Here is a 56615-nt window from a genome sequence, read left to right as displayed (position 1 = left end):
CGATCCATAGGCGGTGAAGCGGCTTCAGTGCGCCGGCGTCTCGCGGCCATGCCGCAGCCGTTCTCTAGCTAGCACCCCCGCGCGCCCTCCGGTATCTGCAGGCGCAGACAGGTTTCGTTGTGCCAGCGAACAATTGCGCACGCTCGCGCCAATCGGTCTGCGCTGCTGATTGTTGCTCGGAATGCGCAAGTATGGGGCGGCGTTGCCGCCGGAGAGATTGTCAATGATCCTGAACTAATCGGATACAAGAAGATGAAGGCTGGCTGGCCGGACACCATTCGTCGTGCCAGGCCTGCGCCATCAACACGTTCCAGAGCCAATAGCCGTGGTTACGCTGGCCGGACAGGTGCGCGGCCCACATCTGCCCCACTCTGGACGGATTGAACAGTCCCTGGGCCCGCAGCCGGTCCGGCGCCAGCAGGTCCGCTGCCCAGGGCTTCAAGGGGCCGCGCAGCCAAGCGTCCAGGGGGATGCTGAATCCGGTCTTCGGCCGGTCGATGAGTTGCGCGGGAACGTGGCGGTAGAGCAGCTGTCGCACCAGCCACTTTCCGCGGCCGGCGCGTACTTTCATCTCCGGCGGCACGCGCGCAGCGAATTCGACGACGTCGTGGTCGAGGAACGGCACCCGCGTCTCGAGGCTCACCGCCATGGCGGCGCGATCGACTTTGTGCAGGATGTCGTCGCTGAGATAGCTGAGGCCATCGGCGAGCGTCATGCGATCGAGCGGATCGAGCGGCCGCTCGATCGAAGCCATTTCTGTCCTCGCCCACGACGGATCCTCGCCGCCGAGCACCACCGCAGTCTCTGGCCTGTCGTCGATCGAGCTGAGCAGTCGGTACATGTCGTCAAAGGACGCGGCGTTCAGGATGCGCGCGATTTTGAGCGCCTGGTCGCCGGCCCGCCGAACGCGCAGCCGTGCCGGCAGCACCGGCTCGAGCGCGCGCGCCAGCGCTCCGATCGGTTCGGGCGCCAGCGCGCCCAGCGACGCCGCGAGCATACGCTTCAGGGGCACGGGAATGCGGCTGAAGCGCGCGTTCAGCTGTTCGCCCCATATGTGGCGATTGTAGCCGCCGAACAGCTCGTCGCCTGCATCGCCCGACAGCGCCACGGTAACGTGCTGCCGCGCCAGCGTGGACACCAGGTGCGTGGGGATTTGCGAAGAATCGGCGAAGGGCTCGTCATATATCCGCGGCAGCCGCGGGATCAGCTGCATCGCAGTCTGCGGATCGACATAGAGTTCGGTGTGATCGGTGCCGAGATGTGCCGCGACGCGGCGGGCGTCGTCGGCCTCGTTGAATGCCCCGTCGGAGAAGCCGATGGTGAAGGTGCGGATCGGCTGGCTGCTCTGGGCCTGCATCAGCGCGACGATGGTCGAGGAATCGACCCCGCCCGACAGGAAGGCGCCGACCGGCACATCGGAGAGGCACTGCCGGCGAATCGCCGTCGCAAGGCGGCGCCCCAGTTCATCGATCGCCTCGCCCTCGTCGGCGATGCGATTGTCCGTCCCCGCCAGCATGCGCTCGCGCAGCGACCAGTAGGCCGAAGGTGCCGGCATCACGCCCGGCGCGGCCCCGTCGGCGAAGCTCACCAGCGCCCCCGGAGGAAGCTTCCGGATTCCCTGCCAGATGGTGGCCGGCGCCGGCACATAGGAGTAGCGCATGAACGCCGTGAGGGCTCGGCGGTCCAGCACCGGCGCCCAACCCGGCGTGGCAGCCAGCGCCTTCAGCTCGGAGCCGAACACCAGATGCGGGCCACTCCAGCCGTAATACAGCGGCTTCTCGCCAAAGCGATCGCGAGCCAGCGTCAGGTTACGGGTCTTCGCATCCCAAAGGCCGAAGGCGAACATGCCGACAAAGCGGCGCAGCGCATCTGCAACGCCCCAATGGCCGATCGCCGCCAGCATCGTTTCGGTGTCGGAATGGCCACGCCACGCCGGCGCAGCACCGGCGCCGTCGAGTTCCTTGCGAATGTCGAGATGGTTGTAGATCTCGCCATTGAAGGTGATGGTGAACCGTCCGCAGGCGCTGTGCATCGGCTGCGCGCCCGCCGCTGACAGATCTAGGATCGACAGCCGCCGGTGACCGAAGCCGACGCCGCCGTCGGGGCTCGTCCAGACGTCGCCGGCATCCGGCCCACGATGAAGGAGCGCGCCGGCCATCCGCGTCAGCGCCTGGCCGATCTGGTCCGCGTTGCCGCCGTTCGGTTGCAGCAGTCCGACGATGCCGCACATCAGGCCGGCCCCCCCGACAATTGCCGCTGCACCGCGGCCCACTGGCTGACAATCGCCGGCGGCACCGGTTTCAACCGCCGTCGCTGTGCGAGCCGCGTCAGCCCGAGCCCGGTCGCAACGCCGTCCACCGCGCCCTTGAGCAGCTGACCGGCAATGCCGCCGAGTGCACCCGCGATGCCGCTCGCGGCGCGCTGGCGCCACAGCGCGCCGGCATAGGCCCGTCGTCCGGTCAGCACCTTGCGCAGGTCGAAATCGTCCTGGCGATAGCCCAGCAGGATGTCCGGCAGGCACGCGAAGCGGCTGAGGGCATAGGTTCGCAGCAGCAGATCCTGATCCTGGGTCTTGCGAAGCGCGGGATCATAGGGATGGGCCCGGAACCAAGAGGCCCGGCCGCACCACGTCGGATGCGGCATCGGAAAGCCGCGCCGCGGCTGGGCGGTGATGTCGGTGTGGCTGAGGCCGACCGGCAGCGTGCCAACGAGACCGGACGCTTCACTGAACACCACCGCGCCGCAACCAAGCAGATCGATCGCCACATTCTCCTGCAGGTGATGCACCTGCCGCGCGAGGCGCTCGGGAAAGCAGATGTCGTCCGCGTCCATCCTGGCGATGAGTTCGCCCCGGCTGAGCCCGACCGCCTGGTTCAGCCGCGCCGCGAGACCGGCTGAGCCCGGCTCTCGCACGAGGCGGATGCGCGGATCGTGGAATCCGGTGACGATCGCGGCGCTGCGGTCAGTGGAGCCGTCATCGATCACGATCAGCTCCCAGTTCGGCCAGGTCTGCAGCTGGACCGAGCGGACGGCCGCCGCCACGGTGGCGGCGCTGTTGCGCATCGACATGATCACCGAGACCAGCGTCACGGACGGCTCGCCTCGTGCGGCAGCATATTCTGGGATCGAGACATCGTCGTGGATAGGGGCATCGTCAGCTCTCGGCGTAGAACAGCCGGCCGGCGAGGCCGCCGGCCCGATAGGTGCGCGCGCCGACGAGGCGCCAGGAGCATTCGAACAGCAGCCGCCGCGCTGCCCTGGGTCCGCGCTGCGGCCCAAACAGCGCCGTCAGCGGTGCGACTAGGCACCAGCGCAGCCAGCCCAGCCCGGAATGTTGCCGATGGCGCCGTACGGCGTCGTCGAGCGCATCCGCCGACAACTGCCAGGACCGGGCTGGACGGCTGTCGTCCGTCGCCGTCAGACGCTGCAGCACCTCGCGGAAGCGGCTGCCATAAGTGTGCTGCGCCACCGTCCGCTGGTGACCCGCTTGCGCAATTGCATCTCGCTGCACCGCCTGCGCGAGATATGATCTGCACTTGGCGACGAGATCCTCAGGCGTGTCGAACACGCCGACTTCCGCGCCCGGCACGTAGTACGCGTCCAGCCCCGGCGCGGTCTCGGTCAGCAGAAAGCCACCCGCCCCCGGCACCTCGAAGACGCGAGCCTTGATCTGGCGCGCCGAGCCACCTGCCCCGCGCTGTCCCGCGCCTGAGAAATTCAGCGCTATGCGCGACGCGCGGTGGATCTTCGGAATCTCGGACGCCGCGACGACACCATGTTCGGAGCCATGGCCGAAACAGGCGACGGTGAGACCGGCCGCGCGCAGCGCCGCGATCCATTCGCCGCGATAGCCGTACTGGCTGCCGACGAAGCTGATATCGTATTGGCAGTCCGATGACAGCAAGGGCTCGGCGAGGATGGTTTCCGACGCGGCCCATTGCGACAGTAGGACGTTGCGCAGGCCGAGCGCCGTCGCCCGTTCGGCAGCTGTGCGGTCGGTGGTGACGTGCAGATCGACATGGCGTGCGAAGAAGCGCGAGGCCTGGCCGAACTTCCAGGAATCGTCGGTGCCCCAGTTGACGACATGGGCCGGAGTCCGGGTCCGGATCAGATCGAGGGTCTCGGACCAGATCTCGTAATGCATCAGCACGCAGAACACGATGTCGGGACGGACCAACACGACGGTCTCGACCAGCGCGCGGTTGAGCGCCGCGAAATCGGAAAAACGCGAACGGTCGCCGCTGTCGAAGACCTCGACCTCGTGCCCCATCCGCTGCCAGGCCGGCACGAAATGGACATAATCGTAGTTGTCCCCGCGCTCCGGCCTGCCATAGGCGTAGCGACTGAGCACGCAAAGTATCTTCATTCCGCTCCCCTGCGGGTCGCGGTGACGTGGTAGCCGACGGTGAAATGCTGGTCGGCGTCGTAGCGATCGAGCCAGCGGGCCGCGAGTGGAACGCCGAGGGCGAGCACCGGGGCGAGCAGCATCCAGAACGGCGCCCAAACGAATCGGACGAGCGCGGGGGCGGCCAGCCTCAGGGGGGTGGTCTGGCTGACGAAGCGAACCGTCTCCTGCGCGACGTGGCGCAGGGTGCCGCCATTGGCCTCGACCACGATGGTGTCGAAGCCGGCCTCGCCGAGAAAGCGCCGGTACCAGAACGGAGTGTAGCCGCCATAGAAGTGATACGGCTCCTGGTGGATGCCCGAGCCGAGCGGTGCGGTGAGGATGAGACGGCCGCCGGGGGCCAGGATCCGCCCAAATTCGCGGATCACTGCGATGGGCTCGGGCACATGCTCTATGACCTCGGTACAGACGATCGCATCGAAGCTGCCATCCGGAACCGGGATGTTGTGCGCCTCGGAGACGATATCGATGGCGGTGTAGCCGCCGTGGCGCAATTGGTCGGGCCGCAGCTGGGCGAAATCCTGGGTCCGGTAGCTGCAATGGCCGAACAGCGCACGATACGGCGCCGAGCCGGCCCCGACATCGAGCACCTTCGCCCCCGCCGGCACGCGGGCAGCTTGGGTGGCGATCCAGCGGTCGCGGTTGCGCAGATTAAAGGCGAAGAGATCGCTGCGCGCGACCCAGGACCTGAGGAAATCCATTACGACAGAACCTGCGTGGGACTGGACGGTGCCGGGCCGGAGCGCGCCACTAGCGACCCCAGCGACCGGAGAAGGACGAAGACGGCGGTGACTGCGAGCGGTCCGGTCACCGCTTGGACGACGCTGCCGCTGAGCTGGAGCACGACTAGTGCCAAATAGAGGCCGCTGACGGCGACCAGCAGGCGGTCGCCCACCAGCCAGCGCCAAGCGCATTCGAAGCCGGAGACCAGCAGCGCGAGAAACGCCATGCCGACGAACGCCAGGAGCAGCGATCCGGAGAAATAGAGGAAGGCGATCGGCCCGGCCAGCGTCGCGAAGTGATAGATCTTCGCGTTTTCCTCGCTGAAGCTCGCACCGCTAATCCGGCGCGTGTAGACGTCGACGGTGCCGTAGGAGCGACGCTTCAGTGCGGCCTCGGCGAACAGCCCCATGCTCTTGGCCGGATAAGCCACCGTCGCCATGGTGCCTTCGAGTCCGGTCCAGCGGTCGATCAGCAGCAGGCGGGCCATCACCTCGAACTGTGATAAAAGAACCCCAGCGGACAGCTCTGTCTCAGTCCGGCGCTCGACCGACCGGCTGTTCGCCAGTTGCGCATCGGTGGTGGGCAACGACTGGCTGCCGAACAGACGCAGGAACGTCGTGGCCGACGGCACCGCGACCCCGGCGGCGATCCAGATGATGAGAAGCAGCGCGAGCTGGCGGCGGCGTGAGGCCCGGAGTGCCGCGCCGCCCTCCGTCACCAGCGCCGGGATGGTGTGGAAGAAGTAGATGCCGCGGCTGAGCGTCGAGACTGAGAAGAGCGCCCCCTCGGCCGCCAGCGCGGCGAAGCCGCGGGCGACGCCACAACCACTCAGGCGATCCCAGACCAGAAAGATCGCCAGAAGCAGAGCGAGACCTATATCCGTCATCCAGGCGAACAGGCCGCCGAGCGGCCAGGGCAGGATCAGCTTCGCGACATAGCCGCGCGTCAGGAGGCCGAATTCCTGGTTGGCCAGCACGACAAGCAATACCAGCGCGCCCGCCGCCAGCCACATCAGGTTGCGACGCGCCGGCCACCAGGACGGGCACCACATGGTCCGGGCCTCCGCGGCGATCTGCAGCCGTCCCGCCGCTGCGCTCCAGACCAACCGGCCCGCCACATAGCCAGAGAAACCGGTGGCAATGACGGTGAAGACGGCGTCCCACGCCGCCGGGCTGTTGTCGAAGGATCCGGAGAGTTCGTAATAGGGCGCGCCGGTGACCAGATGATAGAGATACTTGAACCAGAATCCGGTGAACCAGGCGAGCGCAAGAAACAGGTGCGCATACTGCCGCGGCGTGCGCAACGCGCCCCCCAGCAGCCCGAACATCACCACGCTGAAGCCGGCGAAAACGAACCTGTTGCCGGGATAGAGGACGAGGCCGGCGACGAAGGCCGCGGCGGCGGCCGCGAGGCACACACATTGACCGGCGCGCAACGTGATCACGGCCGGCAGACCTCCTCCCGCGCACCCATGGTGCGGCGGAGCCAGAGATTGGCCAGCAGCGTCGCCACAAGATAGGCGGCGGCGGCGGCCACCGACGCCAGTCCCATGCCGCTGACGCCCCAGGCCGGCACCAGCAGCACGGAGGCCGCCAGCAGGACCACCGAATGCATCAGCTTTGCCGGCATGTAGACCGCCGGCCGGTTCAGCCGCAGGCCCGGCAGCACCAGCTGCTGACCGATCCAGAACAGTCCGGCGGACATGCCGAGATACCAGAGCAGATGCTCGTTGCCGAGGAAGTCGCGGCTGGAAAACAGCGGGATCAGATACGCCCCCAGCGTCGCCACCGTCGCAGTGATGACGACAATGCCGGCGACGCTCACAAGCAAATAGAGCCGGAAGCTGCGCCCGACCTGACGGGTGCCGCCGGGGTCGGACTGGAAGATCAGGGGGAAGTAGAACTGGTTGAGCGCGGAGGTAAACAAGACGTTGGGTGCGCCGACCAGCTGCGCCATCAGCGCGTAGCTGCCGACATCCGACCACGACACCCATCGCGCCAGCAACAAGCGCTCGCCATGGGTGCCCAGGGCCCCCAGCAGTCCGAACACCAGGAAGGGCGCGGCGAAGAACACCATGTCCCAAGTCAGGCTGCGCACCTGCACGGCCGGCGGCTCGCTGTCGCGCGACCAGATTCGCTCGAGCGATGACCAGCCGAGCAGATAGCGGAAGGCGACGATCATGAGGGCGGTGGTGCCCGCCGTGAGCACGTAGCCGGTCATGGCTTCGATGGCTGTCGGCTCCGGGCTCCGGGTGAGCGCGAGGATCAACGAGGGCCGCAGCAAAGCCTCGGCGATCAGCAGGATGGCGACCAGCTGACGTTTGCGCGCAGCATTGAACACCGCGATCATCACGGCCTGGAAACCGCTGATGATAGTGTAGATCGCGAGCAGCGACGCTGGCACCGGAAACCAATGCTTCACTCCGGTGACGGCGGCCACCGCCAGCGCCAGCAGGATGACGATCGCCGCGAGACCCGTGAGCTTGGCGAGGGCGAAGTCGTATTCGCGCAGCTGGCCGTGGCTGCCGGCGAAGGCAAGGAACCGCGTCGCCGTCTGGGAAATGGCGCCGTAGAGGCAGACCTGGAGAACGCCGACGGCGGCGAGGCCGACTGAGAGCTTGCCGTATTCCGACGGACCCAGCACGACGGCGGCGACCTTCACGGTGGCAAGTCCGCCGACGAAGGCCACGCCCTGGGCGATCGCCACCCAGGCGATTTCGCGGATATAGGCCTTCATGCTGACCGCTGGAAGACGAACAGGCCGCAGCCATAATCGAGTGGTGGGAGCCCGGCGGGAGAGATGTCCTCGTGCAAAAGGCCTTCGTCACCGACGTAGGAGAACTGCGCAAGGCGGAGTTCCGGGAAATAGGCCAATATGGTGGCCGGGTCGAAAACCCGGTGGGCGTTGAAGCAGATGCGCTCCCGCCCGATCGGCGTGGACAGATAGAGCCTGCCGCCCGGCGCGACCAGCCGCTGCAGCTCCGCCGCGGCAAGGCGCGCGCCCTCGCCGATGATCGGATCGCCGTAGCGGCCGAGGCCGATATGCTCGATGACATGGAGGCAGGACAGGCTGGCGAGCGAGCGTTCGGCGAAGGGCAGCCTGCTGATGTCGCCAGCGACGCAGTTGAGGCCCGGCATGGGCACCGTCAGCGGCCGATAATCGACGAAGACGATCGGCACATGGGCCGACAGCACGCCCACCATCAGAACGCTGGAGCCGATATCGACATGCTGCGGCGGGTTCGTCGCCGCGAGCCGGCGCGCCAGCCAGTTGCCCTGGTGGAAGTAATGCGGATCGAAGGGCGTGACCGGCAGTCGGTCGGCCAAGCAGGGATAGCTGTCGGCCAGCGTCATCGACCAGCCAGGCGCTTGAGCGCGGAAGGCGGCCCAGTCGGCAACATAGCGCGGCAGGTAGCGCAGCGCGACGAAGCGGCGCCAGTCGAGCACCGCGCCGATCCAGCGCTTGGCGAAGTCCAGCATCACGAACCAATCATCTTCCGTGCGGGCGTCCGGATTGCGGCCGATGGATCAGCGAACCGAGAGATTCGTTGAACCGGATCCATGAGCGCCGGAACAGGGCGACAGGCCAACAGACAAGCCACAGTTGCATCCGGACGTCATCTCTTAACTCGGCTTGTGCACAGGTCGGTCGATTTCGCGCGCAGCATCGGCGTCGTTGGGAGGTATTGCAATCAAGCGTCGTCACAACACCTGCCCCGAGGGCCGTCCGGGTTTCGGCCAGTAGCTGCCGCAGGGGAGCGACGTCACTACCGTGCCGCGCAGATCCGGCCGCTGCCACAGCCGCGGCGCCACCCGCGCGCGCGCACTGAGGACGAGCCGATAGATGATGCGCCGGACCAGGCGCGTCAGTGGCGAAACACGGTCGGTGAGCTCCAGGATGGACTGCAGCCGCCGCCGCTCCAGGTGATAGCCGGCGGCCTTGGACACCGAGATCTGGCCATGGTGGCGCCGGAATGCGCTGAAGGTGACCGGAACATGCCGGGTGCGGCCGGCGATCGACAAGCGCAAGAAGAGATCGAAATCGGCAGCATATTTCAGGTCGACATTGATACCGCCGACGGCCTGGTAGAGTTCGCGGCGCCAGAAGCAGGCATCCTGCATCGGCGACCAGCCGCCATAAAGGGTGGCGAGGCGCAGGTCGGGAACCCAACCCCGGCTCCAGGACAGAATCCGGTTCGCCTCGTCGATGTAGAAATCGTCGCCGAAGATCATGTCGAGGTCGGAGGTGAGCCATTGCCGCGCGGCCTCGAAGGCGCCGGGCAGATAGAGGTCGCCCGCATTGATCCAGCACAGGATGTCGCCAGTGGCGCGGGCAAAGCCCTTGGCCAGCGCATCGCCATAGCCGTCGTCTTTCTCGCTGACCCAGGACGTGATGTGCGATTCGTAGCGGCGGATGATGTCGACGCTGCCGTCGGTCGAGCCGCCATCGATGACGAAATACTCGTCGCCCGGGCGCAGGTTGGCAACCACCGAGCGGATGGTGTCCTCTAGATAGAGGCCGAGGTTGAAGGAGGGAGTGACGACGGAGATGCGCATGACGCTCACGCCTGCCCTCGCGCGATGGTCCGCAAGGCGATCTCCTGGTAGCTGCGGGCGAAGGCGAGGCGTCGCTGCGGAAGATCCTGCTCGGCCTGCCGCTGCGCCGCACGATCCGCCTCCGCATCCCGCGCCCGCCAGATCGTCTCCAGCGCGTCGGCCAGATCCTCCGGCTGGCGCGGATCGAAGTAGCGTCCCCGCGGCGGCGCCTGTTCGCGATGGACGGCGATGTCCGACAAGGCTATCGCCTTGCCTAGCGACTTCGCCTCCTCCACCGTCGTGCTCCAGCCCTCGAACAGCGAGGGATTGATGAGCGCGACGGCGCCACGCATCAGGGCCATCAGCTGGTCATAGCTCACCGTCCCGATCGGCCGGAACACGTCCTCGACGCCGGCCTCGCGCACCCGCTGCATCAGCTGGCCGAAATGGCCGGGCTGGCGGTGATCGGCCATGTTACCGGTGGCGACGACGAGGGACGCGAAGCCGCGCGCCTTCAGCACGGCAAGCGCCTCGACCACGACGATGTGGTTCTTGTGGGCCCAGAACTGGTTCGGAAGCAGGAAGTAAGGCGCGCTGACGCCGTGTTCGGCCAGCACCGGGGTCGGATCGGGCGTACGGTCACGCGGTAGCACGTCGGCGACGAAGCGCAGGATCTCGGCCTTCGCGGCGAAGGCAGAATCGATGCGGCCGAGATCCTGCCGCGCGGAGTCGCTGCTCAGCAGGATGGCCGTGGCGTTGTGGCCGGCTTCCCTTGCGCTGCGCAGCCGCGCCGCCCGGTCTTGCGGCGTGAAAAATTCCGGATAGTGCAGTTCCTGGAAATCCGGAATCCACGGCAGCGTCGCGACCGGCGATCGCGCACCGAGATGCCCCGAATGGGAGAACAGGTCAATCCGCTGCGCCCGGGCGAGATGCTCGAACAGCCAATCCCGCCCCCCATAGCGCTGCAGGATTCGCCGCGCCTTCCAGACCATTCTCGCCGGATCGACGAGGGCGCTGCCGGTCGGTTCGATCCGGCAGATGTCCCGCGCTGCGCCAAGCGCCTCGGGATGGTCGGCGGTGAGGATCACGGGATCGATGGCGCGATCGGGCAGCCCCATCAGTGCGCCGAGCAGATTGCGGTAATAGCTGACGCCGCCGAGCCAACCTTGCCCGGTGAGATTGAGGACGAATCCGACGCGCTTCATGGGGCGCTGCGCCGGAACCAGGCGCAATACTCCGCCAGCGCGGCATCGAAGTCCGATTGCGGTGCCCAACCGAGGCTGCGCGCGCGGCCCGTCTCGGCGCGATAGTGTTCGGGATCGCCGCTGCGGCGCTGGCCGGTGAAGCTGACGTCGCAACCGGGCGCGATCTGCCGCGCGATCAGGCCCAGCACGGCGCCGACGCGGCGCGCCTCGCCGGTGCCGCCATTGAGCACGAGCAGCCCCGGCTCCGGCCGCTCGCCGGCGATGCGCATCAGCGCGGCCGCGTCCTGGACATGGAGCCAGTCGCGCGTCTCCTCCCCCGTGCCCGGAAAACTCCCCTCGCCGCGCGAGAGCTTGGCACAGGCATCCCAGAACAGCTGCTTGCGCAGTCCTGCGCCGTAGATCGAGAACAGCCGCACGATCGAGGCGCGCAAGCCGAAGCGCTCCGCATAGAACTCGATCGCCTGCTCGGCGAGCCGCTTGTGCAGGCCATAGATCGAGACCGGCGCCAGCGGCATGCTCTCGTCCAATGGCTGCCGCGCCGCATTGCCGTAGACCGAGGCGCTGGAGGCATAGACGAGACGCGCATCGGGCCAGCGCCTGACCTGGGTCTGCAGCAGCGCCGCCGTGCTGCCCACGCTGCGCTGGAAATCACCGACGGGGTCCTGCTCCGCGACGCCGACGGCGCTGCCGCCGGCGCAATGGACGATCAGGTCGGGGCTGCAATCGAGCGCGACGAGGACCGCACCATCGACATCCCCGGCGACCCAGGTCGAGACCCCCCAGGCCGCGTGGTCATCGGCTGGCCAAGCGCCGTGCCCGATCCCCCACACGGTGTAGCCGGCGCGCGCCAGATCGAGGGCGACATGCCGGCCGAGAAAACCGTACGCGCCGGTGACGAGGGCACGCTTCATGTAGGACCATCCACCGTGACGACCGGCAGGGTCGAGAGCAGCGCCTGCTCCTGCTCCGGCGAGAGGAAGGCCAGGGCGCCGTCGGGCGTGCGGGCTTCCCGGAACTTTGCCGGCCGATAGGCGTCCCGCACGCCGCGGACCGGCAGCGAGGCCGGCCGGACGTCGCGACGGACGAAGAAGGCATTGTTGCCGGCCGCATTGCAGCCGACCAGATCGTAGCCTTTCCGCGCCGATAGCGCCGTGAGCGCCGCGAGGGAAGCGCCGTAATAGATGTGGGAGTGGTGCGCGGCGGTGCGCTGGAAATCGGCCGCATAGGGCACCGTGACCGCGGCATCGGTGCCGAAGCGGGCATTGTACTCGGTGATCAGGATGCGGGGCCGGACGCTTTCGATCGCTTCCCACACCCAGTAGTCGTTGCCATCGATGTCCACCGACAAAAGGCCGATGTCGCCCCGAAGGCCAGCCGTGGTGATCAGCGTGTCGATGTTGTCGCGGGTGATGAAGGCACATTCGGCCTTGAGGTTGTAGCGCCAGTAGAGATCACTGCGGCGGATGGCTTCGATATTGAGGGCACCGCCATCGATCACGAGACCCGACCAATTGTCGTTGACCAGCAGGAAGCGGGTGTTGGATTCCATGTAGTCCTGGACGCCGAACTCGATGAAGGTCCGGCTGGCGATCGGCACGTGACGAATCAGGTGCTGGATGCAGCCGTCCTCGCCCCACTGGGAGAACACGCGAAACTCGGCCTCGCCCAGGTTGAGCGCGCCGGCCGTCTGCCGCGCCTCGATGCGTCCGATGGCCTCCTGGATCAGATCTAGGCGCTCCTGCACCCGCTCGATCGTGCCGAGCTTGCGCCGGAGCCTCGCGACGACGTTCTTCACCTTTGACCTCATGGAGACGATTGGCCGACCACGACGGCGGGGTTGCCGGCGACGATACAGAACGGCGCGACGTCGCGGGTCACGACCGCCCCGCCCCCGACGACCGCGCCGCGGCCGATCGTGACGCCCTTGCCGATGATGGCGTTGAAGCCGATCCAGGCGTCGTCCTCGATGATGACCGGGGCGACGGCGGCATTCTCCGGCCGCTCCGCTGCACCCTGCAGGACACGCTGGCGGAAATTTGCGTGACGCTCCTGCGCCGACATCGCGTGGGAATTGGTGTCGTGGACATTGACGTTATGAGCCAGAAACACCCGGCTGCCGATCGTCACCGAGGCAGCCGACCAGATCCGCGTGCCCTCGCCGATGTAGCAGAAGTCGCCGATCGAGATGCGCCCGGCATGGCCGAAGACCAGCAGCTGCCCGGCGATCCAGCAATTCTCACCGATCACGATGGCGGAGCGCTCGCGCTGCTGGTTGGCGAGTTGGCTCGACGATTGCAGCACCGTGCCGGCGCCGACGCGGGCCTGCCGGGCGAGGCGCGCATGGTGCCAGCGCGCCGTCAGCGCGCGCAGGGAGCCGAGCATTACCGCAAGCCTCGACGCGTCACTGCGGGCAACAGACCAGCCAGAGGCCCTTGGAGCGGTCGTCTTCCCACACCGACGGCAGCGCGAAGCTGCGCGGATAGGCCTGGGCGCATTTGGCGAGCCACCAGGTCGGGCTGTTGTTGTAGTAGCTCTGGAAGGTCTTGATCCAGCCGTGGTCCTCGCCGCTGCGCGAGATCGGGATCATGTGGAAGGTCGGCCCACTGACGACGCGGGCACATTCCTTGAGGAACTTGACGATGCCGTCCTCGGTGAAGTGCTCCAGCGAGCCGATCGAATAGCCGAGATCGAAGGCGCCGGCCTCGTAATGCATAGCGGTGGCATCGCCGACGGCGAGCCGGTCCTTCGGGATGCCGCGGGCGATTGCCTTATCGATCAGCATGTCCGAGATGTCGCAGCCATGCAGTTCGAGGTCCGGCTGGTTGGCGAACAGCGTCATGGTGCGGCCGGTACCGCAGGCGATGTCGAGCACCCGTCCCTTGCGCCCGGCGAGCAACAGCTGGACCTCGTTCCAGGCATTTCCCTCGCCCCAGGTCTCCAGCATCTCCGCCATGCGGGGATCCCAATAAACATTAAGGTCCTGCTCGCCGGAGGGAACGCTCGGATTGAGGTCGGCAAATTTCCGGCGCATGGCCACCATGGTGCGCCAGGCGATGGGAGGGACGAGGTCCCGCACGATGTCCTTCATGACCAATGCTCTCGATATGCCAAGTTGGCCGGCGCCGTCATGGCGCCGGCGGCTTCAGGATCGATTTGACGGCGACGCGCGCACGCCGCGGCAGGATCGCCCGCGCGGCGCGCTGCAGCACGCCGCGCGCGAACGACGGCCGCTGCGCCCGTAGCAGCGCCCTGACCTCGTCGAAGGCGGCTGGATCGACATCGACCGCAGACGGCCACTGCCAGGCGGCCGCGCCCTGCCCCGACTCGACCGGCCGCTGCAGGCTGGCGACGCCGGCGCCATGGGTGCCGCTCGAATCGACGCCGGTGTTCTCGACCAGGCTGGCAGGCGGATAGAGCACTAGGCCATCGCGGGCGAACAGGCTCATCTGCCAGCGGATGCCCCAGGAGTCGATATGCCCGTCGCGCTGGCTGCGCGCCATCCCCCAGTAATCATAGGCACCATCGAGATTGAAGCGGTGCCGCCGCCCGGCGTCGAAGCGCAGGTCTTCGAACGCCGTCATCTCGGGATCGTAGTGCTTCCAAGCGCGGGCCCAGGTTGCCCAGCCCCAGCAGGAAATGATCGGCAGGAAGCTGGCCCGGTCCTTCGGCGCCATCGGGAAGCCGTAGCCCGAGATCTGCAGCACCCGCTCGTCGTTCTGGTAGCGGTCGAGCGCCACATTCAGGAATTCGAGGAAGCACGGTGCGACCTGCAGGTCGTCCTCGACGGCGATCACCCGGCCGGCGCTGGCGCAGAGTTCGGCGATGCCGCCCGTGATGGAGCGCGACAGCCCGAGATTGGCCGGCTGCTCGACGAGCCGCAGCGAACGGAACCCGCTCGCCGCCCGCACCACGGCGCGCGTCTCCGCCACCGCCGCCACCTGAGTTGCGGACTTCGGCCCGTCGGCGAACACCACCAGATCGGTGGCGGCCGCGAGCGGATTGGCCCCGAGCGCCTGCAGAGTCCGCGCCGTGTGGGCGGGGCGGTTATAGACGAACAGCGCGACGGGGGCGGGATTGCGCATCAGGTGGCGGTTTCGCCATCCTCGTAGATCAAGGTGTTGAGGGTCTTCGCGATCAGCCGATAGCCCGTGGCATCGACGAAGCGATGGATCGGATCCTGCTGCACCGCCTCGACCGTGCGTTCGTGCGCTTCCACCAGCAGCAAGGCGGGACGGAAAAGGCGCCAGTCGTTGGAGCGCAGGACGGCGAGATCCATCCCCTCGACGTCAATCGACAGGAAGTCGATCCTGCGGGCCTCGGGCAAGTGTTCGGACAGGATATCGTCGAGGCGCCGCACCGTCACCGTCTTCGTCCCTAGCTTGCGATAACCCGGGATGTTCGAACGCGCCTCGGCGAGACCGGCATCGAAGGTGTTTAGCGCGGGCTCATTGAAGAAATGGAATACCAGTTCGCCCGGGGCTTCCGCAACGCCGACGCAGAGATTGACATCCGAGGGCCGCGCCCGTCGAAACGCCGCGATGGCGTCCGGGTTCGGATCGATGTTGATGCCCCCCCAGCCGCGCCGATGGAAATAGCAGGTGTTGGAGAATCGATAGGGATGGTGCGCGCCAACGTCGATATAGAAGCCGCCAGACTGCCGTTCGAGCAAGCGGCGCAGCACCATGTCCTCACCGTCCTGGGAATAGGCGAGATGGACAAAAGGGTCGAGGCGTTCGAGCCATCGACGCGACCGTTCGTACACCCAACCGGGCAAGATGTCACGACTCACGGAGACTGATGCTCTGGTGTGCCGAGGGCGCCTGCAGCGAAGTCAGCGAGATGCCGCGCCAGCGTACCTTCGGGGTAGATTGCCGCTTCGGCGCCATACATGGCATCGGCCAAGCGTCCAACCTCACGACGCAGCACCACCGTTTCTTCCTCGACCGAGTCCTTTGGAATATGGGCGAGATCGAGCGTTTCCAGAACGGACCTGTAACCGCCCTCGATGGTCTTGAGCACCTCCGGCGCGTTTCTGAGCGAAGCCGAACGTCGGCGGCAATCGGCACGCTCGCGGAAATCGGGGTCAATACGGCGCTTGATCCGGTCCGCAATTTTTTCAGCGAGAGACCGCTTTGCGTTTTCCTTATGTCGGTAGGAGTCAGAAATATCGATGCGGGAATACTTGTCCTCAAGAGCCAGCCAACGATACATACGCCGGATCCGTTCGGCGCTCCATCCGTCCGACAGCGCACGGTCGATCTGCGCAAAATAGTCGTCATGAGAACGGCCGAGATAATTGAGATCGGCGGGATAAAATACGAGCTCCTCCGAATAGATCACGACCGGAATTCCCAGCGTCGACATTTCCTTTCCAGCCGTCGACCAGCTGTTCAGACAGACATCCATGATGCCGGCGAGATCGTAAAGCGAGACATTATCGCTCGGCCAGTTGACCCGAACGTTAGCCGGCAACGTCGCAAGAACGTTCTCAAGCTCCCGAGCGTGTTCAGACTTCAGTCCGTCACGCTTGTTCGGGAACTCCCGCGGGTGAACCCTGATCAGCAGGAACAGGTCGGGCCTGCCCTCCATGAACGTGATGAGCGCTTTCAGCCAGTCGACCTGCATCGGGAAGATCAGCGGGAAGTCGTCAGGAAACAACCCCGTCACCTGCGCTGCATACAACTCGTCGTAGCTGCTCATGGTCGCGACCAGAACACGCTGTCCGGCACCGATCCCAAACAGGCTCCGCAGATCAACGTGCTCGCTTTGCTTCGGCGCGGAGTAGACGAAGACGTGCCGTCCGCGCAGCAGCTCGATGAAGTGATCAGTAATATATGAGGCCGCACTCGCCGTGCACGGGATCGACTGGAAGGACGGCCAGTAATCCAGCAATCGCCGCTGCAGGGAGTGCCCCCGCGAGATTACCAGCTTCTGCAGCCGGTCGGAGAGATTGCTTCCGGCGTTCATATAGTAGAACGGCACGCCACGCCGCTCGGCGAGCAAACACCAGACGAGATTGACCGAATAGCCTGACGAATACAGGATCACCCGGTCCGGCTGCTCCCGATCGAGCACCTTGCGGCAGGCGAAGAACGACCGGACCGTGCTCTGCAATTCGACGGAGAAATTGCTCCACTCATCCGGCGTGAATCGAAGGTTGATCCGCTTGTTGTTGAGAAGGAATGTACTCAGCGCCGATCGCCCGACCTCGACCCCGTCGATCACGATGTCGAGAAAGTTTTCCGGCGTCGCCCGCGCGACAATCGCATCGGCTTCCTCAAGCGCCGCCTGGTCGAGAACGCTCGATGTGCCGTAGCCGGAAAATCCGAACTCGGATACCAGAATGTCCTTCCGGGCCTCGCAGGTCCGGCAGACGGATCGCCGCGCCTCGGCGGGAGCTCGCGGCGCCACCTTGGCCGCCATCATGCAGATGCAGTGCTCGAAGGCCCGACCGCAGCCAATATACGTGACCTCATGACCGGCCTGCTGCAGCGCTTCGGCAATCAACGCCTCCGGGAACGAGTGAACCCAAATGGCAGAATGCGGCGAGAAGAAAACGATCTTCAACGTTGACAGCCTAAACTAAGCGTTCGTGCAGTGAGATATGCGTTCATTCGGCTCAAACCTGTAAGGCAATCCGCGAGTTGAACCTCGCTCGATCGACCGGCCTGCCAGGTGTCTCGGTCAATGCAATGTCTTCCTGAACCAACACGTTAAGCGGCTGTGGCGAAAGCGCCTTGAAGACCCTGACAAGATTTTCTGCTCGCTGAATATCGGTTCTTGTCAATGGACTGCAATCCCCGTAGCCGGATATCTGATCGATCACGACCAGCCCACCAGGGCGCAGGACTCGAAGAATCTCGTTTGCAAGGCGCCGAACGTCGAAAGACTTGTCGACCGTGTTCTTAATGAATACCAGCTGAAAATGCCGGTCGGGAAACTTCATTGCGTGCATATCGCCCGCAACAACAAGACCATCATCGTCTGAGAAAAGGTCAAGGCCGACATGGCGCTTCAGGCCCAAACGCTCCCGGAAGAAAATGATCTCCGTGACCCACCTCGGCCCAACAGAAAGGGACGGCACATCGGGCTTAAGCAGCCCGATTAACATCCACCACAATATCCGAAGCTCCCAGAAAGATCGGCCGACGAGCCGCTGGAACGGCGTCGCAGGGACACTGGTAACTCCGCGCATATAAGTCTTTAGGTCACCAGGCCAGATCGTATCGTGACGCTTGCTGTCGGCGTTATACTGCCCCATGCCAAGGTCACGCTGAATATCGATGACAGCGTCCTTATTCTCATCGACCGTTGTCATGGACCATTGACCGAACATCTGCGCGTTGGCCTTCATGATATCCTCGTCGGCCAGGGGACGAAACTTCGCCTTATCAACACCGGCGCCCTCGATCAGGCGAGGAAGATCCGAAAGTGGGATCCGCCCGGTCACATCGAGCTGGGACAACAGCCGCACGAGCGCAGGTGCGCGCGATGCATGCCGCACGTCATCAATCCCAAAATTTTCCTTCAGGATGTGCGGCAAATCATCAACGAGACTGGCGTCAAACCTCAGAACGCATCGCGGCAGGTCAATGAGCTCTTTGAGCGTCTCTTCGATAGCGACCGGAGATGCAGGCATTAAAGGTCCTCTTACTTTAGTTCAGCTGGCCTGGCGCTCAGCTGGCACTCTCGCCATCTGACGAAAAATAATGCTGTTCTCGAGTAGCCAATCATAGGAGCCCTCGTCGACCACCCTACCTTTGTCCAGGACATAGATGTTGTCGCAGTGCTGCACGGTAGCCAGCCGGTGAGCGACAATGACGATGGTCTTACGTGAGGACAACTTGCGGATAGCTTCGATGACGGCTTCTTCCGTGAGTCCGTCCAAAGCACTCGTCGCCTCGTCGAAAATCAGGAACGGTGGATCACGATAGAGCGCCCTCGCGATTCCAAGCCGCTGTCGCTGCCCCCCACTGAGACGCGCACCGTTCTCACCGATAGTGGTGTCATATCCGTGCGTGAGTTCGTTGACGATGAAATCGTGAATGTTTGCAATTCTTGCAGCCGCCACCAACTTCGCCTCGTCAACGTCCGCATTGGGTATTCCGAGGGCAATATTTTGCCTCACCGTGTCGTCAGCCAGATAGACCTGCTGCGCCACATAACCAACGCCTGCTCGCCAATGCCGAATGTTGTTCCTATTGAGTTGAACGTCACCAACCCAAATAGACCCGCGGTCAATGGGTAGCAGTCCGGTCAGCACGTCGAGAAACGTTGACTTGCCCGCTCCCGACGAGCCCACAATGCCGATGGTTTTGCGGGCTGGAATGCAGATATCAATACCTGAAAGCGCCGGAGTATCCTTCGACTCATAGCGACAGGACACGTCTCGGAAGACAACCGGCGCATCGAACGTGATTGCCGCCGGCGCTGACGAGACTGGAGACGCCGTACCCAGCGGGTCTTCGTCACGGACAGCTTCAGACAGCAATATCCGAAGCGACGGGCGATTAAACCTCATGACGGTCAGGTTACCGAAGATGGTTTGGAACGCGGGCATCAGCCGGTAGCCTGTAATTGCATATAGGGCCGCGGCGGGAATAATGGCCGCAAGATCGCGCTCGTTGTTCACGCTGTGGAGGATTATGATCAGCATCACCGAGATGCCTATCATTTCAAGCGCATACCTAGGCCCCATCCCTACAATGCTATGGAGTGCGAGATTGCGGCTGTATGCCGCCGAGTACTGGAGAAACAATCCCGAATAGTAGCTCTCCCGCTCTAGTATTCGCAGCTCCTTAATTGCACCAAATGCCTCTCGAGCTTTGCGATATCGGATACGGTTGGCCTCGTGGCTGCGCTCGCCGAAGTAGGCCACAAACCGTCTAGTGAAAAAGAAGATGAGTATATAGGCAAACCCCACGGTACCAAGGACGACCATTGCGAGCCGCGGATTGTAGAGAACGACCAGCGACATCAGCAGTATCGCAATCGTTGACTTTGCCACCACCTGCATCCCGGGAATCAGGATGCCATTGACAAGACCTTCGACTTCTCCTGTAGCGTTGAGCATCAGCGTCGAACTGTTGCGCGCGAGGAAGAAATCGTAAGGCCTCGACATGTATTGCGTGAAGATGCGCGTCGATATGATGCGACCGAGGTCATAAGAATACCAGAAGACCGTCGACTGGGTCAGAAATGCAATGATGTTGCTAGCGATCACGGCGATGAGAGACAACAGTCCCAGCATCCAAATGAAGCCAGTGACGCTCGCCGCCCCGGACACTTGATAAGCGAAATTGAGGGCAGAGCTCCTCCGCACGATCTCAGGATCTGCCGCAACGGTCAGGAACGGCAGGATTGAGGACATACCAATGACGTCGATCAAGCTCATCGCCACCGTGCAGACGAAGAGCAGCAAGAGCCGCTTTTTCTCCGGACGGACCAGAACCCCCAGAAGCTGCAAATAGTCACGCACGCGCCGGCCCCTTCACGCTCACTGCTGTTCCCACGCTCACGGGAGCCAACGCTGGTACGTATGTCGCCGTGCGGACATCCATTCACGAACTTCGCGCGTGTGGAACTCGCGGATCGTCCCGTTCAAGGGCGGAGTGGCTCCGAACATGCTCGAACTGAATTCGAATTCCAGCATCAATCGGTCACCGGCCAAAGCGGGCGTTCCCTTGTGCAGTCCGCGCGTATCCTCGAGGATGATGGTCCCACTCGGCCCGGTGAACGATTTCATGCGATCCTCGCCGAACGCAGCGCGAACTTCGCTGTCGGACAGGCGCACGTACCCCTTCTCCAGGATCGACTTCGGAATCGATCCTGAACGGTGGGAGCCGGACACGAAGCTGTGCGGTCCGTTCTCCCGGTCGACATCGGTAAGGTAGATGAAGACCTTGAGCCAGCGAATACGGTCCATGTCGAAGTGGTAAAGCTGGGCCGCTCCGCTGTCGGCCTTTCCGGCCCCGCTCGTGGTCCACCACATGTTGACCTCGTCGAGCACCGGATTGGACCCGACATAGGCCTGCGCGATCGCGGCAATCGAGGGGTCAGCCATCAGCCGCTGCACATCGGGGTTGTTCACCAGCAGATCTGGCCCGAAGTCGTAAACCACGGCCGACGGCGACGTCCGCGGATAGACCAACGCTCCACCCTGAGACCCGCCGCCCCCGTCCTTCGCGCGCGGCACGCATGGCGCGTTCAGGGCAAACTGCTTCAGACTGGCAACTATCGAGGGATCAAGCTGCGCGGGAAACACCTTGTAGCCGCGCTCCCGGATCTCGGCAGTGATGCGCTCGACATCAGACGCCGACAGCTCCCCGATCACACCCGTGGGCCTTTCAACCTCCTGCTTCGGCCTTATCGCACCCACCAGCCTGGCCATCAGGTCATTCGAGCGGCCGCCGGTGAGAGCAAACAGCGAGATCATGCTCTGGTAGGCGGACGGCGGGGTCCGGCCGGTAGCCTGAAACGCCGCGGCACCAGCCGCAAGTTTGACGAGATCCTTCACAGCCCTGATTGCTGGCATCGCTCGCTACCCCGGGTTCAAGCCTGCTTGATAGGCTCTAAATCTCGACCTTGAGCTCATCGAGCCAGGTTTCGAGATTGAGCAGTTGCCAGATGAACATCATGTGGTTTTCGGCCTGGCACCCGTCACGCACGATCTCGACGTGCTCGTCCAGAATTCGATCAACGACCTGAACATCGTAAATTCCGCGCTCGCGGAAACGCCTCGACCGCACGATATCCCGCACGCCGCCGAGTTCCACACCGGAAAACCAGACATGGGCCGGCGCGTTCCAACCGGTTTTCTTGACGCGCAGCCGGGTGTCGTCCGGAAGAATGCCGGACATCGCTTGGCGCAGCAGCACTTTGGTGACCCCGTGCCTGATCTTCAAGGTTCCGGGTACCCGGAACATGAACTCGACCAGCCGATAGTCGAGAAACGGGTCCATGTTCTCCATGCCGAAATGGTTGGTATGGCGGTCCTCCGCACGAAGACAGCACGGCGTCGTCTCACGTGTCAGATCCTGAAACGTGCGGTTGGCCAGATAGGACCGGAACGGCGCCTCCATCACCGGGCGGAAGGCAGCAAGATCGTAGAAGGCAGGACGCACGGCAGCGCGATAGCGCTCCAGGCGCGCATCATCGACGAGGCAAATGCCAGGCCGGGTTAAATCCACCAGCTGGGGTAACCGCGCGTCAACGATCGCACGCGACTTGCGGTAAATCGGATGATCATGATGTTTGGCCCAGGCGTCGACTTCGCCATCCAGCACTTCGGACGCGCCGGCGGTCATCAGGTCCGCGAAGAACAGCATGAAATATTCGTACTCGCCGGCGTTCAGTTCGTCGCCACCGAGACCGCCAAAAAGCGATTCGACGCCGGCCTTCGACGCCTGCTCACAAAGAAGGAAGTGAGACAACCAGGTCGCCGTCGCGACCGGCTCGTCCTGCGCCCTGACCATCCGTGCAACGAGGCCCGGCACGTCGGGCACACCGATCCGGATTGGGTTCCATTTCTCGACCGTTGCATCCAACATCGAGCGAATTTCGTCGGATTCGTCGTAGGTCGGATCGTCATAGACGGTCGAATATGCCTGCTGCTTGCGTCCCGAACTCTTCACCGCGCAGGCCAGAACCGACGACGAGTCCATGCCGCCCGACAAGGTGAATGCCGAGGCGCCCGCGACGCAGGTGCGTCGGGCCACTGCATCGATCAGCAGATCGCGGTAGGCATCGGCGATCTCCCGCTCAGGCATGGTGAAGGCAGGCTTGGCCTCGAGCTGCCAATAGGAAGCGAGGTCGAGAATCCGCCCCGCACGAATCTTGACGTAATGCGCAGCCGGCAGCTGGGAGACGTCCTCGAACGGGCTTTCACCCGGTGCGTTATCAAACGTCCGATAGTGCAACCCGGCGAAGCGCGCCACGAACCCCCTGTTCGCCCTGCGCGACACGCCGTTCAGCTCGAGCAACGCGGCGATCTGCGAAGAAAACCCCACACCTTCCCGGGTCCCAGCGTAGTAAAGCGGACGGACACCCATACGATCGCGCCCGATCCACAGCGTTCCGTCCCGCAAATCAAGGCAGGCGACGGCGAAATCACCGTTGATCGACCGAAGTGCCTCGACGAAGCCAAGCTTCTCGACGAGCGATGCAAACACGGCGGCATCGTTGGGCGCGTTCACCGAGGCCTTGGCGCCTGCCTCCTCGCGGTTGTAGATCCTGCCCTGCAACGCGACCTGAAACTGATTGCTCACGCCGAGGCAAGCCCGTGGGCCGCCCGTCTGTCCGACCGCAGCCCCCATGCCTCCGTCGAGAGCGACCGCAGCTCCCCTTGGAGACCGAATGCCGGACAACATGGCTTCCACCACGAGCTTTCCGGGGGAGTCGACGGACCGGCTGGAAAATCCTGCAATTCGATTCATCGGTTACCTTGGAAGATTAGTTGACGCATATGCTGGGAGATCCCGGTCAACCCCGTGTCGATCGCGACGTCGCTCCCGCGCGCCTGGTTGAATTCTGTGGTCAGGACTTGGCCCGGCGCGATCAATCGCGGCGTGTCGCCCAAAAGAGCCACCGAACAACGAAGACGCTCCTATCCTTCCGCGTTCAGCCTGGTCGCGAGAAGAAACGTCCAGTAATGCGGATGGTTGATGACGAGCTCGGGAGAGCCGCCTGTACGTCGATCCACGATCGTTTCCACCGCAAACCCATGAGCTGCGATGAAGTTCTTGACGTCGTCGACATCATAGTGGTTCACGTGCACCTTGAGCGTCACGCCATCGTCGAGGAAGCGGTCTTCGACGTAATGATACTCAGCCCCTGACTTGAGCGACTCTCTCAGCAGAACCGTCTTTGTCGCCATGTTGAGCATTCGCTCCAGCGGCCGGTGATAATTGTCGATATTGCTGAGAACGTTGATGCACACGAGGTGATCGAAAGTGCCATCGGCATCCTCGATCCGGACCGCCTGAAGACGTTCCGTTGGCAAACCGAAATCCGGAAGCGTATCGCGGCCGATGTCGATAAGGCCGGACGACGCGTCGATCCCCCAATAATCCACGTCCAGCATTCGCTTCCGCAACGAATGATAGAAGTACCCCGCACCGCAGCCGACGTCGAGAAGCGTGTCTCCGGATCGGACGTGGGGCGTCAAAAGTTCAGCAGCCTGAGCATGCGCCGTCATTTCCTCGACAGTGCCGTCACAACGACCACGGTACAGCTCCCGAACGGTTCGGCTGTGTTCCCAGATATTGTAGCTCTTCCAGCCATCCTTGCGGATCACTGGCGAACTCCGGTCACGATGAAAGCCGACGCCATGAAATGCCCTCGCCAATCCTGCGGATTCTCCATGGCCACACTGAGCTTGCGAAACAGCTCAGGCATCGCCGCTTCAAACATCGGCGGCAGGCAATGATAGTGATAGAACAGCACCCTGACATCGCGGAAGCCGGCTGCCCTGATCTTGTCGCTCAAGACGAAAGGGTTGTGCGTGCGTGACAGCACCTGATCGTAGCCGGGTTCGTCGCACTTGCCGCCACGCACCGGCGGGAGATCCATGCGGAAGCGCTCCTTCATCGCCTCGAGCGCCTGATCGAGCGCAACCTGATCGCCGCCCTGAGGTCTCAAGTCAGCAGCCCGGATCAGGCGGCTGGAGAACAGGTCATAGCTGTAGCGGTTCAAGGTAAACAGGCCAAACAGCTCGTTGCGCGCTTCGATCGCTACGATGCCGTCGGGTCTGACGGCGCCGTGGAGGTTTCGCAGAGCGCTCCATTCGGCCTCCTCCGACAGATGGGGAAAGACCCCCATGCAGATCGCGGCATCAAACCCATCGGGCGTCACGCCAGGCCGTGCAAAGTCGGCCGCTTCCGCGACACTGCCCTCCCAGATCCGGTTGGCTGGAACACCCGCCGAGGCCATCACCTCACGCGCAACGCTTACCATTTCGGGCGTGAGATCAAAGCCATAAAGATCGAGATCGAGGTCCGTCAGACCACGCAACATCGAGGCCGGACCGCAACCGGCGTCAAGCACGGTCTTCGACCTTGCCGCCTGGAGAAGATCGCGAACGATGCCCAGATGGACAGGCGGATAGGCCTTCTCGTTGGCGTAGTAGTCGTCAAAATAGGTATCCGCCCAGGTCGAATAACAGGAACTGACCTGCCGCTCGATCTGGTCGCGCCGTTGCTCGTCACTCATGACCGCCTCCAGCGACACGGCGCGCAGCGATCCACATGTGCGACGACAATCCCTGACTTGAAAGAAATTGCTGGAAGGACCAGCCGAGATGATCCCATTCGTCGATCAACACGCGCTTCAGGAACGCGTCACCCTGCAGATCAAACTCTCCCTTCAGGACCGCTTCACGAACGAATTCAGCATCCAGCCTTCCCGGTGTCGTCGCTTCTAGGACCTCGAAACCGCGGTCCTTCAGCAGGCGCCCAAGTGACTCGGGATTGAACAAGTTGACATGCTCCGCATCGACCGCCAAAGCCTTCTCTTTCAGCATGGCGATGTCGAAACCCAGACCATTCGGACAGGACAGAACCAGCAGTCCGCCGGGCCTGATCAATCGGGCGCACTGACCGAGGAAAATGCTGGGATCGAACAGATGCTCGATCACCTCGAACGCCACCGCGATATCGACATCCGCCAGCTCTTCGCGGACATCCTCGATCCTGCTCTGAATCACCTCGACGCCACGCGCGCGGCATGCATCGGCCATTTCCGGCGTCGGCTCGACCGTCACGACCCGCTGGAAGGCACCGGATTCAGTCGCAACCGATGCGAATGTCCCGAATCCCGGGCCGACTTCCAGCAGAACGCCACGATCGACGTGGTGGCGCTCACAGATATCGACGATACGCGAAAGCCATGGTTTGTGGATCTTCTCCCGGCGGGACGCCTCCGAAGCCGGAAAGATATGCTTGGCCCAATACTCGTAGTTCTCGGAATTCGAATAGTAGTCGCCCATCACAGCCGGCGAGGGTCGCGGGCTCATGAAAATGGTTGCGCATTCCGCACATGACCGGAACGCAAAACCAAATTTCGTGAAGACATCGGTTGCATTGCTCGAGCGACATGCTGGACACCCGACGTTGACGAACTCGGCGCGCCGGGCCTGCAACCTGGCGATGTCACGAGCGAAGGCCGCCTCTTGACCACTCAAAAGATCGTCGGGGCACAGTTCCTTTTCGCTTAGACGCTCCCCGAGGGCAGATCCGTCATGAGTGAGGCCGTCTTTGGCTTTGTTTGTCGATTGCACTACGGTTCATCCTTGGTCCATTGCCCGTCGGACATGCGCCAGACGCGCGGATCGCGAAACGTATCCGCCACGCGATCGAAGTGGTCTTCCGTCTCGCCGGTGTAATCCAGCCAGCGTTTGAGATCGCGGGGCTTTACGTGATCCATCTGCCGAACAAGCGAGAGGCCACGCTCTCTCGTCATCAGGCCGGCGCGAATGTCCTTGCACGCGTGGTCCGTGCAGCGGCCGTAACCAAATTTCACGTATTTCAGATAGTCATGTACGCCGTTCTCGTGCATGTCATCGAGGTTGGACATCGTGCGATAGGTTCGCTCGAACGGCTCGTCGCTGGTTTCGAACCCATACCTATCGACGATCATCTTGGAATGCTCGTTGGCTTCCCAATAGACGTAATTACCGAGGTAGATTCCGCGCAGGTCGATGTCGAAGATCTCCTGATCAGAAGGATACTTCCAGACCGACATATCCTGGCTGGACAGCCCCTCCATGCCGATGAAGAAGTTCCACTCGTATCCTCTCGCGAAATGCTCAAGACGGTCCCGGTAGCTCATTTCCGGAAAGTCATACATGGAGAACTGCCCGGAAAGATCGAGGTAACCGTGCTCTCCCCAGATCACGAGAGGGATCTTCTTCTCGACGGCAACCTGCACCGGAGCCGTGGTGATCCCGACATGCGCATGCCAGTTCATGTCACCCATGATCGTGAACGCAAGCCGATTGAGCTTCTTGAGCGTTCCAACGGACGGCCGCACCACCACATGGTCGCATTCGAATACCTCACGCATGCGAACCATGTTTCGCCAACCGACATCCGTCCAGTTGTTGCCGTCATACGTGACGAGCAAAGGATTCAGTCCGAACTCGTGTTTGATGACGTGCGTCTGATACCAGCTGTCTTTCCCACCGCTGACGGCGATGACGACGTCATGCCGGCTGCCGTCCTTGCAACGATATCGCTCGAAGATGTCCTTCAGAAGCTCCCGACGGCGATCCCATTCCCCGGGAGCGATCCCGGCTTTGACGTCGGACATCCGGCAGCCCATGCACACGCCGGCCTCGTCGAACTCCATCGGCGCGGCGCTGATAGACGGGTAGACGCAACGCGTGCACCACCTGATCTGACTAGGAGAACGCGTTGCACGTGCGGCCAGATGATCTCCGCTCGACGCACGACGAAGGCGATCCGCGATCCGGGCGTTCTCGACCTCCATGCTGTACGTGGGTTCGCGCTGTTGCCACGCACCATCGAGACGGACAGGGCGCATGTCGACGCCAGCCTCGATGCAGGCCTGCTTCGCCCGCGGATATGTATGCTCGAAGAAATGGAAGATGTTCGCTGCGGCCACGGCACTTGCACCGCCACGCTGAATTCCCGGCGCGAAATCGTCATAGCTGCCGACCCCGCCGCAGGTGATGACCGGAATATCGACGGCGTCCACCACCTTGCGTGTGAGCTCCAGATCGTAGCCGCTCGCGGCGCCGTCACGATCGATCGAGTTGAGGAAGATCTCCCCTGCTCCGAGGCGGGCGACTTCGCGGGCCCATGCCGCCGGGTCGAGGCCCGTCTGTGCCCTGCCCGACGAGATGAAAATCTCATCCTGCTGCTTGTCGTTCTTCTTCACATCGATCGAGACGACAATGCATTGAGAGCCAAAGCGCCTGGAGGCGCGCTCCACCAGGCCCGGATCCTGAACGGCAGCCGTGTTGATCGTCACCTTGTCGGCGCCAGCAGCCAGCCGCTGCTCGATATCGTCGAGGGTCCGGATCCGGCCACCAAAGCAGAGTGGCATGAAGCAGACCTTTGCCACTTCACGCAGAACATCGACCGCGCTCGTCCCCTGGTAACGCTGCTGGATGTCGTCCCGGCGAAGATCGTGAAAATCCTCCGAACTGATATCGAGCAGGATCAGCTCATCGACGTTCCAGTTCGAGAAGCGCTGGACCGTACTCATCGGATTGCCGATCACCTGGTGCACTCTGAAGCCCTGGCTTCGCACGAGGACACCGCTCTTCACCAGCAAGACAGGGATCAGTCGTGGACGCGCCATGACGGTCAGCCCTTTCTCATCCGAGGTATGGCGGCAAAGAAATTGGCCAGGACCTCGAGCCCGTCATGCTGGCTCTTTTCCGGATGGAACTGCACGCCGAACAGGTTTCCCTTTTCAATCGCGACCACGCATCGCTGGCCGGCAAATGCGATGGTTCCGGTCACCACGTCGGAGTCCAAGGGCACCATGTGATAGCTGTGAATGTGATAGAAGCAGCGTTGATCGGCGGTCGGAAACAGCACGGAAGAGCCTTCGGAGACGACATCACACCAGCCGATATTTGGGATCCTGTAGTCCCGATCATCCGACTCGAGCCGCTTGACCTGCCCCTCGATCAGCCCGAGCCCGTCATGGTGTCCAAACTCCTCGCTTGAGTCGGCGAGGAGCTGCATTCCCAGGCAAATTCCCAACGTCGGAACACCCGCCCGGACCGCTCGACGTAGCGGCTCGACGAATCCTTTGCTCACCAGGCTCGACATGCCGTCGCCAAAGGCACCGACGCCGGGCAGAATGATTGCCGTCGCCCGCTCGATATTGTCGCTCGTCGCGAATTGCACTGGCGGCGCGCCAATCTGGCGAAAGGCCTGCAGGACCGACGCAAGATTGCTGATCCCCATATCGACGACGGTGATCGTCATGCTCGTCTTCTGCTCGGCGTATGGCGGGCCATGGGAACGAATTCCAGTGTGACAAGTCCCTTGTCGGCAAACTTGCGGATATAGCTGAGTACACGCTCGAACGGCAGATCGTGTTTCTCTGCGATATCGAGAACAGTCATCGACCCGTCGAAGTATCGCAGCAGGCAATCGAGCAAGTAGCCCCATTTCTCCGAGTCTTCGGGAAGGTCCTTCGCGACAGCTGGATCGAGGCGCTCCATGTAGAGATCATAAGTGGGGTTGGACAGGCAGATCAGGCCGTCGAAATTGCGCCAAATGCGGCAGTTGTTCTCGAAAATGTCCACCGCCTTGCGCATCACCAGTAGCATTTCTTCGAGGCGAGCTGCACTCATCAGATCCGGTCCATCCAAATCGGTATGGTATTCGCGGAAGGGCCGCATGAGATCTTCAGAGCGGGTCAATTCGAGAAACGGAACTTCATAGCCCGGAGCTTCCCAGACCGTCTCGTCGTTGCCAGCGCCCTGACGCCAGGGGACATTCACAAACGCCGAGGAATATTGTTTTGCGGCATGAGAAAACGCTCGATCGACCAGTTGGTCTCCGAGGAAGGTCGACGCCAGCTTGACCGGACCTTCTGTCCCCGGCATTTCCTCGAACACACCACAGCAAATCCTATCACGCTCGGATTGCGGCATGTCACGCAGGTAGAACACCGTGCCAATGTGCTCCGGCCCGACGACGAACCGGTAGGTGTAGAACGTCTCGCGCTTGCTGAGCTCCTGCATCAGCCTGATGATCACCGCTGATCCCGCAAAGCCGTCATTCGCCATGTGCGGGTGGCAGGAATGGGATTGGAAGACGACGATCTGATCGCTGCTGCCGGGCTTGTCGGACACGCCAACCAGCATCTCGCCGGGCGCGTATTCGGTCTCGAGATCGACGTCATAACGTCCGGGACCAAGCTGTTGAAATACGCTATCCGGAACGGACATGGCCCAATCCGCCTGCCAGGGTCGGTACTGCCACATGCAATGGAAGACATACGCATCGGGCAACTCGGCGTGGGTCACCAGATGTGGCCTCAGCTCGTCCCAATCGAGCGAGCCGGCAAATGATTTCGAGTAGCGCGCGACCCCAAGCGTGTTGGCGATGCCATCGAAAACCACCTTATCGCCGCGCTTGATCAACGCACGCCGGACACGCCAGTTCTGGGGGACCGACCAACCGTTGAAGGTGTCACCCGAATTGAAGCGGTGAATGGCGAGTGGCAGCTCCTTCGCGATTCGCGCGAACAGCAGTTCGTTCTCATCAGCAACCACGCCCGTCGCGTAGCGACACAAATCCCGCGTTAATTCAATCATGACAGCCGACCAGGAGCCTCCGACACCGCTTACTCGAACTTGCTGTAGCCAGCCAACGGCCATTCACGCCCGGCATCGTAGGCGAGCAACAACCCCGTCGAGGGACCGGGCGTCGGCAGGAAGTAGCCGGCGTCGAACCGGTCCAGGAAACGGAAATTCCAGTGACGTCCGAACTTCCCGCAAAGATCGCGAATGCTCTTGAGGGACGGCAACTTGATGGCACGGCCCTTCACAGTCATGTGCCAGACGTCCTGGTCGCCCGACGTGACCCGCATTGCAAGGATCTTGGGACCAATACCGGGCCGAAGGAGCGCCTCCAGCGAAGCCTCGCACTCATCCTCATACCGAACCGACTGATTCATGTTCACAATCGTCACGGCGCCCTCGTCGTCTACAGGCGACAGGAGATCCGGGCAATATTGAACGTCGACGTCCTCGTCGGCCTGTAGCACCAGGAACTGGTTCGCGAACTTAGCGGGCCCTCTTCCCTCGTAACGCTCAATGCGCCTTGACGCCTGGGACGAGGCATTTCTCTGAAGAACCAGCTTGGCATATTCGGCTGTCAGACCGACGCCTGGAAAATACTCGATGATCGCGTGCCGCGTCGTCTCCAAGGACTCGAGCACATGCGCAACGAGTTCACCCAGGGGCTTGACGGCGGTCCCGTCCATCCAGCGCTTCAGATCATCATCCGTTACGCCGCCCGCCTCCTGGCGGGAACGCAGGCCGCGCAGATAGAACAGATGACTGTAATCCGTCGCATCTTCGATGATGAAGCTTTTGAGCTCCATGAAATGCAGGGGCTTGCTCGCGCCGCGGGCATAGACGAACTTCCCTACGCACCACCTCAGCTCACGAGGCACGCTTCCTGCGTTCCCTTCACTCATCTCCGATCCGGTCACAGCACTAACTCCTCAGCCTCAAATGGCAATTCGCGGAGAGTGGAAAAGACGAGATGATAGCTACCGAGCGTTCGCAACTTGTCTTCACCGATGCCCACATAGCTCCGAAGCTGGCTTGCCTCCGTTTCGAGAACGAACTCCGTGGAAAAGAAGCGCCCTTCGCCCCGATTCTGCAGAACCCTGCGCAGATCGGCCTTGGAAAAGAAATATTGCGGAACGGACGAATGATTGATGGCCCAGAACCCCTCTTCACCTGCTGTCACCCAGAGCGCCAGCACGCAGGCATGCCGCGTCGCCGCGACAAGCTTCTCGAGGGCCTTCATCGGCTCGGCCGTGTGATTGACCACGCCGACGCTGAGCGAAAGATCATACTGGGAGCGCGGAAGCGAGAAACCGGATCCTTCGGCCTGTCTGAGGCTGAAATATTCGGCTGGCACTTGCTGGTGCAGCAATTTTGCGATGCTCAGCAACATCGCGGACTTGTCGATGCCACAATACGACAGCAGCTCCGACGCCGTGGCGTGTTCGTTCGAACCAGCACGGAGCATGATGTCCAGCAGGTCGTAGTGCTCTGCGACGGTACATCCATGATCGAGCAGACTGATCCGGTCGATTCCATGGCGAGTATTCAGCTCAACGATCAACGCATGCAGAAGCAGGTCCAATCTTGGCGACCTTGTCCCGAGAATGGGAAAGGGCGACCCTGCGAACACTTCTGCGCTGACGCTGTTCTTGCGTAGATATTCGATCAGCGCCGGATCCCGGTACTGGATAACCTTGTCGACGTAACCTCCGCAGTTCTGGACGTCCGGCGTGCCCGGCACGAAGTACTCGTGGTACGTCTCGCCATTTTCGTCCACGAAATGATACTTCGACTGAATATCGAGAGCGATGAGCCCGGTATCGGCCGGCGCACCGCTATCGAAATGACCACTCGCGCTGAGCGGCACGGGATCGAACTTGCGAAGTTTGAAAATATTCATCGCTGCGCCTAATGCTTCAGTCACGGACGGGCGAACCCGACGGCCGAACCCATGAGAAGTACAAGGATCCGACCGGTGATCCTCGTACAATAATCGTGCTTCTCACGAGAGCCCCAGCCATCACATCAAGGCCGAGCTTCAAAGGAATGAAGTCATCGGGATGACGGTCGATATCGAGCCGCGTGAACATCCATTGTCCCGCCCCCGGCATCTCCGTCGTCGCCTTCAGAAGACTCTTGAACATCGGGATGAGCGTCGCCACGAAGCTGAACGGCGACGGACGGTCCAGAGAAACCGATCTTTCATCGACCTTTACGCGCTCGGTTACCAACCCTTCATCGTAAGGGCGACGTTCCGGCTGGAACGATGGCTCGACCTGCAAGACCCCGATCACGCCGCTTGCCCCGGCCGTGCGCCAAGCAAGCCTCGCCGACTCGTTCGGCCTTGCCGCTTCCGACTGCGACCGCGCATAAATGAGAACACGGTCGGAATCGATACGCTTCGAGATCGAAAAACTCAGGCGAGCGCCGGAAGGTGCATGGCCACGAACCGCGTCGAACAGCGTGGTGCCATGAAGGTACGGGCGCCGCTCCAGCAAAGGCAGCACCTGCTCGCCATCGGAGTCCCTGCTCACTCGCCTGCCCTCTCATCGATCTGCTTGTCGTAGAACTCCCGAAGCTGCCCCGTCTGACCATCCATCGGGATCTCGCCGGGACGGAAGTTCGGCGGCTGAACAAGCATCATCCAGCGGTCTTCGTCGAACATACCGCACATCCGGTCGACGATCACGCCGGCCCGGGCACACCAGCTCTTCGCCAAACCTATTTTGACGTCCGTGGCTTCGCCCAGCTCGACCATTCGGTTCTTTACGCGCTGTGGCGTATTGACGATTCCGTAGTCGAGATAACGAACCGACATCGTAAACGGCCCTGCAACCTCCGCACCGTCGGAGAACACAGGGTAAGCGAACAGCTTGGTGTACTGGTAAGGCACGCCGTAAAGCTTCTCGACATAGTGGAAGAAGGTCGTTCCGCCTCCGTTGGCGTCCATGCCGAGGGTCATGATCCAGGCATTGGCACGATGAAGCCTTCCCCACGGCGAGGCATATCCAAAACCGTCAAAATGACTGCCGCCACAGATCTCTTCAGCGCGAGCTCCAATGGCTGTAATCGACACAATCGGGTGGATCGATCGCACCGCACCCGGCCGGGTTCGGATATACTCGCTGAAGGCCCCGAGCCTGGATGGCGACTCCTCGCGAACGAAGGGCGTTCCAAACCGCCCGTAGTCCTCGAATGCGGTGCAAGTGGTCAGGGTCCCCTCGGGACCCAGAACCTCGAGAAACGCCCCGAGGTAAAACTCCAGAATAGCTGACCGGCTCGGCGCGCAATCGACCAATCCGAGGGTAAAGAGGTCGCTCTGGACGTGAGCAACATCACCCGCCCGAAGACCGCAGGCGCGCAGTCTGTAGACCAGTTCCTGGTAGGTAAGCTTGCCCACGGCGTTTCGTCACTCAGCCTTCGACGAATTCCAACAGCCGGCCTACCCGATAAAACTCCGGGTTTCCTGCGTCCTCGTCAGACACCTCTTTTCCGATTTTGGCCGAAAGTTCGAGCAGAAACACCATGCTGTCGAGGGAATCGATGATTTCCTCGCCGATCAGATCGGTATTCTCGTCGATCGCGATGGCGTCCTTATCCAAGGTCTTGCACAAGGCAGCCGCTATGAGTTCAAGCGCTTGAGCTCTGGTCATTGTCCTATCCTTAAAACTGAAGAACGGTTGTCGCCCACGAAAGACCGACGCCGAAACCGGAGACGAGCACCTTCTTTCCGGGAAGGCGACCATCAGCCTGCATTTCACTCAGAAGCAGCGGGATCGATGACGATACCGTGTTCCCGTAGCGCTCCAGATTGCACGGCACCTTTTCGCGTTCGATACCGAGGCGGCTCGATAGCTGGTCGAGAAGGAAGCGGCTTGCCTGATGAAAGACGAAGAAATCGATATCCTCGCGCGAGACATCATTCTTTTGCAGCGCGGTTTCGATCGATTTCGGTATCCGCTCCATCATGAAGTTGAAGATGCCGCGACCATTCATGTAGAGGCGGAAATCGCGCTCCGGAACGCCCTCTTCGCCTGGATCGATGCCCGACATTGAATGAGCCGATCCACCTGCTCGAATAATGAGATTTTCCGCGCCGGCACCGTCTGTGCCAAAATCGACCTTGCCAATCGATCCGCCTTGATCGGCCGACATCCAGGTCGCGGTCGCGGCATCGCCAAACAGAGCTACTGTTTCCCGATCGGAGCGACCCATGATTCGCGAGTATGGGTCGCAGGTCACCAGCAGCGCGTCAGACATCCCTTCCGCCATCATCAGGCCCTTGAGGACAGCCAATGCGTAGACATAACCTGAACAACCCAGCCCGATGTCAAACGCCGCTATGTCCGAACGCAACTGCAGGGCGTCCTGCAACAGCGCGGAAGAATGCGGAATCCGGTAATCCGGGTTCTGTGTCACGACGACCACCAGGTCGATCGCCTCGCGCGCCGGACCGTCGGGCGCTGCAAAGAGGCGCTCGCATGCCGATGCTGCGAGATCGACCGGCCGCTCGCCAGCCGGCAGGAAGCGCCGCTCCTGCACACCGATCTTCTGCGAGATGAAGTCTTGCCTCAGGCCAGACCATTCACTCAGGGTCGCGCTGGTTTCGACCCGAGACGGCAAGGAGAAGGCAGTCTTGCGAATCTTCATGGTTGGGCCTTCGGCGCAATGAACGCCCGCAGTGTGAATTTGGTGCTCGGCTCCTGGAGCCGCTCGATTGCGACGGGGCAGTACCCGGCTCGTTCCGCCAGCATCGCAATTGAGAGAAAGCTGAAGACGTGCAGATGCTCGACGAAAAACTCTTCGCGGCCCGAGCCGGCCCGTGCCGCCATCTCGCCGTCCGGCAGCTCGACATAGACGAAGCCGCCGGGGGCGAGCCAGTCGCGGGCGCGCGCGAGCATGGCGACCGGATCGGCGACATGCTCCAGCACTTTGTTGAAGGTGACGATGTCGAAGCGGCGCTCCGGCGCGAGCGCCATGAAATCGCCCTGCAGCACTTCGACGCCGACATGCTCGCGCATGTGCCGGGCCGCGCGCGGATCCGGGTCATTGGCGGTGCAGACCCAGCCGGTCCGCTTGACGACATGCGGGAACACGCCGAGGCCGGCACCGACGTCGAGCAGCCGCGGCGACGTGCCGCCCGGGCGACGGGCCGCAACGAAGGCCGCGATCCGCGCGATGCGTCCCTCGTTGTCCGACCTCTCTCGAGGCAGGCCTATGACGCGCTCGAACGCAGCGCGCAGGCCCTGCGCGTCGCCATAGGTCGCATCGACATAGTCACCCTCATAATCAGTGGCGACCGTCATGGCGTGGCGTGAGACGTAGTGGCCGGAGCCCTCGAACTGCCAAACCTCGCGGCGGTAGGCTTCCCCCGCGGGACGACGGAAGCCGATCTCGCCTTGAGGCGGCGCGTCATAGGCGAAAACGAGGTGGCTGCGCGTGTCGCCGGAGATCGGGCAGCGGTCGGGACGGAGCGCGCTCACCGCTTGCCCTCCAGCGACCGCTCGAGCGACAGCAGCGCCTCCTCACTGTCGAGCCAGGCGACGATGGAGAGCGGCTCCTGCTTCACGTAGCGGTCGAAGGCGTCTTCCCTGCCACGTTCGACCAGCATCACGAAGAAGCGGTTGTGCCGGTTTTTCACCAGCACGCCGCGCAGGCCGAAGCCGGACAGCCGGCCGTTGAGTGAGGGCGTCGCATAGAAACCCCAGTCCTTGCGGGTGACGTCGTATTCCGCGCCCTGCTCGGTCACGAAGGTGATCTGCTCGTCGCCGGCAAGATGCATGGCCCCGCAGTCCGAAATATAGCCCTTGACGTCGTAGCCGACCTCGAAGACGCGCGGCGGGTTCTTGGGATCGAATTTCACGCTGTTGCCCTGGTTGATCGGCGCCAGTCCCAGTCCTCGATGAGGAAGCCCGGGATGGTCCAGAGGTCGCCGTCGCGGTGCCAGACGGCCGTGTTGCGGAAGGTCTCGGCGATCTCGAAGAAGCGCTGCGGGCTGATACCGAGGAAGTTGCACAGCTTGTCGATGTCGCCACGCGGCGTCTCGTCACCGCGCTTGCGGACGACGTCGATGGCCTCGGCGCGGCCGATGCGGCCGTTGCGAATCTCCAGCGAGAGATTGTCGAACAGGCGGGTGAAGCCGAACTTGTACCACTTCAGCCAGTGATGGATCGAGATGAAGTCGTCGTCGATGTCGGCGTAGTCGTACAGTCCCGTGCGCGGCCCGGCTGCATCGGCCACGAAGCCGTGCTCGGCTGCCACGCGGCGCGTCTCGGCCGGATCCCATTCGAGATAATAGCCGAGAAAGACTGCGGTCACGCCGGCCGCGGCGAGTTCCGCCTCGGTCGGTCCGAAATACGGCGTTAGGTCGCGGCGCGAGAACTGCGGCGAGACCCAGTCCTCGGCGCTGGTGCCGTGGGTAACGCCGTGACGTTTCAGCCAGTTGCCGTCGAGCCGGAAGCCGGTCCGCTCCTCCTCGCGGCCGCCATATTCGAAGGCGGAGTTCTCGCCCCAGACGACCAGCGGAATGCCGAAGCGCACCGCGATCTTGGCCGGGATGGCGAAGATCGCCATGTGCATCGGTACCGCGGTCGATCCGAACCGCTCCAGCGCAGCGAGCATGAACCGGCGCTCGACCTTCGGATTGATCTGGTAGTCGATGTGATCGACCCCGAGCGCGACCAAATTGTCGAGGTTGCGTTGGCCGATGGCGGTGCGGCCGGGCGTCTTCCAGGTGACAGCCAGCGGGTTCAGCCCCGCCTCGAGACACTTCACCACCTGCCAGGTGCTGTCCTTGCCGCCGCTGACCGGGATCAGGCAATCGTAGCCGGAGCTTCTCGTCTTCGCGTTGGCGACGACAGCATCGAAAGCCTCGCGGCGCGCCTGCCAGTCAATCTCGCGCTTGGTGCCGTGCGAGGCACAGGCATTGCACACGCCGTCCGGCTCGAGGACCAGGTTCGGGCGCGTGTCCGGGAGAATGCAGCGGCTGCAGTAGCGCATCACGCGGCGAACTCTTCCATGAACATCTTGCAGTTCACGAAATTGAACAGGAACTTGCTCTGGCTGTTGGGCAGGTCGGTGAGCTTCGTCAGGTCCTCGATCATGGCGCGGCGGACGTAGTCGTAGATCGGGCTGTCGTCGAACAGATACTGGCGAACGGCCGGATCCGAAACGTCGAGATAGTCGAGCACCGGGGCGTTGAAGCCGACCTTGCGGCGATTGTCGACGATGGCATCCGGCGCGATACCGCGCACGCTGTCGCGCAGTATGGCCTTGGCCATGCCGTCGCGGAACAGGTGGCGCGTCGGGATGCTGTTGCAGAATTCGAACAGCGGCCGGTCGAGGAACGGCGAGCGGTTCTCGATCGAATAGTACATGGCGTTGAGGTCGTCCTCGTGGAGGATCACCGGCACCGTCTCCCGGAACAGCTCGTTGAGCATCCGGTTGCGCAACAGGTTGCGGCTGTAGCTCTCCTCAGCGAAGGCTTCCTGCCAGGGGAACGTCAGGTAGGCCGCGAAGGTCTCGGCCTCGAAGAAGATGTGGTCGCGGAACGAAGGGTCGTCGATGAACAGCGACGGATTGCCGAGATGCGGATTGCGCACGATCGGCTTGATGTGTTGCATCCAGGCCGCGAGCGAGGTGGCGTGATGCGCCCGATCCGGCTGGACCTCCTGCAGATATGCCAGGTGATGGTCGTAATAGCCGGAGAACAGCTCGTCCGCCGCGGAGCCGCTGATGGAGATGCGATAGCCGGCGTCGGCGATTGCCTTCTGCAGCATCCACTGGGCATAATAGGTGATGGTGTAGATCGGCGCGTCGTGCTGCCGGATCAGGGTGCGCAAGCCGTCGAGAAAGCCCTCGGTCGCGACCGGGATCGGGGTATGGCGGACGCCGAGCTCGCGCACGGCGATCTCGATCATGTCGGACTCCTCGTAGCGGGAGTCCTTGTTCATGATGGTGAAGCCGTGCACGTCGTAGCCGAACACGCGCTTGGCGATGCTGATCAGGGCATTGGAATCGACGCCGCCGCTCATGCAGAAGGCGAGCGGCACGTCGGCCCGCAGCCGTAGCTCGACGGCCCGGATCAGGCGCTCGCGCGCGCCCTTGACCGCCCCCTCATAGGTCATGCCGTCGTCGATCGCGATCGCGGGCGTCCAGTACGGCGCCTCCCCGGCAATCCGGCCGCGACGGCAGGTGAGGTTGGCGCCGGCGGAGACCTCGCGGACCCCCTCGAAGAAGCCGTTGCGGCCATCCTTGTAGAGCGCCTTGTAGCCGTTGACGAGATAGCGCCAGAGGTGATCGACATTCGGCGTCAGCCTGCGGCCCAGCAGTGCCGCGATGAACTTGATCTCCGAGCCGAAATAGACGCCCTCGTTAGTCGAGAGGACGTAGAGCGGCTTCTCGCCGAACCGGTCGCGCGACAGCGTCAGGTCGCCGGTCGTCTCGTCATACAGCGCGAAGGCCCACATGCCCTCGCACTTGTCGAGCACGTCCCAGCCGAATCGCGCGAGCGCGGCGAGGAGCACCTCGGTGTCGGACCGCGTCTGCAGCGCGACGCCGGCCGCCTCGAGATCCTGCCGCCGCTCGACGAAGTTGTAGATCTCGCCGTTCAGCGAGATCCACTTCTCGGCGAACCCCATCGGCTGGTTAGCCCGCGGATCGAGGTCGATGATCGACAGCCGGCTGTGGAGCAGCGCCGTATAGACGCCGTCCTTCTGCCAGACGCGCGCGGCCTGGTGGTCCGGACCACGCAGGTTCATGATGGCGAGACAGGCCTTGATCCGCTCCTCGGGGAGCGGCGCGTGGCCCTGAAATCCTGCAATTCCGCACATGGTGTCTGCGACGCCGGCCCACGGCCTACGCCAAGTCTCCTGCAACGATAACGTGGTGGATGCCGAGCGCCTTGCTGGTCCGCTTGCCGACGACGCGGTCGAGCTCGGTGGGCTGGAAACCCTTCGCGGGACGGACGAAGTCGAGATCCGCCACGGTGATCGTCTCGCCCGCGGCAATGGCGCGCCGGGTGACGATGCCGCGCCGCGCCACGTCGCGCGTCGCCGCGTCGGCGAGCTCGCCATCCCGGCTGCCGTCACCGAGTATGCGCTCATAGGCGCGGCAGATCGTCGCGAGTTGGGCAAATTCCTCTGGCGCGGCCGACAGGGCATGATCACGAAACGCCGAGAGGTTCTTGTCGAGCGTGAAATGCTTTTCGATGGCAGCCGCGCCAAGGCCGGCGGCGACCAGTGCCGCACCGATGCCGAGGGTGTGGTCCGAATAGCCGGTCGGCAGGCCGAACTCCGCCTTGAGGGTCAGCATGCCGCGCAGGTTGGCCTGCTCCAGCGGCGTTGGATAAAGACTCACGCAATGCAGCGGCACCAGCCGCTGCACAAGTTGCAAGCGGTCGGGCTCATGGCGGGCAATGACCTCGATCGCATGCCCGATCTCGGCCAGCGACGACATGCCGGTCGACAGGATGATCGGCTTTCCGGATCGGGCAGCGACCTCGAGGAGGGGATCAAAGCTGAGGTCACCGGACGCGATCTTGATGGCGTCGAGATCTGGTGCCCAGCTCTCGAGGCTGTCGCAATCGAAGACCGAGGCCATGAACAGGCAGCCCTTGGCGTGAAGGCGCTGCTTCATCTCCAGGAAGACTTCGCGCGGCAGTCGGTAGCGCGTCAGCTGGGCGATGCGCTGCTCCTCCGAGCGATTGACCAGCCGCACCGGATCGATGATCTGGACCTTGACGGCGTCAGCCCCGGCCTCCGCCGCGGCGTCGGCGAGGCGCAGCGCCAGATCGGCATCGCCCTCGTGATTGTTGCCGATCTCGGCAATCAGCAGCGGCCGCCGGCCGAGATCCACCTTCCCGATGATCATTCCAGCACCTCACCATTCTTCAGATGCGCGTGAAGCACGAAGGCCGTTTCGCTGACCCGGAAGCCGAGGCCTTCATAAAGCTGCAACGCCCGGATGTTCGCGGCCTGGGTGCCAACCACCAGCCGATCCGCCTGCCCGCTCCAGTCATTGACGAAGCGTGTGCACAGTGCCCGGCCGATGCCTCTGCCCTGGGCCGCCGGATCGACCCCGATCAGGTCGATGATCGCTTCCCTGCCCTGGGGGCCGCTCCGGAGCAACACCGCGAGGAACCCGGCGATACGGTCGGATGCCTTGACCACGTAGGTCACGGCAGCGCGCCCGAGGCAGGCATTGCGCGCCCATTCGCGCTTCACGGCGTCAGCTTCCTCGTTGCCGATCCGCGGGTCGGCGTGGAAGCGAGAAAAAGTGAAGCTGCGCCCAGCGAGCGCGCCGACCTGGTCGGCGTCAGCCGGGCTTGCGGTGGTCACGTCCGTCGCCTCCCTCCCGCCGATCGCTCCGCCGCCATGGACGAAGCCCGTGGCGACGTCCACTGGGCGGAAGCCGGTATGCACCAGCATATCGACCAGCGGGACCTGCGAAGTGGGCACCTTGGCGAAGACCAGGCTGCGCCCCGCGCCGGCGGCCAGCATGGCGGTCCGGGCGTGCGCGGCGCTGCCAGGCGCATCCACATCGGCCCGGAAGCAGGACATGCCCAGCACGTCCGACAGCCATTTGTCGCGATGGAGGTTCACGACGCCGGCAGGAAGGTGCGCGGATCCTTGCGGTACATATCCTTGTACCACTCGATATATTGCACGAAGCCTTTCTCCAGCGGGAACTGCGGCTCATAGCCGAGCAGCCGGCGCGCCTTGTCGATCGACAGTGTGCCGCGTTCCGGCATCAGGCCATCGCGCGGGTGATGCTGGATCTTGACCTGCGGGAAGTGGTCGCGGACGATTTCGCTCATCTGGTTAAGCGTGCGCGCGCCGCCATAGGTCAGATTGAAGGTCTCGTTGCGCGCCTGCGGCAGCGCGATGCAGCGCAGCAGGCCCTGCACAAGGTCACCGATATAGGTGAAGTCGAGCGCGTCGCTACCGTCGCCGTTGATCGTGAGGTCCTTGCCGCGAATCGCGTTCTCGATGAAAGCTTGGCCGACGCGACGGCTGACGCAGCGCTCGCCGTAAAGCGCCGAGGGACGCACAATCGTGTAGGGAATTTTGAAGACCTGATTGTGGGCGATGACCAGCTTTTCGCCGCCATATTTCAAGGCGCCGTAAATGCCGAGTGGCTCGCAGTGGCGATCCTCCTTGACGGCCTCGCCCTCGAAATTGCCGTAGACCATCGACGACGAGAAATAAATGAAGTGTGTTCCCGCATCGCGCGCGTGGTCCAGCGCATTCTCCAGCGTCCGGAAGCTATGATCGAAGGTGCTGTAGGGATCCTTGTTGGAGCGGTTGGCATGGGCAATGGCGGCGAGTTGAACGAAGCAGTCCGCCTTGATCTCTCCGAGGCAGCGCGACAGGGCGTGATAGTCGCGGGCATCCACCACATGGATTGGAATTCCGACCTCGCGCAGCAGCCGAAGCCGCTCGAAGATGAAGGTGACGTAGAGCTCCTTGTTCTGGTCGCTTCCGGTGTTGGTAAATGCGCCCAGGTTGTTTACTTGCAGGCCGTCGATGACGTGCGGTTCGGCGCCATGCGCCTTGAGGGCGAGCGCGAGGTTGTGGCCGATGAAGCCCGCGCCGCCGATCAGCGCGATGCGCCGCCCCTTGAGGTTCTCCGCAATCACGAGAGAGCTCCCACAACCTTGCTGAATTCTGCCAAAATATGATCCATGTCGTCCTCGTCGAGATGAGGCCCCACCGGCAACGCGATCGACTGGTCGCTGATGCGCGCCGCATTCGGGAAGCGTGAAAGATCCTCGTTGTATTTATCGCGATAGTAGGCGAGGCGCGGGATCGGGTGCGGGTAATAGACGCTGGTGCCGATACCGGCCGCATTCAGCCGCGTGATGGCCTCGGCGCGCTTCGCCGCTAGCGCGCCGTCGAGTACGGCGGTCAGGCAATAGTGGCTATTGACCTGCTCGGGGCCCGTCACGTCCAGCACGCTGACACCGGAGAGGCCCGACAAGCCCGCCTTCAGACGCGTGAAGTTGGACCGGCGCTTCTCGAGAATGGCGTCGAGCCGTTTCAGCTGCTCGCGGCCGATCGCCGAGTTGATGTCGCTGAGACGATAGTTGATGCCGAGCGACAGCACGTCATAGATGCCGGGCACCTTTCGCTCGGCGAACGTGCGATCGACGCCGAAGGCCCGCGCCTTGGAAATCTTATGCGCAAGGGCCTCGTGTCGCGTGATCAGCATGCCGCCATCACCCGTGGTGATGTGCTTGACCGGGTAGAACGAATAGGTTCCGGCGTCGCCGAACAGGCCAGCATGGATGCCATTCCAACGCGTACCGAGCGCCAGCGCGCAGTCCTCGACGACCTTGAGGTCGTGCTTCGCCGCTATGGCCATGATCGCCGGCATATCGCAGGGAATACCGACGAAATGAACCACGCCGATTGCCCGTGTCCGGGGCGTGATCGCAGCCTCGATCGCCTGCGGCGCCATATTGCCGGTGGCGAGGTCGCAATCGACAAAGACGGGCCGCGCTCCAAGGATCTCCACAGCATGCACGGTCGCGACATGGGTCTGGGCTGGAACAATTACCTCGTCGCCGGGCCCGATTCCGAGCTGCCAGTAGGCCAGATGCAGCGCCGCCGTCCCATTGCTGAGAGTGAGCGCATGGCCGCCGCCGACCGCGGCCACAAATTCCTTTTCGAACTCGTGGGCTTGTGGCCCATGGGTCAGGACGTCGCCGGAAAGAACGGCCAGCACGGCAGTCCTCTCCGCCTCGGTGATCCAAGGCTTTCCGAACGGAATCTTGCGCATGTCACTCATTGATAGGTGATTTCTACTGGCATGGATCGGGCGACGGAGTCATCGCAAGCGACGGCTACCGTGATGGCCGCAAGAGTGGCTTCGAGGTCGGCGGTCCGCGGCGACGTTCTCCGCGTGATGCCATCGATGAAGGCTGGAATCAGTATCCCCTTGTGGTCGGGCTTGGTTCGAAGCGCGATCGCCTCGACCGGCGACGTCGCCGCGCCGGGCTCGACCGGGTCGCGCGCGGTCATCAGGCGCGCCCCGCATTCGTCGAGAACGAATGTCCTGCGGGTGCCGAAGATCCTGACAACATGCTGGTGCCGATGAACACAGCCGAAATTTGCGGTGATGCGCCCGACCATACCCGAGGCGAAGGTCATGGTAGCGGCGGTGTAGTCGTCGGAGCGGAAACCGGTTCCGCGAGTGCTGATCCGGGTGCCCACCGCGTGCACCGAAATCGGACGTTGGCGCGTCAGCCAGAGCATGAGGTCGATCATGTGGATGCCGCCGCCGAGCATCACCGAATAGTTCTCGCTCTGGCCGCGCCAGCCGTCGGTAATCTTGTGCAAGCGGCCGTAGAGATAGTCGCCGTCGAAAGCGAATATCTCGCCGAAGGCGCCGCTGGCAATCTCATCGCGCAGCCAGCGGTACAAGTCGGCGCCACGCAGCAACAGGTTGCTAGCGAGATGCAATTCCGGCCGCGCCTCCAGGATGCCCCGGATCCGGGCCAGCTCATCGGCCGTCCGGCACAGCGGCTTCTCGACAAAGACATGCTTGCCGGCCGCCAGCGCGCCCACGACCTGGCCGAAATGCGCCTCATCGAACGATGCGATCGAGATGACGTCGATGTCGTTCCGCTCGAGCGCCGCGTGGAAATCCGTCGTGACGCCGGCGTCGGGGAACTCGCGCGCAAGCCTGCTCGCGCGCCCGGCGTCGAGATCGACGAGAAGCTTTATGTGGCAAGACGGCAAGGAGGCATACATGCGCGCGTGGTGCTCGCCGATCCCTAGCCCCACCACCGCAATGCCAAGAGGCCCGGTCATGCGGCCTCGGCGACCGCAAGTGCGCCGAAGGACGGCGGCAGCTCGGCACCGTCCTCGAGGCGCCGCAGGTCCTCCAGAGTGTCAACCACCATGCGCTCCCCCATCCAGCGGGCGTCGCTGCAGACTACGCTTCGCATGCGCCAGTCGGCGGGCCGGTCGTAGAAGACTTTTGTGACGTGCTCCCGCTGGTCCGCGGTCAGCGTTTCCGGGTCGAGCGTGCAGAACACGCTGCTGCGAACGCATTCGACGCTCTGCCCCGCCGGGAACGTGCGCTGCACGACATTGGAGATCACGTCGTGGCCACCGTCGCGCCAGCTTGCCACGGCCTCGACGAGCGAGGGATCGATGTACGGGCTATCACCCGAGATCCGCACGAACCACTCGCAGGGATGCGCGACGATCGCCGCTTGGAAGCGTGCGACGACGTTGTCCAGTTCGCCTCGGACGACGGCGACGCCGCAGCGGGCCGCGACGTAGTCGGCGAGAGGATCGTCAGTCGGATCGACGCTGGTCAGCAGCACGAGGCGCGACAGCAGCCCGCTCTCTCGGAAACGGCCGAGCACCTGCGCGACGAGCGGCCGCCCTCGGAACGGGGCCAGCATTTTGCCCGGCAGGCGGTTCGAGCTCATCCGCGCCTGGATGAAGATGCGGTAGGTCACGAGACGAGACGGCCCTGTAGGGTTCGATGGAGTTGCCAAACAGCCATGCTACCGCATTCCGGGTGACTCGACCGTCACACGGGCGCCCACAACGGGCAGAGGCAGAACGCGCCCGCCACCGGGCGCGCGGATAAATACCGCCGTTCAGGCGGCGGCTATTAGGTCTGCGTCGAGCAGCACGCGAACCTTGCGGCCGAGCAGATCGAGCAGGATCGAGACCCGGTCGTGATCCGCCAGACCATTGAACAGACCGGCGCTGTCCATGAAGGCGCCGGCCAGCACCCGGACCTTGTCGCCGGCCGCAAAAGTCGGCCGGGCATCGAAGCGGATGAACCCCTTGTCGTCCTCGCGCGCCTTCAGGGCCTCCACGACCCCCCGCGGAACGGCCGCCGGCGCGTCGCCATGGCTCACGAGCTGCGTGACCCCGAAGGTCGACTGGATCGACCGCCAGCGCTGCACCGTCGTATCGATCGCCACGAACATGTAGCGCGGAAACAGCGGCCGCGCGGTGAGCTCGGACTTTCGGGCGTGACGCCGGCACTTCAAATAGCGCGGCAGATAGACCTCGAACCCCTGGCGCACGAGGTTCGTGGCGGCCCTGGCCTCGCCATTAACCTGAGTATGAACAACGTACCACCGGCCATCGCTCATGCCATGCCCTCCGTTTTGGTCGAGGAACGCAGGCCCAACAGCGCGGGCGACAACACGCGCGCTTCCCCGCACGCCACCACGGCAGCGTTGTAGGATGCCCGCGCCCGGATGACGTCGGTCACGATCACCGCATCGAAAGCGACTGTGATCTCGTGGAACGACCTGAAGACCTCGACGCCGAGGAAGCGCACCCCCTCGGCGCGCGGATCGACCACCGCAACCACGGTTATGGCCGCCTCAACGGCACAAAGAATCGCGATTTCCGCTAGGTCCGACTTACCGGCCAGCACCAACCGGTTGAAGCCACGCGCCTTTGCTGTCTCAAAGGCCCGGGCACAGTCGCTCTTGGCCATACGAAAGAAGGAGAAGGAGTCGGAGAGATACTGGACGGTCAGCCGGGATTTCTCGGCGAAGCCCTGCGGCGTGAGGTAATAGGCGTAACGGCGCGCTGGCGCGTCGTGAACCTTAACCAACCCTTTCTTAACGCAACGCTTCAGGTAGGCATTAACCAGCCCTAGCGCGATCCCGAGCTCCGCAGCAATGTGGCGCTGTGACCGTCTTCCGTCGTGCTCGACCGAGTTCAGGAGGCCAAGAACGATGTGCTCATTATCATGATCTGAGTGGAGGAGCTGGTTCATCGGGACTCTATACGGACCGCCGTCAGCTCATATCGCGTTCACAGCATGAACGTCAATCCTTCCGTTCGCCCATGAACAGCTTAAGCTTAGAATTGACACCTCGCCCCTCGACCAGCAGAGTAGACCTTCATTTCGATGGATTTGCATCATCGCCCGGCAAACGGCCAGCCCGCACGTCCAATTGGGGCCACGATGACCGACTTTTGAAAAGGGGTCGGTTTCCATCCGTTCACGTGGAATGGGCGACGCGCGGACCAGCACTGAATACCGTATAATCTAATTTTCGCAGCCAGAATCAATTTACGCTAACAGGCCGGCGACCGCGCGGCCGAGCGCTGCGGCGACTAGCAGCGTACCGTGACGACCGCGCTGTGTGTACTCCCGGGCGTAGGAAGGCCGTCTTACTGTCGGCTCCCTGCCATCGCTCAAGACGTAGGCCGGGCCGGGCCGCATAGGCGACAACCGGGGCGATCGAGCTCATTTGTTCGCCGTCTTCTTTGCTTGACGCGGATGGCAGGCACTAAGGTTCCAGCCCGCGTCCAGTTGGTGCCGTCGCCCACCTTCCAGCCAGCCTTCTCGAGGCGGCCGGCGAGGTTCGCCCCCGAGCGACGAGATATGTGGACCAAACAGGTTGCGGACGGCGATCAGATGCCGACGTCCCACTCGATCGGGACGGCGTTGCGCCGGACGCTGCCGAAGCTGTAGTAGCCGCCTGGCGCTAGATCGCGGGTTACGAAGAAGAAGCGAGTGAGGTCGGTGCCGAACTCGCGCTCGAGAGCCGGGCCGATTCGGCCCAGGAGGTAGCGCTTTTCGAGGCGGCGCGTCGGCAGCGCTCCGAGGTGGATGCAATGCTGCCGGGCTAATCGGGTGACCGCGTCGGGAGTCCTGCCCTCGAGCACTGCCCATTACAGCGTTGTCTCGCAGGATCCTACGTTGCTCGTCGCTCCAGCGAGCCTTCACATGGATCATGGCTTAGGCAGTCCCATTTCGTTCTCAAGATGGTCCTCGTGAGCAAGCGCAGCGGCAGCGTCGACATGCCGTAAGGTCCGACAGCCCAAGCCTGGATGCGCTCCGGAACCCTGATCGGCAGCTTGTCTCGCCGAAATAGCTCAATGGGCCGCGGCAAACCAAGCTATGAAGAGTTTCGCCACGTTTCAGCGAACAGGTCATAGTCGTCGGCGATGCGACCCTGGCGTTGCCGCTCATCCGAAAGCCGGCCGACATGCGCTCTGGTCGATGACGACCCTGTCGTCTCGGTCCGCCCAACAGAGCGCCATCCGCAGACAGGCGATCATGCTCATGTCAGATGCTCATCGACTGGGCGAGATCCGGATCGACTTCGATCGTCAGCGTCGGGGCGAAGTCCGGATTCTCGCGGCCTGATGGCGCCTTCGGGTCCGGGTATCCGCGCGGGTTGCAGATGACGCGCGTAGCGCCGATCTCGTAGTCGCGGCTCTTGTGGACGTGCCCGTGGATCCAGAATTCCGGCGCCGTCTGGTAGTCCTTCATCAAGGACTCGATGTCGGTACAGCCATAGAGCCAGCTGTGCATGCCGGGCTCTACGGACGATGCCGGCCCCACGTGCGAGATGCAGACGGTCGGCCCGTCGAACGGCGTCGAGAGCGCGCGCTTGAAGAACGCGAAGGACTCGCGATGCAGCGCTAGCATCTGCGACGGCGTGAACCTGTTCCGGTGGCCGGGGCCGCCGTAGCTGATTTGCCGGAAATCGTTGTGGTAGTCCCTGGACATCGACCCATAGAGATCGTGGTCCGGCAGGTAGCCGCGTTGCGAGTAGAACATCGCCTCCTGGACGGTCCATCCGCGAGGCAGCACGCTGAGGTCCGACCACAGCGTGCCGCCCAGGTAGCGGACGCCGTCGATCTCTATGGCGTCGTTCTGGAGCAGGTCAATGCCAAGGCTGCGAGCGACCTCGCGCCCCCGAACCATCTGGTCCTGGTAGTAGGTGCGGTCCTCTCCGTCGGAGGCGCGACCACGGTAGAAGCAGTGGTTCCCGGGGACGTAGACCACCCTTTGGACGCCGGCGCAGAGGTTGTCGACCACCCACCGCATCCCGACGACGAGCGGCGCAGCGACGTCGCCAGAGACGACCAGCACGTCGGCATCGATGCGCGGCGGATTGTCCCACGCGTTACGCTCGATGTCGACGTGCGGGTCGGAGATAATGGCGACGCGCTGCATCACGCGAGTCCTTGTTCTGTCAGGCCTTGGAGTCGGTCGTGAAAGCGTCGTCGGGGATTGAAAGGTCGATGTAGTGGTCGGTCTCGACTACGATCCGAACGCCGCGTCCTCGACCTTGGCTTCGGGCTCCTTGAAGTGGATCTCGAGATACTGGACCGCCGACTTGATGGCGGAGACGGCATTGGTGAGGTGGATCGATGCTCCGGCCGTCTGGATGTCGAGCAGCAGCGCCCTCGCCTTCTTGATCGCGCCGATCGTCACCACGCTGAGGTCCACCTGCGCGTGGGCGCTGGCTGCGATCGAATTCGAGTCTGCCTGGTCGGTCATCTGCACTCTCCCGTCATCTGTGAAAAAAACCGTCGAATCCGGGCAATTCGAGCGATCCTATTAATTTAGTATGACATTCTCGTGCGATATACACAAGCCCAAGATGACAAAAAACGTCACCCCCGAGTCCTTGTTCTGAAAAACGGAGTCAAATCATGACGATCTACGGTGGCAGTCATACCAACTTCGATGCCGGTTCATTCGGCGCCGGCGCGATTGCGGGCACGGCAACGATCGCCGGCTCTCTCGTCGCCGGCGTCTGCAATGCCATCGCGCAGCGCGAAGCCGAATGGGCCGCCTGGGAGCGCGAGCAGCTGGTCGAGGGCCTGACCTGCGAGCACCTGCTGCGCGTCCACTACCAGCGCCGCGCGGCCGAAGCTGAGGCGGAGCTCTCACGCATGCGCGACTCGTTCCGTGCAGTGACGTCGACGCGGGCCCGGTAGGATCGGCCTCGGCTCCGTCGCCGGCGACATCGGCCGGAGCATCATCGGCGGCCACACCGCCGGCGTCAGCCTCTGCACGGGGCGGACGCCGGCGATGCGCGTTTTCCCTGCAATATGCGAGGAAATCGCGCTCTTCTCGGCGCCGACCAGCAGCACGACTTCATCCCGCGACAGGCCCGGTAACCAGTCCGCCACGGCCCTGCTTACCTGCGGCGGGCGTGGCGCCGGCGCCGGCGCGTCGGCGACGACGGAGTCCATCGCCCACATGGAGACGATGCGCGCCATCGCCTCGGCGGCCTCTGCGATCTCTCCGGTGCGGTCGACCTGGCGGACGTGATGCTTGAGCTCGGCGACCTCCGGCGAGTCCCCCAGGGGCGCCGGACCGGCCCGGCCGAGCAGGCCCCCGAGCGCCTGGAACGGCGCGGCGACGATAGTTCTGAACGCGGTCAGCAGGCGCGAGAGCGCGGAGAAGATGGCCTTCAGCATGGTGTGGACCTCCCGTTGAACGCGGCGAGTGTCGTCCCGCCGCTTGCAAGAGGGAAGCCCCAAGGATTGACATTGGCCGCGAGAATGACAATAAATGTCATCGTGACATGTACGCACAATCTCATACTGAGATCGGAGAACGCCCCCGGTGAAGCCCCTTCCGCAAGGCCCCGCACTGCTCTCTCACGTCGGCCGCAGCTTGTACGGCGACGTCGGCTGGCGTCAGCGCCTGGCGGCCGGTCTCGGGGTCTCCCGGAACACGCTCTACAACTACTTGTCGGGCCGGTGGGCTTTCGAGCACATCGTTCCGGATATCGTCGATCTGATCGACAGGGAGCGTGGTGTGCTGATCTCCAACGGCGCGAAGTTGCGCCGGCTGGGGCGCATGTTGCAGGTGAAGGTGAAGCGTTGACCTAGAACAGGGATACGAAAGATGCAGATGCAGATGGAGTTGGACTTCGAAGCCCTCGTCCCCGTCGCCGCAGAATACGTCGTGCTGGGGCCATGGAGCCACGAGCACAATCAGATCCTGGTCATGGAGTACGACAGCCAGCCGGATAAGCTGAAGGCCCTGGCCCGCAAGCTCGGCCGCACCGTCAGCGCGGTGATGACCCAGGCGAGCAGGATCGGAGCAGGCCGCCGCAACGGCGCCAAGGTGCGCGCCTGCATGTGCTGCCGGAATCCCTTCCTCTCAGAGCACATCCACAACAGGCTCTGCGTCACGTGCAAGTCGGCTCCGGACGCGTGGTGCGCGTGATGAGCGAGACCCTGCAGTTCATCCGGAAGCACGCGGCGCGCGCCTTCGGCCGCCGCGGCTGGCGCCGCAAGTTTGAGCACGTCGCCCTGATCCAGGACGGCGACATCGAGCGCCACGTCCGCGAGGCCGACGCGTCCGAGGTCACCTTCATGGAGCAGGACATCGTGCGCGAGGCGCGCAACCGCAGAGGGCGGGCCATTACCGCGCTGCGCGTCGCACAGGACGCGCTCCTGCGGGCAGAGCGTGACCTCGCCGAGCTCGAGGCCGCCGTCGAGCAGCGCCTCGAGCAGCGCGACGAGGCCAAGGTTTTCTACGACCTCATCGATGTCGGCACCGTCGGCATGATGCCGGCCGACCGCGCGGCGATCCTAGCCCACTTCAAGCCGGAGTACATGTGATGGTCGGACCGCTTCCCCGCCTCAGGCCAGTCATCAAGCCGGCGATCCAGGCCTCGCCGGCGACGACGCCGGAGCCCACCCCCGCCACCATCGAGGCCGAGTACGACGAGGACGGCCGCCGGATCCTGACGGCGCCGATCCAGCCGCTGCCGCGCGCGCCGGCGCGCCAGATCAGCCGGCCCCTCAAGCCACCTCCCGCCGATATCCCGCGGGTTCCCAAGCCCACGCCGGAGATGATCGCACGCCTGCGGCTGCCGCCGCGGCCGGTGGCGCCTCCGGACGCCGCCGCTGCCGCGAGGCAGGCGACATGGCGCAACCCGGTGCCGACGCGCAGGGCCGACCCGCCCGCCGCTCTGGCGCCGGCGCCGAACTTTGTGAAGGCGTACAGGGACAGCGACGGCTGCTGGCGGACGCGGCCGGCAAAGCCCGGCGAGAAGCCGGATCGAGACCTACCGCCGGATTCGATTCCGTTCCTGAGGTGACGCCATGCGTCTCGATCTGGACGACAAGCAACGGGCGCGCCTGGAACAGCACGGCGACAACGTGATGCTTCAACTGCTCCTCGGCGATGGCTGGCAGCCACTGTCGGACTACCGATACGACCGGAGGTACGTCTACGTCGCGGCGGTCAACGGCGTCTTCAACTACAGCTGCTACGTCGCCCGTGGCGGAAGATACTCCAGCAGCGATTGGTGGATCCCGAGCGAGAAGGAGATCCCGGTCCTCGGTGCGGCGGGCCTGACCATCACGCACTGGCAGCCGCTGCCCGACGGCGTCGACGCATACCGGCCACTGGCATTCTGGAAGGAGATCACCGGACACGATCTCCCCGGCGCGCCCCTGCGCAAGCCCGAGCCCGTCTACCAGCCGGCGCCGCCGACGCACCGTCTGACGCCAGGTCCTCGGCGCCTACTGGCCGCCATTGGCCGACGGCGCGGTGCTGCATGAGAGCGGCCGCGACTGGTCGAGGTTCACGCTGACGCAGCACCCCGGCGCCGAGGCGACCAGGCTGACGGCTAGGCCGATCGATCCGCTGCGAGAGGCCTGCTTCATCGAGCGCGTAGGAACACTGCCAGAGCGGGCCGACCGGTGGTTCGAGGCTGACTGGCGGGTGACCGAGCACGGTCTTGCGTGGCTTGCCGCCAACGAAAGCGCGTCACGCGTGACGGCGCACGTGTGACGCGCGATTTCGGAGTAACCCGTCACACTTCCGGAGAAGTAACGGGGGGTGTCGCCGAAAATCCGCCTACGATGTCGTGTCGCGCTGCGGGGCCGATTTCAGGATCAAGCGGCATGTTACCGTGCGATAGAGGGAAGCTAACTGACTTTAGCTACCCATAAGATGCATCTCCGCGCAGCGCGATCGACGACCTTCCGCTGGGCGCGAGCAGGCATCCGGCGGCCGGAGGCGCCCGGGCGTCTGATACAAAAATAGGGCGTCGGCACCCCCGACACCCTATCTTCGTATCAATGATGGCAGATTGGCTGTGTCGCTGGCGATACGCTCATATGACAGAACGCCTATCCTGTCATATACCTGTACCATACAATGATGGCATCTTGGCACGGTCACTCGGTGCCGCCGGCGCCGCCGCGGCTGGACGAAGCGATCCAGCGCCTTGGCATCGTTAGCAGTCGCCGTGGTTGACCATCCCCTTTTCATGGATGACGGCCCGGTGCGCAGCGCGAAGGTCGAGATCAGGTCGTGGCGCCCCTTGCCGGCCGCGCGCCGGGACGACGCAGACTGCCAGCGGTTCGCCGGCTAGCGCTTCGCCCCTCGGCGACAATGCGGGCGGCTAGTTCGAGGGCTCACCTGTCGGTTGCGTCGTTGACGGCGAGCTTTAGGCCGTGGAACGCCATCCCATCCGCAGACAGCAAGCCTTTAGAACTCTCGATACATGCGGTTTCACGTCGCCGCGCCGGTCAGTATGCGCGCTCGCGCTCACGCCGACGGTAGCGCCGGTGCAAACTGCGGACGTAGTCCAGGAGCGCGGCGGAGTTGCCAATGCGCTGGACTAGGCCGACGTCGTCGCAGAGCGGATGGCCGTTGGCGATGACGACACCTCTATCGAAGCTGTAGACGGTTTTTTCGCCATTGCTCATCACGATGACGTCGCCATCGGTTGCCGTCCTAATGCTAGTCCTCATTCCACGTTCCTCGCTTTGATTGAATACCTGACGTGATCTTAGACAAGGCGGCTGGCGTTAGGCTTCATCCAATACCGACCGCCGCTATTCGGGCTCTCTGCCGCGTCAAGAATCGGAGCAGTCGCGGACCGTTCAGATCGTCTAAGTGGCGACCGTCGCGAAATGCGATGTCCCGGATGTAGTTGGCAGTGTCAGAGTTCGCCAAGGGCCGCATGATTGGCCGCTTGGCACCTCATTTTCCGGCTCGTTGTGGGGCGGCTGCTAGGCCAAGCTGGCCAAGAACGCATCGTCCGCAGGCGAAAGCGTCTTAGGGGTGGGCTCGGCACGCGGCGTCACGAACAGGAGCGTCGCCTCCGGTCGCCAGACGTTGGTGCCGCCATTGGCCAGTCCGGCCGCAATATAGGCTTCGTGCGCACGTGCCCGACGCCCCCATGTTGAGCGGGCCCACCGCTTGCGCGGTTCTTCTGCCGCGCCGTCGTTCACCACCCAGTCAGTGACATCCGACCAGCAGTTGTGCCTGCCGTCGCGGCAGGGGCGCACGCCGCGGCCTTGCATCTGACGGCAAATGTAGTCGAAAGCCGGCTCGAAGCTCTTTATTCCAAGCGACGTCGAATGGGCTCTGAGCGTAGCGAGCCTACCGCGGCCTGCCGTGATCTCGGCGATTGCGTAAGCCCGCCAGACCAGTGCGCCGCCGGCGTCGGTTATGGCAAAGCGATAAGTCCCGTCTCTCTCAGCCGGAGAGACCTCGCAGAGGATCGCAAGCCAGCTCGGCATCTCCTCGCGCCTGATTGCGCCGGTCAGGCGGCCAAAAAGTCGGGGATCGTCGTGATGAAAGCGCAGCGCGGCGACGATGCTGTCGCGCACAGACTTGTCCATTGAAAAGGTGATCACTCTGGACCTCCATGTTTCGGTTTGAAAATAGGTGACCTAGCCGCCGCGAAACAATCACGGCAACGTCTGCTCTCGGGCGAAATCCCAAGAAACCGCGCGAACGCGGAATGAAACTGACAGACCCGCGCGAACGCGGAACAGGCACCCCGAAAGTGGAGGGTCCACTCGCCGACAAGAGCATCGGAGAGACTGCAACTACATAGTATGAAACGTGCAGGCCATCAATGGATAGCGATTGCTGACTATGGAAACAGTTAACGCCCGTTAACCTGCCCAGGTTAGACTTCCCGAATGTCCTCCCGATCGCGTCTCCACTAGAATAACTCTGCTGACATCGCCGTTCGAGCTATCCTGCAGTGCCGTTGCCGATGCCGCGCTATATTTAGCCGAGGCCCCTGCTCACGCGCGCACCGTCACCCCGGTGCTGTTGAACTTCGAGTGGGTCAAGGTGGCGACGTCCAGCTTCCTGCGCGAAAGCGTGTTGGCCTTTCGGGACATGGTCAGGAGCAGGCGATCTAACTTCTATCCGGTGGCCGCCAACGTGAACGCCGACGTCCGCGAAGAACTCGAAGACCTGCTCACCCGGCGGGGCGGAGTGCTGATGTCCTGCGTGGTCCGGGACGACGAGGTCGTCGAAGCCGCCCCCATCGGAGAACTCGACCTGAAGCAACGTTTGACGTTCGACCTGGTGCAGGAGCGTCGCGAGACCGACGCCGGCGAACTGATGCGGGATTTCGCCGCCACTGACCCCGTCAAAAGTCCGACGGCCTGGAACAATCGCTTGTCGAGCTTAGCTATGCTCGGTTTGATTGCGGAGATCAGCCAAGGCAGATCGAAGCGATACAAGCCTATTTTCGAAGGAGTTTGAATTCATGGGCGCGGACTTCCTCCAGAAAGCGGCTCCGCAATTCGAAAAGTGTTGGGACAGAGGGCGACTAGCCCTCGTCACCCAAGATCTCTTCACGCGGTTACCTACGACCCGGTCGAGAGCCTTCGAAGCGGTTCTGCTTGGCCGGGCCCCGGTGAAGAAGGGCGACAAGTTCACGATCGAAAAGGTGAAGCGCGGCCTCCTTGTGTCGCATGGGCATACCGAGATCGCCCTTAGCGAGGATGCGCCGCCTTCTTTAGTGGATGCGATCGAGGCGAACTGCGGCGTCGCCCAAGGCATCGTGGACGAGGTCCATGAGGTCGCTGGCGTCGTGGAGATCTCCGTATGCCTCGCCAAGCTTCAGTAGCCGGAAAGCCCGATCGTTTCGAAATCGCCGAGCGCAAGCTACGGCACGACCGCACCATCCACCAGATGTCGATGGGCTGCGCCGGGTGCGCCGAAAGGACGATCTGCGGCGGGCTCTCCATCGAGGCAGCGGTCTGGAGCTGCCTGAGCTTGTGTTGTGACAACCCCGACGCATGCGACCGTGTTTGCCGGAACAATCCCGAATATGCCTCCCGCATCCACGAAGTCGGAGGCCTCAAGCTGGATCTGGCGCAGGCTCCCCTGCTGCCTGCCCCGACGCTCCCTCTTGTTGTCCCCGAGATCTTTCATGGATCGAAACGGAAGCGACACTTCGCCCCCGCGCTCGCCAGCATCTCGCTGTATGGGATGTTCGACCGGAAGGAGGGACTGCCCAAATACCGGGCGCGCGCCGAACTCAGCGCGAACTACAAGATCTCGACCGACACGCCGCTCGTACTCACCGGAATCCAGCGCGATCGTCCTCTCGAAAGATGGTGGGAGCTCGGAAAGGCGCGCCGAAGGGCAATCATTCAATCCGCCGTAGATTGCGGGGTGGTGCTGGCGACGACGCCGAACTACAGCCTTTTCGTCGACCGTCCGCGCTGGGACGACCTGCACGCGATGAAACGTATCGCGATCGCACACGGAGAGTTTCTTGAGGCCGGACTGCCGGCCGCGCTTCACGTCAACGGCCGGACCGACCGGGATTTCGAACGATGGGCAGAGTTCATCGGCCATCATCCGGAGGTGACGCACATCAGCTTCGAGTTCACCACGGGCACGGGCCGACCGACCCGCCGCAGGCAACATGCGGCCTGGCTGTGCGAATTAGCAAAGACGGTCGGGAGGCCTCTGCATCTGATCGTCCGCGGCGGCAGCAACCTCCTGCCGGACCTGTGCGCCGCGTTCGCCGGCGTCACGTTCCTTGAAACCACATTGTTTCTCAAGACCATGAAGAGATATCACGCGGTGAAGGGCGAGACGGTCGGATGGTGGACCTACTCGACCCGGGCCAAGGATCTGCTGGACGACTTGTTCGAGACCAATTGGGAGATCTCCCGCGACGTCATCGAGAGGGCGATGCGTGGCGATCGACCCCCGACACCGGCGATCGCAGTTGTGTGAACCCGAAAAGCTGACATTCGCCGCGCTGGACGGCATCGCTTTCGCCGCCGCCCGAGGACGCCTTGGCCAGGTGAGAGAGCACTCGGAGCGTGATCTTGGTCCGCTGATCGAGATGATCCAATTGGCGCGGACGGGTCTTTTGCCTTCGCCAGTCTCGGCGCCGTGGCTGCGGCTGAACGGAAGCGCTCCGATCCTTCGTGCAGCGACCGGACAGTCCGAGGGATGGACGTCTTCGTACGGCAGCACCTCCGGGTTCATGAGATGCGACACGCGACAGACGGATCCCAAGAGGTGGACGGCGTTCCAGCTGGACGCTCACAAGGCGGCGCTCGCGCTGAAATTTCCCAGAGATACCGTCAACCGCCTGATTAGCGCCATGGGGGAGATCGTCGACAACGTTCTAGAGCACTCCCAAGCATCGACGGCCGGCTTCGTCGTGTTCGATTCTCGCGATGGTGTATTCGAGTTCGTCGTAGCGGACGACGGTGTCGGAGCGTTGGCAAGTCTTCAGTCAAACCCAGAGTATGCTCACTTGGCCGATGAAGGCGACGCCCTGCAATGCGCGCTGACTGATGGCGAGTCGCGCTTCGGGAAAGCCGCGCAGCGCGGTACCGGGTGACCTTGCCCCTCGGGCTTAATCCAGTTTGAAGTTCGTTCTGGCCCCAACGAGGACCAGAGCATGAAGCGCAGCC

60 protein-coding genes are annotated in these 56615 nt (G+C 63.3%); 10 read left to right on the top strand and 50 right to left on the bottom strand.

The window, feature by feature from the left end:
* Positions 1 to 220: 220 nt before the first annotated feature.
* From asnB (ACQR1I_RS35785) to ACQR1I_RS35555, 47 genes are all read right to left on the bottom strand, one after another.
* Positions 221 to 2230 (bottom strand): asparagine synthase (glutamine-hydrolyzing), encoded by a 2010-nt coding sequence (gene asnB, locus ACQR1I_RS35785; RefSeq protein WP_434870959.1) that lies wholly within the window; start codon positions 2228 to 2230, stop codon positions 221 to 223.
* Positions 2230 to 3090: a glycosyltransferase family 2 protein gene (locus ACQR1I_RS35780; protein ID WP_434870958.1), complete on the bottom strand. Its 861-nt coding sequence runs from the start codon at positions 3088 to 3090 to the stop codon at positions 2230 to 2232. Before ACQR1I_RS35780 ends, asnB (ACQR1I_RS35785) begins: the two co-directional genes overlap by 1 nt.
* A gap of 64 nt (positions 3091 to 3154) precedes the next feature.
* Entirely contained in the window at positions 3155 to 4366 is a 1212-nt protein-coding gene (locus tag ACQR1I_RS35775) for a CgeB family protein (RefSeq protein ID WP_434870957.1), read from the bottom strand.
* The gene (locus tag ACQR1I_RS35770) at positions 4363 to 5106 is read right to left on the bottom strand and encodes a class I SAM-dependent methyltransferase (RefSeq protein WP_434870956.1); all 744 of its coding nucleotides are present in this window, start codon (positions 5104 to 5106) and stop codon (positions 4363 to 4365) included. The genes ACQR1I_RS35775 and ACQR1I_RS35770 overlap by 4 nt, the downstream gene beginning before the upstream one ends.
* Positions 5106 to 6572, bottom strand: coding sequence for a hypothetical protein (locus tag ACQR1I_RS35765; protein ID WP_434870955.1), 1467 nt, complete (start codon positions 6570 to 6572; stop codon positions 5106 to 5108). Before ACQR1I_RS35765 ends, ACQR1I_RS35770 begins: the two co-directional genes overlap by 1 nt.
* Positions 6569 to 7864, bottom strand: a complete 1296-nt coding sequence (locus tag ACQR1I_RS35760) for a lipopolysaccharide biosynthesis protein (RefSeq protein WP_434870954.1) — start codon at positions 7862 to 7864, stop codon at positions 6569 to 6571. The genes ACQR1I_RS35765 and ACQR1I_RS35760 overlap by 4 nt, the downstream gene beginning before the upstream one ends.
* Positions 7861 to 8574, bottom strand: coding sequence for a DUF268 domain-containing protein (locus ACQR1I_RS35755; protein ID WP_434870953.1), 714 nt, complete (start codon positions 8572 to 8574; stop codon positions 7861 to 7863). Before ACQR1I_RS35755 ends, ACQR1I_RS35760 begins: the two co-directional genes overlap by 4 nt.
* Positions 8575 to 8829: 255 nt before the next feature.
* Positions 8830 to 9684 (bottom strand): glycosyltransferase family 2 protein, encoded by an 855-nt coding sequence (locus tag ACQR1I_RS35750; RefSeq protein WP_434870966.1) that lies wholly within the window; start codon positions 9682 to 9684, stop codon positions 8830 to 8832.
* A 5-nt stretch (positions 9685 to 9689) separates the two neighbouring features.
* Complete coding sequence (locus ACQR1I_RS35745; protein WP_434870952.1) at positions 9690 to 10868, bottom strand: glycosyltransferase family 4 protein; 1179 nt, start codon at positions 10866 to 10868, stop codon at positions 9690 to 9692.
* Positions 10865 to 11779, bottom strand: coding sequence for an NAD-dependent epimerase/dehydratase family protein (locus tag ACQR1I_RS35740; protein ID WP_434870951.1), 915 nt, complete (start codon positions 11777 to 11779; stop codon positions 10865 to 10867). Before ACQR1I_RS35740 ends, ACQR1I_RS35745 begins: the two co-directional genes overlap by 4 nt.
* On the bottom strand, positions 11776 to 12663 hold the full coding sequence (locus tag ACQR1I_RS35735) for a hypothetical protein (RefSeq protein WP_434870950.1): 888 nt from the start codon (positions 12661 to 12663) through the stop codon (positions 11776 to 11778). Before ACQR1I_RS35735 ends, ACQR1I_RS35740 begins: the two co-directional genes overlap by 4 nt.
* Positions 12664 to 12671: 8 nt before the next feature.
* On the bottom strand, positions 12672 to 13250 hold the full coding sequence (locus ACQR1I_RS35730) for an acyltransferase (RefSeq protein ID WP_434870949.1): 579 nt from the start codon (positions 13248 to 13250) through the stop codon (positions 12672 to 12674).
* Between the two features lie 19 nt (positions 13251 to 13269).
* Entirely contained in the window at positions 13270 to 13956 is a 687-nt protein-coding gene (locus ACQR1I_RS35725) for a class I SAM-dependent methyltransferase (protein WP_434870948.1), read from the bottom strand.
* Between the two features lie 37 nt (positions 13957 to 13993).
* Positions 13994 to 14950 carry a glycosyltransferase family 2 protein gene (locus ACQR1I_RS35720; RefSeq protein ID WP_434870947.1) on the bottom strand — a complete coding sequence of 319 codons (957 nt, stop codon included), beginning with the start codon at positions 14948 to 14950 and terminating at the stop codon, positions 13994 to 13996.
* Positions 14950 to 15657, bottom strand: coding sequence for an FkbM family methyltransferase (locus ACQR1I_RS35715; RefSeq protein ID WP_434888884.1), 708 nt, complete (start codon positions 15655 to 15657; stop codon positions 14950 to 14952). The genes ACQR1I_RS35720 and ACQR1I_RS35715 overlap by 1 nt, the downstream gene beginning before the upstream one ends.
* Positions 15654 to 17435, bottom strand: coding sequence for a hypothetical protein (locus ACQR1I_RS35710; RefSeq protein ID WP_434870945.1), 1782 nt, complete (start codon positions 17433 to 17435; stop codon positions 15654 to 15656). The genes ACQR1I_RS35715 and ACQR1I_RS35710 overlap by 4 nt, the downstream gene beginning before the upstream one ends.
* A 52-nt stretch (positions 17436 to 17487) precedes the next feature.
* The gene (locus tag ACQR1I_RS35705) at positions 17488 to 18507 is read right to left on the bottom strand and encodes a class I SAM-dependent methyltransferase (RefSeq protein WP_434870944.1); all 1020 of its coding nucleotides are present in this window, start codon (positions 18505 to 18507) and stop codon (positions 17488 to 17490) included.
* Between the two features lie 21 nt (positions 18508 to 18528).
* Positions 18529 to 20346: an ABC transporter ATP-binding protein gene (locus ACQR1I_RS35700; RefSeq protein WP_434870943.1), complete on the bottom strand. Its 1818-nt coding sequence runs from the start codon at positions 20344 to 20346 to the stop codon at positions 18529 to 18531.
* Between the two features lie 36 nt (positions 20347 to 20382).
* Complete coding sequence (locus ACQR1I_RS35695) at positions 20383 to 21384, bottom strand: phytanoyl-CoA dioxygenase family protein (RefSeq protein ID WP_434870942.1); 1002 nt, start codon at positions 21382 to 21384, stop codon at positions 20383 to 20385.
* A 55-nt stretch (positions 21385 to 21439) separates the two neighbouring features.
* The gene (locus ACQR1I_RS35690; protein ID WP_434888883.1) at positions 21440 to 23134 is read right to left on the bottom strand and encodes an asparagine synthetase B family protein; all 1695 of its coding nucleotides are present in this window, start codon (positions 23132 to 23134) and stop codon (positions 21440 to 21442) included.
* A 338-nt stretch (positions 23135 to 23472) separates the two neighbouring features.
* Positions 23473 to 24162 carry a class I SAM-dependent methyltransferase gene (locus ACQR1I_RS35685; protein ID WP_434870941.1) on the bottom strand — a complete coding sequence of 230 codons (690 nt, stop codon included), beginning with the start codon at positions 24160 to 24162 and terminating at the stop codon, positions 23473 to 23475.
* Positions 24159 to 25076, bottom strand: a complete 918-nt coding sequence (locus ACQR1I_RS35680) for a class I SAM-dependent methyltransferase (protein WP_434870940.1) — start codon at positions 25074 to 25076, stop codon at positions 24159 to 24161. The genes ACQR1I_RS35685 and ACQR1I_RS35680 overlap by 4 nt, the downstream gene beginning before the upstream one ends.
* On the bottom strand, positions 25069 to 25851 hold the full coding sequence (locus tag ACQR1I_RS35675; protein WP_434870964.1) for a class I SAM-dependent methyltransferase: 783 nt from the start codon (positions 25849 to 25851) through the stop codon (positions 25069 to 25071). Before ACQR1I_RS35675 ends, ACQR1I_RS35680 begins: the two co-directional genes overlap by 8 nt.
* A gap of 290 nt (positions 25852 to 26141) precedes the next feature.
* Entirely contained in the window at positions 26142 to 28190 is a 2049-nt protein-coding gene (locus ACQR1I_RS35670; RefSeq protein WP_434870939.1) for an N-acetyl sugar amidotransferase, read from the bottom strand.
* Between the two features lie 5 nt (positions 28191 to 28195).
* Positions 28196 to 28828: an imidazole glycerol phosphate synthase subunit HisH gene (hisH, locus tag ACQR1I_RS35665; RefSeq protein ID WP_434870938.1), complete on the bottom strand. Its 633-nt coding sequence runs from the start codon at positions 28826 to 28828 to the stop codon at positions 28196 to 28198.
* On the bottom strand, positions 28825 to 30168 hold the full coding sequence (locus ACQR1I_RS35660) for a DUF4910 domain-containing protein (RefSeq protein ID WP_434870937.1): 1344 nt from the start codon (positions 30166 to 30168) through the stop codon (positions 28825 to 28827). The genes hisH and ACQR1I_RS35660 overlap by 4 nt, the downstream gene beginning before the upstream one ends.
* A 29-nt stretch (positions 30169 to 30197) precedes the next feature.
* Positions 30198 to 31070, bottom strand: a complete 873-nt coding sequence (locus ACQR1I_RS35655; RefSeq protein ID WP_434870936.1) for a hypothetical protein — start codon at positions 31068 to 31070, stop codon at positions 30198 to 30200.
* The gene (locus ACQR1I_RS35650; RefSeq protein WP_434870935.1) at positions 31067 to 32053 is read right to left on the bottom strand and encodes a methyltransferase domain-containing protein; all 987 of its coding nucleotides are present in this window, start codon (positions 32051 to 32053) and stop codon (positions 31067 to 31069) included. The genes ACQR1I_RS35655 and ACQR1I_RS35650 overlap by 4 nt, the downstream gene beginning before the upstream one ends.
* A 16-nt stretch (positions 32054 to 32069) precedes the next feature.
* Positions 32070 to 32687, bottom strand: coding sequence for a hypothetical protein (locus ACQR1I_RS35645; protein ID WP_434888882.1), 618 nt, complete (start codon positions 32685 to 32687; stop codon positions 32070 to 32072).
* Positions 32684 to 33553: an AAC(3) family N-acetyltransferase gene (locus tag ACQR1I_RS35640; RefSeq protein ID WP_434870933.1), complete on the bottom strand. Its 870-nt coding sequence runs from the start codon at positions 33551 to 33553 to the stop codon at positions 32684 to 32686. Before ACQR1I_RS35640 ends, ACQR1I_RS35645 begins: the two co-directional genes overlap by 4 nt.
* 13 nt (positions 33554 to 33566) lie before the next feature.
* Entirely contained in the window at positions 33567 to 33806 is a 240-nt protein-coding gene (locus ACQR1I_RS35635) for an acyl carrier protein (protein WP_434870932.1), read from the bottom strand.
* 10 nt (positions 33807 to 33816) lie between these two features.
* Positions 33817 to 34803, bottom strand: coding sequence for a ketoacyl-ACP synthase III (locus ACQR1I_RS35630; RefSeq protein ID WP_434870931.1), 987 nt, complete (start codon positions 34801 to 34803; stop codon positions 33817 to 33819).
* Positions 34800 to 35636 carry a class I SAM-dependent methyltransferase gene (locus tag ACQR1I_RS35625; RefSeq protein WP_434870930.1) on the bottom strand — a complete coding sequence of 279 codons (837 nt, stop codon included), beginning with the start codon at positions 35634 to 35636 and terminating at the stop codon, positions 34800 to 34802. Before ACQR1I_RS35625 ends, ACQR1I_RS35630 begins: the two co-directional genes overlap by 4 nt.
* A complete protein-coding gene (locus ACQR1I_RS35620) occupies positions 35633 to 36016 on the bottom strand; it encodes a hypothetical protein (protein ID WP_434870929.1) in 384 nt (127 codons plus the stop codon). The genes ACQR1I_RS35625 and ACQR1I_RS35620 overlap by 4 nt, the downstream gene beginning before the upstream one ends.
* Positions 36013 to 37152 carry an N-acetyl sugar amidotransferase gene (locus tag ACQR1I_RS35615; RefSeq protein ID WP_434870963.1) on the bottom strand — a complete coding sequence of 380 codons (1140 nt, stop codon included), beginning with the start codon at positions 37150 to 37152 and terminating at the stop codon, positions 36013 to 36015. The genes ACQR1I_RS35620 and ACQR1I_RS35615 overlap by 4 nt, the downstream gene beginning before the upstream one ends.
* On the bottom strand, positions 37152 to 38984 hold the full coding sequence (gene asnB, locus ACQR1I_RS35610; protein WP_434870928.1) for an asparagine synthase (glutamine-hydrolyzing): 1833 nt from the start codon (positions 38982 to 38984) through the stop codon (positions 37152 to 37154). The genes ACQR1I_RS35615 and asnB (ACQR1I_RS35610) overlap by 1 nt, the downstream gene beginning before the upstream one ends.
* A 25-nt stretch (positions 38985 to 39009) precedes the next feature.
* Entirely contained in the window at positions 39010 to 40023 is a 1014-nt protein-coding gene (locus ACQR1I_RS35605) for an N-acetylneuraminate synthase family protein (protein WP_434870927.1), read from the bottom strand.
* Positions 40020 to 40754: a GNAT family N-acetyltransferase gene (locus tag ACQR1I_RS35600; RefSeq protein WP_434870926.1), complete on the bottom strand. Its 735-nt coding sequence runs from the start codon at positions 40752 to 40754 to the stop codon at positions 40020 to 40022. The genes ACQR1I_RS35605 and ACQR1I_RS35600 overlap by 4 nt, the downstream gene beginning before the upstream one ends.
* Positions 40751 to 41791, bottom strand: coding sequence for an NAD-dependent epimerase/dehydratase family protein (locus ACQR1I_RS35595; RefSeq protein WP_434870925.1), 1041 nt, complete (start codon positions 41789 to 41791; stop codon positions 40751 to 40753). Before ACQR1I_RS35595 ends, ACQR1I_RS35600 begins: the two co-directional genes overlap by 4 nt.
* Complete coding sequence (locus tag ACQR1I_RS35590; protein ID WP_434870924.1) at positions 41788 to 42933, bottom strand: DegT/DnrJ/EryC1/StrS family aminotransferase; 1146 nt, start codon at positions 42931 to 42933, stop codon at positions 41788 to 41790. The genes ACQR1I_RS35595 and ACQR1I_RS35590 overlap by 4 nt, the downstream gene beginning before the upstream one ends.
* Positions 42934 to 42938: 5 nt before the next feature.
* Positions 42939 to 43967: a Gfo/Idh/MocA family protein gene (locus tag ACQR1I_RS35585; protein WP_434870923.1), complete on the bottom strand. Its 1029-nt coding sequence runs from the start codon at positions 43965 to 43967 to the stop codon at positions 42939 to 42941.
* Positions 43964 to 44626: a cytidylyltransferase domain-containing protein gene (locus tag ACQR1I_RS35580; protein WP_434870922.1), complete on the bottom strand. Its 663-nt coding sequence runs from the start codon at positions 44624 to 44626 to the stop codon at positions 43964 to 43966. The genes ACQR1I_RS35585 and ACQR1I_RS35580 overlap by 4 nt, the downstream gene beginning before the upstream one ends.
* 144 nt (positions 44627 to 44770) lie before the next feature.
* Entirely contained in the window at positions 44771 to 45277 is a 507-nt protein-coding gene (nusG, locus tag ACQR1I_RS35575) for a transcription termination/antitermination protein NusG (protein WP_434870921.1), read from the bottom strand.
* Entirely contained in the window at positions 45274 to 45915 is a 642-nt protein-coding gene (locus ACQR1I_RS35570; protein ID WP_434870920.1) for a winged helix-turn-helix transcriptional regulator, read from the bottom strand. Before ACQR1I_RS35570 ends, nusG begins: the two co-directional genes overlap by 4 nt.
* A 644-nt stretch (positions 45916 to 46559) precedes the next feature.
* Positions 46560 to 46814 carry a hypothetical protein gene (locus ACQR1I_RS35565; protein ID WP_434870919.1) on the bottom strand — a complete coding sequence of 85 codons (255 nt, stop codon included), beginning with the start codon at positions 46812 to 46814 and terminating at the stop codon, positions 46560 to 46562.
* 403 nt (positions 46815 to 47217) lie between these two features.
* A complete protein-coding gene (locus ACQR1I_RS35560) occupies positions 47218 to 48114 on the bottom strand; it encodes a metallophosphoesterase (protein ID WP_434870918.1) in 897 nt (298 codons plus the stop codon).
* 87 nt (positions 48115 to 48201) lie between these two features.
* A complete protein-coding gene (locus tag ACQR1I_RS35555; protein WP_434870917.1) occupies positions 48202 to 48441 on the bottom strand; it encodes a hypothetical protein in 240 nt (79 codons plus the stop codon).
* Between the two features lie 155 nt (positions 48442 to 48596).
* Between ACQR1I_RS35555 and ACQR1I_RS35550 the strand changes: the two genes are divergently transcribed.
* Positions 48597 to 48884: a hypothetical protein gene (locus tag ACQR1I_RS35550; RefSeq protein WP_434870916.1), complete on the top strand. Its 288-nt coding sequence runs from the start codon at positions 48597 to 48599 to the stop codon at positions 48882 to 48884.
* Here the strand turns inward: ACQR1I_RS35550 and ACQR1I_RS35545 are convergent.
* A complete protein-coding gene (locus ACQR1I_RS35545) occupies positions 48834 to 49370 on the bottom strand; it encodes a hypothetical protein (protein WP_434870915.1) in 537 nt (178 codons plus the stop codon). The genes ACQR1I_RS35550 and ACQR1I_RS35545 overlap by 51 nt on opposite strands.
* A 148-nt stretch (positions 49371 to 49518) precedes the next feature.
* Between ACQR1I_RS35545 and ACQR1I_RS35540 the strand changes: the two genes are divergently transcribed.
* From ACQR1I_RS35540 to ACQR1I_RS35520, 5 genes are read left to right on the top strand one after another with little or no spacing between them, the layout of a single operon-like run.
* Positions 49519 to 49782, top strand: a complete 264-nt coding sequence (locus ACQR1I_RS35540; protein WP_434870914.1) for a hypothetical protein — start codon at positions 49519 to 49521, stop codon at positions 49780 to 49782.
* A 21-nt stretch (positions 49783 to 49803) separates the two neighbouring features.
* Complete coding sequence (locus ACQR1I_RS35535; RefSeq protein ID WP_434870913.1) at positions 49804 to 50127, top strand: hypothetical protein; 324 nt, start codon at positions 49804 to 49806, stop codon at positions 50125 to 50127.
* Complete coding sequence (locus ACQR1I_RS35530; protein ID WP_434870912.1) at positions 50127 to 50525, top strand: hypothetical protein; 399 nt, start codon at positions 50127 to 50129, stop codon at positions 50523 to 50525. The genes ACQR1I_RS35535 and ACQR1I_RS35530 overlap by 1 nt, the downstream gene beginning before the upstream one ends.
* The gene (locus tag ACQR1I_RS35525; RefSeq protein ID WP_434870911.1) at positions 50525 to 51007 is read left to right on the top strand and encodes a hypothetical protein; all 483 of its coding nucleotides are present in this window, start codon (positions 50525 to 50527) and stop codon (positions 51005 to 51007) included. The genes ACQR1I_RS35530 and ACQR1I_RS35525 overlap by 1 nt, the downstream gene beginning before the upstream one ends.
* A gap of 4 nt (positions 51008 to 51011) precedes the next feature.
* Positions 51012 to 51473, top strand: coding sequence for a hypothetical protein (locus tag ACQR1I_RS35520; protein ID WP_434870910.1), 462 nt, complete (start codon positions 51012 to 51014; stop codon positions 51471 to 51473).
* A gap of 975 nt (positions 51474 to 52448) precedes the next feature.
* On the opposite strand, the gene ACQR1I_RS35515 is transcribed toward ACQR1I_RS35520, so the two are convergent.
* A complete protein-coding gene (locus tag ACQR1I_RS35515; RefSeq protein WP_434870909.1) occupies positions 52449 to 52673 on the bottom strand; it encodes a hypothetical protein in 225 nt (74 codons plus the stop codon).
* 261 nt (positions 52674 to 52934) lie between these two features.
* The gene (locus tag ACQR1I_RS35510) at positions 52935 to 53564 is read right to left on the bottom strand and encodes a hypothetical protein (RefSeq protein WP_434870908.1); all 630 of its coding nucleotides are present in this window, start codon (positions 53562 to 53564) and stop codon (positions 52935 to 52937) included.
* Between the two features lie 421 nt (positions 53565 to 53985).
* Between ACQR1I_RS35510 and ACQR1I_RS35505 the strand changes: the two genes are divergently transcribed.
* Genes ACQR1I_RS35505 through ACQR1I_RS35490 form a run of 4 tightly spaced genes read left to right on the top strand, consistent with a single transcriptional unit; the run spans position 53986 to position 56542 of the window.
* The gene (locus ACQR1I_RS35505) at positions 53986 to 54432 is read left to right on the top strand and encodes a hypothetical protein (RefSeq protein WP_434870907.1); all 447 of its coding nucleotides are present in this window, start codon (positions 53986 to 53988) and stop codon (positions 54430 to 54432) included.
* A 4-nt stretch (positions 54433 to 54436) separates the two neighbouring features.
* A complete protein-coding gene (locus tag ACQR1I_RS35500; protein WP_434870906.1) occupies positions 54437 to 54799 on the top strand; it encodes a hypothetical protein in 363 nt (120 codons plus the stop codon).
* Positions 54778 to 55923 carry a hypothetical protein gene (locus ACQR1I_RS35495; RefSeq protein WP_434870905.1) on the top strand — a complete coding sequence of 382 codons (1146 nt, stop codon included), beginning with the start codon at positions 54778 to 54780 and terminating at the stop codon, positions 55921 to 55923. Before ACQR1I_RS35500 ends, ACQR1I_RS35495 begins: the two co-directional genes overlap by 22 nt.
* Positions 55883 to 56542, top strand: coding sequence for an ATP-binding protein (locus ACQR1I_RS35490; RefSeq protein ID WP_434870904.1), 660 nt, complete (start codon positions 55883 to 55885; stop codon positions 56540 to 56542). The genes ACQR1I_RS35495 and ACQR1I_RS35490 overlap by 41 nt, the downstream gene beginning before the upstream one ends.
* Positions 56543 to 56615: the final 73 nt, after the last annotated feature.

The sequence above is a fragment of the Bradyrhizobium sp. HKCCYLS2038 genome, from assembly GCF_051167655.1.
Taxonomy (GTDB): domain Bacteria; phylum Pseudomonadota; class Alphaproteobacteria; order Rhizobiales; family Xanthobacteraceae; genus Bradyrhizobium.
This window is presented reverse-complemented; position numbering and strand designations above follow the sequence as displayed.

Excerpts from the sequence above, each read along its gene's own strand:
- asnB (WP_434870959.1), bottom strand. The coding sequence starts at position 2,230 with ATGTGCGGCATCGTCGGACTGCTGCAACCGAACGGCGGCAACGCGGAC.
- ACQR1I_RS35775 (WP_434870957.1), bottom strand. The coding sequence starts at position 4,366 with ATGAAGATACTTTGCGTGCTCAGTCGCTACGCCTATGGCAGGCCGGAG.
- ACQR1I_RS35770 (WP_434870956.1), bottom strand. The coding sequence starts at position 5,106 with ATGGATTTCCTCAGGTCCTGGGTCGCGCGCAGCGATCTCTTCGCCTTT.
- ACQR1I_RS35760 (WP_434870954.1), bottom strand. The coding sequence starts at position 7,864 with ATGAAGGCCTATATCCGCGAAATCGCCTGGGTGGCGATCGCCCAGGGC.
- ACQR1I_RS35750 (WP_434870966.1), bottom strand. The coding sequence starts at position 9,684 with ATGCGCATCTCCGTCGTCACTCCCTCCTTCAACCTCGGCCTCTATCTA.
- ACQR1I_RS35745 (WP_434870952.1), bottom strand. The coding sequence starts at position 10,868 with ATGAAGCGCGTCGGATTCGTCCTCAATCTCACCGGGCAAGGTTGGCTC.
- ACQR1I_RS35740 (WP_434870951.1), bottom strand. The coding sequence starts at position 11,779 with ATGAAGCGTGCCCTCGTCACCGGCGCGTACGGTTTTCTCGGCCGGCAT.
- ACQR1I_RS35730 (WP_434870949.1), bottom strand. The coding sequence starts at position 13,250 with ATGCTCGGCTCCCTGCGCGCGCTGACGGCGCGCTGGCACCATGCGCGC.
- ACQR1I_RS35725 (WP_434870948.1), bottom strand. The coding sequence starts at position 13,956 with ATGAAGGACATCGTGCGGGACCTCGTCCCTCCCATCGCCTGGCGCACC.
- ACQR1I_RS35720 (WP_434870947.1), bottom strand. The coding sequence starts at position 14,950 with ATGCGCAATCCCGCCCCCGTCGCGCTGTTCGTCTATAACCGCCCCGCC.
- ACQR1I_RS35705 (WP_434870944.1), bottom strand. The coding sequence starts at position 18,507 with ATGCCTGCATCTCCGGTCGCTATCGAAGAGACGCTCAAAGAGCTCATT.
- ACQR1I_RS35680 (WP_434870940.1), bottom strand. The coding sequence starts at position 25,076 with ATGAGTGACGAGCAACGGCGCGACCAGATCGAGCGGCAGGTCAGTTCC.
- ACQR1I_RS35675 (WP_434870964.1), bottom strand. The coding sequence starts at position 25,851 with ATGGGCGACTACTATTCGAATTCCGAGAACTACGAGTATTGGGCCAAG.
- ACQR1I_RS35670 (WP_434870939.1), bottom strand. The coding sequence starts at position 28,190 with ATGGCGCGTCCACGACTGATCCCTGTCTTGCTGGTGAAGAGCGGTGTC.
- hisH (WP_434870938.1), bottom strand. The coding sequence starts at position 28,828 with ATGACGATCACCGTCGTCGATATGGGGATCAGCAATCTTGCGTCGGTC.
- ACQR1I_RS35660 (WP_434870937.1), bottom strand. The coding sequence starts at position 30,168 with ATGATTGAATTAACGCGGGATTTGTGTCGCTACGCGACGGGCGTGGTT.
- ACQR1I_RS35650 (WP_434870935.1), bottom strand. The coding sequence starts at position 32,053 with ATGAATATTTTCAAACTTCGCAAGTTCGATCCCGTGCCGCTCAGCGCG.
- ACQR1I_RS35635 (WP_434870932.1), bottom strand. The coding sequence starts at position 33,806 with ATGACCAGAGCTCAAGCGCTTGAACTCATAGCGGCTGCCTTGTGCAAG.
- ACQR1I_RS35630 (WP_434870931.1), bottom strand. The coding sequence starts at position 34,803 with ATGAAGATTCGCAAGACTGCCTTCTCCTTGCCGTCTCGGGTCGAAACC.
- ACQR1I_RS35615 (WP_434870963.1), bottom strand. The coding sequence starts at position 37,152 with ATGCGCTACTGCAGCCGCTGCATTCTCCCGGACACGCGCCCGAACCTG.
- asnB (WP_434870928.1), bottom strand. The coding sequence starts at position 38,984 with ATGTGCGGAATTGCAGGATTTCAGGGCCACGCGCCGCTCCCCGAGGAG.
- ACQR1I_RS35605 (WP_434870927.1), bottom strand. The coding sequence starts at position 40,023 with ATGATCATCGGGAAGGTGGATCTCGGCCGGCGGCCGCTGCTGATTGCC.
- ACQR1I_RS35590 (WP_434870924.1), bottom strand. The coding sequence starts at position 42,933 with ATGCGCAAGATTCCGTTCGGAAAGCCTTGGATCACCGAGGCGGAGAGG.
- ACQR1I_RS35585 (WP_434870923.1), bottom strand. The coding sequence starts at position 43,967 with ATGACCGGGCCTCTTGGCATTGCGGTGGTGGGGCTAGGGATCGGCGAG.
- nusG (WP_434870921.1), bottom strand. The coding sequence starts at position 45,277 with ATGAGCGATGGCCGGTGGTACGTTGTTCATACTCAGGTTAATGGCGAG.
- ACQR1I_RS35570 (WP_434870920.1), bottom strand. The coding sequence starts at position 45,915 with ATGAACCAGCTCCTCCACTCAGATCATGATAATGAGCACATCGTTCTT.
- ACQR1I_RS35560 (WP_434870918.1), bottom strand. The coding sequence starts at position 48,114 with ATGCAGCGCGTCGCCATTATCTCCGACCCGCACGTCGACATCGAGCGT.
- ACQR1I_RS35555 (WP_434870917.1), bottom strand. The coding sequence starts at position 48,441 with ATGACCGACCAGGCAGACTCGAATTCGATCGCAGCCAGCGCCCACGCG.
- ACQR1I_RS35550 (WP_434870916.1), top strand. The coding sequence starts at position 48,597 with ATGACGATCTACGGTGGCAGTCATACCAACTTCGATGCCGGTTCATTC.
- ACQR1I_RS35545 (WP_434870915.1), bottom strand. The coding sequence starts at position 49,370 with ATGCTGAAGGCCATCTTCTCCGCGCTCTCGCGCCTGCTGACCGCGTTC.
- ACQR1I_RS35535 (WP_434870913.1), top strand. The coding sequence starts at position 49,804 with ATGCAGATGCAGATGGAGTTGGACTTCGAAGCCCTCGTCCCCGTCGCC.
- ACQR1I_RS35530 (WP_434870912.1), top strand. The coding sequence starts at position 50,127 with ATGAGCGAGACCCTGCAGTTCATCCGGAAGCACGCGGCGCGCGCCTTC.
- ACQR1I_RS35525 (WP_434870911.1), top strand. The coding sequence starts at position 50,525 with ATGGTCGGACCGCTTCCCCGCCTCAGGCCAGTCATCAAGCCGGCGATC.
- ACQR1I_RS35520 (WP_434870910.1), top strand. The coding sequence starts at position 51,012 with ATGCGTCTCGATCTGGACGACAAGCAACGGGCGCGCCTGGAACAGCAC.
- ACQR1I_RS35515 (WP_434870909.1), bottom strand. The coding sequence starts at position 52,673 with ATGAGGACTAGCATTAGGACGGCAACCGATGGCGACGTCATCGTGATG.
- ACQR1I_RS35500 (WP_434870906.1), top strand. The coding sequence starts at position 54,437 with ATGGGCGCGGACTTCCTCCAGAAAGCGGCTCCGCAATTCGAAAAGTGT.
- ACQR1I_RS35495 (WP_434870905.1), top strand. The coding sequence starts at position 54,778 with ATGCCTCGCCAAGCTTCAGTAGCCGGAAAGCCCGATCGTTTCGAAATC.